General features: G+C 51.6%; 36 protein-coding genes, 1 tRNA gene and 1 pseudogene. 16 read left to right on the plus strand and 22 right to left on the minus strand.

The window, feature by feature from the left end; genetic code table 11:
* Window positions 1-447: 447 nt before the first annotated feature.
* Window positions 448-1,077: a hypothetical protein gene (locus DXH47_RS08440; protein WP_129032911.1), complete on the plus strand. Its 630-nt coding sequence runs from the start codon at window positions 448-450 to the stop codon at window positions 1,075-1,077.
* A 102-nt stretch (window positions 1,078-1,179) separates the two neighbouring features.
* Here DXH47_RS08440 and DXH47_RS08445 read toward each other — a convergent pair whose 3' ends face one another.
* A complete protein-coding gene (locus tag DXH47_RS08445; RefSeq protein ID WP_129032912.1) occupies window positions 1,180-2,343 on the minus strand; it encodes an ArgE/DapE family deacylase in 1,164 nt (387 codons plus the stop codon).
* A 205-nt stretch (window positions 2,344-2,548) separates the two neighbouring features.
* Between DXH47_RS08445 and DXH47_RS08450 the strand changes: the two genes are divergently transcribed.
* Both DXH47_RS08450 and DXH47_RS08455 read left to right on the plus strand, forming a co-directional pair.
* Window positions 2,549-3,058: a YbhB/YbcL family Raf kinase inhibitor-like protein gene (locus tag DXH47_RS08450; RefSeq protein WP_129032913.1), complete on the plus strand. Its 510-nt coding sequence runs from the start codon at window positions 2,549-2,551 to the stop codon at window positions 3,056-3,058.
* A gap of 12 nt (window positions 3,059-3,070) precedes the next feature.
* Window positions 3,071-3,583: a universal stress protein gene (locus DXH47_RS08455; RefSeq protein WP_129032914.1), complete on the plus strand. Its 513-nt coding sequence runs from the start codon at window positions 3,071-3,073 to the stop codon at window positions 3,581-3,583.
* Between the two features lie 95 nt (window positions 3,584-3,678).
* Here the strand turns inward: DXH47_RS08455 and DXH47_RS08460 are convergent, their stop codons facing one another.
* Window positions 3,679-5,244: an MFS transporter gene (locus DXH47_RS08460; RefSeq protein ID WP_129032915.1), complete on the minus strand. Its 1,566-nt coding sequence runs from the start codon at window positions 5,242-5,244 to the stop codon at window positions 3,679-3,681.
* Between the two features lie 20 nt (window positions 5,245-5,264).
* Window positions 5,265-6,986, minus strand: coding sequence for a hypothetical protein (locus DXH47_RS08465; protein ID WP_129032916.1), 1,722 nt, complete (start codon window positions 6,984-6,986; stop codon window positions 5,265-5,267).
* A gap of 422 nt (window positions 6,987-7,408) precedes the next feature.
* Between DXH47_RS08465 and DXH47_RS08470 the strand changes: the two genes are divergently transcribed.
* Window positions 7,409-8,356, plus strand: coding sequence for an AraC family transcriptional regulator (locus tag DXH47_RS08470; RefSeq protein ID WP_170954989.1), 948 nt, complete (start codon window positions 7,409-7,411; stop codon window positions 8,354-8,356).
* Window positions 8,357-8,483: 127 nt separating this feature from the next.
* Window positions 8,484-11,099 carry a cation-translocating P-type ATPase gene (locus DXH47_RS08475; protein ID WP_129032918.1) on the plus strand — a complete coding sequence of 872 codons (2,616 nt, stop codon included), beginning with the start codon at window positions 8,484-8,486 and terminating at the stop codon, window positions 11,097-11,099.
* Window positions 11,100-11,273: 174 nt separating this feature from the next.
* Here the strand turns inward: DXH47_RS08475 and DXH47_RS08480 are convergent, their stop codons facing one another.
* From DXH47_RS08480 to DXH47_RS08500, 5 genes are all read right to left on the minus strand, one after another.
* Complete coding sequence (locus tag DXH47_RS08480) at window positions 11,274-12,647, minus strand: sugar porter family MFS transporter (protein WP_129032919.1); 1,374 nt, start codon at window positions 12,645-12,647, stop codon at window positions 11,274-11,276.
* A gap of 392 nt (window positions 12,648-13,039) precedes the next feature.
* Window positions 13,040-14,551, minus strand: a complete 1,512-nt coding sequence (gene xylB, locus DXH47_RS08485; protein WP_129032920.1) for a xylulokinase — start codon at window positions 14,549-14,551, stop codon at window positions 13,040-13,042.
* A gap of 157 nt (window positions 14,552-14,708) precedes the next feature.
* Entirely contained in the window at window positions 14,709-16,058 is a 1,350-nt protein-coding gene (gene xylA, locus DXH47_RS08490) for a xylose isomerase (RefSeq protein WP_129032921.1), read from the minus strand.
* A gap of 231 nt (window positions 16,059-16,289) precedes the next feature.
* Window positions 16,290-17,477: an ROK family protein gene (locus tag DXH47_RS08495; protein ID WP_129032922.1), complete on the minus strand. Its 1,188-nt coding sequence runs from the start codon at window positions 17,475-17,477 to the stop codon at window positions 16,290-16,292.
* Between the two features lie 338 nt (window positions 17,478-17,815).
* Window positions 17,816-18,970: a hypothetical protein gene (locus DXH47_RS08500; protein ID WP_129032923.1), complete on the minus strand. Its 1,155-nt coding sequence runs from the start codon at window positions 18,968-18,970 to the stop codon at window positions 17,816-17,818.
* An 821-nt stretch (window positions 18,971-19,791) separates the two neighbouring features.
* Between DXH47_RS08500 and DXH47_RS08505 the strand changes: the two genes are divergently transcribed.
* Window positions 19,792-20,886 carry a MucBP domain-containing protein gene (locus DXH47_RS08505; RefSeq protein ID WP_129032924.1) on the plus strand — a complete coding sequence of 365 codons (1,095 nt, stop codon included), beginning with the start codon at window positions 19,792-19,794 and terminating at the stop codon, window positions 20,884-20,886.
* A 77-nt stretch (window positions 20,887-20,963) separates the two neighbouring features.
* On the opposite strand, the gene DXH47_RS08510 is transcribed toward DXH47_RS08505, so the two are convergent.
* Window positions 20,964-22,019, minus strand: coding sequence for a zinc-dependent alcohol dehydrogenase family protein (locus DXH47_RS08510; RefSeq protein ID WP_129032925.1), 1,056 nt, complete (start codon window positions 22,017-22,019; stop codon window positions 20,964-20,966).
* 249 nt (window positions 22,020-22,268) lie between these two features.
* On the opposite strand from DXH47_RS08510, the gene DXH47_RS08515 reads away from it, so the two are divergent.
* Complete coding sequence (locus tag DXH47_RS08515; RefSeq protein ID WP_191985852.1) at window positions 22,269-22,883, plus strand: hypothetical protein; 615 nt, start codon at window positions 22,269-22,271, stop codon at window positions 22,881-22,883.
* Window positions 22,884-22,979: 96 nt separating this feature from the next.
* Here DXH47_RS08515 and DXH47_RS08520 read toward each other — a convergent pair whose 3' ends face one another.
* The 7 genes from DXH47_RS08520 to DXH47_RS08545 all read right to left on the minus strand — a co-directional run bounded on the left by DXH47_RS08520 (window position 22,980) and on the right by DXH47_RS08545 (window position 28,802).
* A complete protein-coding gene (locus tag DXH47_RS08520; RefSeq protein WP_129032926.1) occupies window positions 22,980-23,984 on the minus strand; it encodes a DUF6933 domain-containing protein in 1,005 nt (334 codons plus the stop codon).
* Window positions 23,985-24,571: 587 nt separating this feature from the next.
* Window positions 24,572-25,111 (minus strand): DUF6933 domain-containing protein, encoded by a 540-nt coding sequence (locus DXH47_RS08525; protein WP_129032927.1) that lies wholly within the window; start codon window positions 25,109-25,111, stop codon window positions 24,572-24,574.
* 140 nt (window positions 25,112-25,251) lie between these two features.
* Window positions 25,252-26,679, minus strand: coding sequence for a DUF5776 domain-containing protein (locus DXH47_RS08530; RefSeq protein WP_129032928.1), 1,428 nt, complete (start codon window positions 26,677-26,679; stop codon window positions 25,252-25,254).
* Window positions 26,680-27,570: 891 nt separating this feature from the next.
* Window positions 27,571-27,810: an MmcQ/YjbR family DNA-binding protein gene (locus DXH47_RS12095; RefSeq protein WP_129032929.1), complete on the minus strand. Its 240-nt coding sequence runs from the start codon at window positions 27,808-27,810 to the stop codon at window positions 27,571-27,573.
* Window positions 27,774-27,920 carry a hypothetical protein gene (locus DXH47_RS11690; protein WP_170954990.1) on the minus strand — a complete coding sequence of 49 codons (147 nt, stop codon included), beginning with the start codon at window positions 27,918-27,920 and terminating at the stop codon, window positions 27,774-27,776. Before DXH47_RS11690 ends, DXH47_RS12095 begins: the two co-directional genes overlap by 37 nt.
* Window positions 27,921-27,978: 58 nt before the next feature.
* Window positions 27,979-28,386: a hypothetical protein gene (locus tag DXH47_RS08540; RefSeq protein ID WP_129032930.1), complete on the minus strand. Its 408-nt coding sequence runs from the start codon at window positions 28,384-28,386 to the stop codon at window positions 27,979-27,981.
* A 344-nt stretch (window positions 28,387-28,730) separates the two neighbouring features.
* Window positions 28,731-28,802: transfer RNA gene (locus DXH47_RS08545), tRNA-Arg, on the minus strand.
* Window positions 28,803-29,003: 201 nt separating this feature from the next.
* Between DXH47_RS08545 and DXH47_RS08550 the strand changes: the two genes are divergently transcribed.
* Window positions 29,004-30,110 carry a glycerol dehydrogenase gene (locus DXH47_RS08550; protein WP_170954991.1) on the plus strand — a complete coding sequence of 369 codons (1,107 nt, stop codon included), beginning with the start codon at window positions 29,004-29,006 and terminating at the stop codon, window positions 30,108-30,110.
* 58 nt (window positions 30,111-30,168) lie between these two features.
* Here DXH47_RS08550 and brnQ read toward each other — a convergent pair whose 3' ends face one another.
* The 3 genes from brnQ to DXH47_RS08565 all read right to left on the minus strand — a co-directional run bounded on the left by brnQ (window position 30,169) and on the right by DXH47_RS08565 (window position 33,596).
* Window positions 30,169-31,542, minus strand: a complete 1,374-nt coding sequence (brnQ, locus tag DXH47_RS08555; RefSeq protein WP_129032932.1) for a branched-chain amino acid transport system II carrier protein — start codon at window positions 31,540-31,542, stop codon at window positions 30,169-30,171.
* A 373-nt stretch (window positions 31,543-31,915) separates the two neighbouring features.
* Window positions 31,916-33,244, minus strand: coding sequence for a replication-associated recombination protein A (locus DXH47_RS08560; protein WP_129032933.1), 1,329 nt, complete (start codon window positions 33,242-33,244; stop codon window positions 31,916-31,918).
* A 25-nt stretch (window positions 33,245-33,269) separates the two neighbouring features.
* A complete protein-coding gene (locus tag DXH47_RS08565; protein WP_129032934.1) occupies window positions 33,270-33,596 on the minus strand; it encodes a hypothetical protein in 327 nt (108 codons plus the stop codon).
* Window positions 33,597-33,765: 169 nt separating this feature from the next.
* On the opposite strand from DXH47_RS08565, the gene DXH47_RS08570 reads away from it, so the two are divergent.
* The 6 genes and pseudogenes from DXH47_RS08570 to DXH47_RS08595 all read left to right on the plus strand — a co-directional run bounded on the left by DXH47_RS08570 (window position 33,766) and on the right by DXH47_RS08595 (window position 37,434).
* The gene (locus DXH47_RS08570; RefSeq protein ID WP_129032935.1) at window positions 33,766-34,221 is read left to right on the plus strand and encodes a MarR family winged helix-turn-helix transcriptional regulator; all 456 of its coding nucleotides are present in this window, start codon (window positions 33,766-33,768) and stop codon (window positions 34,219-34,221) included.
* Between the two features lie 30 nt (window positions 34,222-34,251).
* Window positions 34,252-34,898 (plus strand): annotated as a pseudogene (locus tag DXH47_RS08575) (NAD(P)H-hydrate epimerase).
* 176 nt (window positions 34,899-35,074) lie between these two features.
* Window positions 35,075-35,635 carry a M15 family metallopeptidase gene (locus DXH47_RS08580; RefSeq protein WP_129032936.1) on the plus strand — a complete coding sequence of 187 codons (561 nt, stop codon included), beginning with the start codon at window positions 35,075-35,077 and terminating at the stop codon, window positions 35,633-35,635.
* A gap of 135 nt (window positions 35,636-35,770) precedes the next feature.
* Complete coding sequence (locus DXH47_RS08585; protein ID WP_129032937.1) at window positions 35,771-36,004, plus strand: hypothetical protein; 234 nt, start codon at window positions 35,771-35,773, stop codon at window positions 36,002-36,004.
* A 1-nt stretch (window position 36,005) separates the two neighbouring features.
* Window positions 36,006-36,383 (plus strand): type II toxin-antitoxin system death-on-curing family toxin, encoded by a 378-nt coding sequence (locus DXH47_RS08590; protein ID WP_129032938.1) that lies wholly within the window; start codon window positions 36,006-36,008, stop codon window positions 36,381-36,383.
* Window positions 36,384-36,498: 115 nt separating this feature from the next.
* The gene (locus DXH47_RS08595) at window positions 36,499-37,434 is read left to right on the plus strand and encodes a DMT family transporter (protein ID WP_225423545.1); all 936 of its coding nucleotides are present in this window, start codon (window positions 36,499-36,501) and stop codon (window positions 37,432-37,434) included.
* Window positions 37,435-37,566: 132 nt separating this feature from the next.
* Here the strand turns inward: DXH47_RS08595 and aldA are convergent, their stop codons facing one another.
* From aldA to DXH47_RS08610, 3 genes are all read right to left on the minus strand, one after another.
* Window positions 37,567-39,039: an aldehyde dehydrogenase gene (aldA, locus tag DXH47_RS08600; RefSeq protein WP_129032939.1), complete on the minus strand. Its 1,473-nt coding sequence runs from the start codon at window positions 39,037-39,039 to the stop codon at window positions 37,567-37,569.
* Window positions 39,040-39,093: 54 nt separating this feature from the next.
* Window positions 39,094-40,215, minus strand: coding sequence for an NAD(P)-dependent alcohol dehydrogenase (locus tag DXH47_RS08605; RefSeq protein WP_129032940.1), 1,122 nt, complete (start codon window positions 40,213-40,215; stop codon window positions 39,094-39,096).
* Between the two features lie 575 nt (window positions 40,216-40,790).
* Window positions 40,791-41,417, minus strand: coding sequence for an LVIS_2131 family protein (locus tag DXH47_RS08610; RefSeq protein ID WP_129032941.1), 627 nt, complete (start codon window positions 41,415-41,417; stop codon window positions 40,791-40,793).
* Between the two features lie 156 nt (window positions 41,418-41,573).
* On the opposite strand from DXH47_RS08610, the gene DXH47_RS08615 reads away from it, so the two are divergent.
* Complete coding sequence (locus DXH47_RS08615; protein ID WP_129032942.1) at window positions 41,574-42,275, plus strand: linear amide C-N hydrolase; 702 nt, start codon at window positions 41,574-41,576, stop codon at window positions 42,273-42,275.
* A gap of 155 nt (window positions 42,276-42,430) precedes the next feature.
* Entirely contained in the window at window positions 42,431-42,910 is a 480-nt protein-coding gene (locus DXH47_RS08620; RefSeq protein WP_129032943.1) for a C40 family peptidase, read from the plus strand.
* Window positions 42,911-43,098 lie beyond the last annotated feature (188 nt).

Genomic DNA, 43,098 nt, shown 5'->3' on the forward strand with positions numbered 1-43,098 from the left:
TGATAAAGTAGATGTACTCAAAGTAATCACTCCCTATATTGGTTGGAATTAGCTACTACCATTGTAAGTGATTGCTTTGGGCTTTTTAATTTCTGTTCGGATTAATTATAGAATTTGCCATTTCAATACATCCATTTTACAATACCCCACCCACTTTCGCACATCTGGTGACGTAATCCTCAAAATTTAGAGGTTTTAGTTTCTAACAATTAAGATTTTGCGTTAAGATGAAAGGTGTGGTAGTTTGTCGTGGGTAACGGCAAACTCGTTTTTGGATTTACAGCAAAGAAACGGTCGCCTCCCGGGGGAATTTTTCGTCGGGCGGCGTTGTGTCCCTTAACGTCCACTTAGCTTTATTGGGTGGGGGTCTGCCCCACCGTGTTGTTACTCATCGCGTTACCCGGACGTTAACGGAACCACCGTTTACTGGACATGGAGGTTTTTCAGTTGAACAACCAAGAACCAAAATCACGCGTACAACGGTATAATTTTAACGACGTCCACCAGCCGCCGCGGCGGCACCGCCAACAACGGCGCTGGTGGCCCTGGTTGATGACTTTGCTCACGCTGGCCATCGCGGTGTTGTTAGTCCTGGCCATCAACACACACCAGTCCTCATCGTCGCGGACCGCAACGGCTTCGAGTGCCGACGCGTCCTTAGCGGCCAAATCGTCCTCGACCTCGCAACAGTCGGCCTACGACCAATTTGAGACCAAGTACAAACGCTACCTATCAAACGGCACGTTGACCTTGACTCAGAAGCAGAAGCTCCAGGAGAGCATCAACAACGAAGATAACAGCGCGGTCCAAAGTCGGGAACAAAAGCTCCTGAACCAGGCCGAGGTCAAACGCTCGTCGAGTTCGAGCAATGCGGCAAAGTCGAGCGCCAACTCGACGCAAAAGGCCCAACAGAGCCAAAATGCCAGTTCGTTCGACACGCCCCACACCTTCTCGTCGGTCGCCGACGCCCAAAACTGGGCCCAGGCGTCCAAGAGTCAGTGGTTACAGGCCGGCTACTCGACCTACACCATCACGTCCGATGGGCAAGGCAATTATAATTTACAATTTGTTCGCTGATTTGAGTGTGCACCCCAGTACTAGGGGTGCGCGCAACAAAAACAGGCTGACCGGGAATTCATCTTCCTGGTCAGCCTGTTTTTGTTATCGATTTAGGACTGGTTAGTGCGTCACAACGGTCGACTGGAAAAACGCTGGGACGAACGCTTCGTAGAAGTCGATGGCCTGCAAGTACGCGGCCAAACTGATGTACTCGTCCGGTTGGTGGGAGGTGTTGCTACCCGGGCCAATTTCGATGCTGGTGAAGTCGCCCTTGCCCCGCAAGAATTCCGCGCCGTCGTTAGCGCCCCCGGAGCCCACGATTTGCGTGTCGTGGCCGCAGACCTGGTCACTGATCTGCTTGGCCAATTGGACCAGCGGGGCCTGCGGATCACCGGGGATGGCCTCCTCGGGAAAACTGTAGGTCAGCTCAAGGTCGACGCCCGGTTCCTGGTTGAGCTTGGCCACTAGTCCTTCGAGTTCATCATATAACATTTGGTTGGGATACGCCGGAATCGTCCGCATGTTAGCCATCAATTCGGCGTGGGCCGGAATAGAATTGACCTGCTCACCGCCGGAAATCAAATCAACGTTGTGCAACAACCCGCCCAAGACCGGGTCAACCTGGGTATGTTGGGCCATCATGGGCCCCACAGCGTTGTAAAACTTCATGAGATTGGTAATCGCGTTGACACCGAGCTCCGGACTGGCGCTGTGGACGCCCTTGCCGGTGGAGACCACCTTGTAGTCGATAACGCCCCGCGCGGTGTAGACTACCTGGTCCAGCCCACTGGGTTCGGCAATGACCAGCCCTGCGAGGTGATCAGCGTATCCGGCATCGGTCAGTTGCGCGGCACCATATTCACCGGTCTCTTCACCCACCGTAGCCAACAAACGCACGCCCCCGGCCAGTGGTTGGTGCTGTTCTAAGGCTTCGAGCATGGCGATGGTGATGGCGGCTAAGCCACTCTTCATGTCCGAAGCTCCCCGGCCAAAGAGCTGGTCCCCCACAATTTCACCGCCAAACGGCGCGTGGTGCCAGGCGGTTTCATCGCCCGGCGCCACCACGTCCATGTGCCCGGCTAACCCCAGCAGCGGACCAGTGGGGTCGCCGATGGTCACCACCAGATTGTCCCGGCCAGGTGCATAGGTCAAACGTTCGACCTTGGCCTGCGGGTACGGGGCAAAGAGACTGGCCAGGTAATCCGCCACTTCTGCTTCGTGGGCGTTAACGGACGGAATCTGAATCAATTGTTGCAGAATTTCAATTTTTTGCGCTGGGGTCATGGCACATCAAGTCCTTTCAATTAAAAAATGATTAAACCTAGCTTACGATCTTTTAATCAAGAATCAAGCCTATTTTAATAAATTATACGGATTTATTTTTATATATGGATTTTTATACATTGATTTGCATAATGTTCTTAGTCGAGGTTCCTGGGATCCTGCGGTATAATGAAAGCAGTTTAGGACTCATTTTAGGAGGGATTTCATGCGTATTTTTGTACCAACTGACAACGGCTACCTGGCCGACGACTATAGTAAGCATGCCACCAAGGAGGACATGAACGGGCACAACCCCGTTAAGTCATTTCCCATTAGTCTGAGTAAACTCCCCAAGAAGACCCAGACCTTGGCGTTGAACCTCATCGACTTCGACGCTGTCCCGGTCTCCGGCTTCCCGTGGATTCACTGGGTCGCTGCCAACTTCCCTGGTACCACCCGGGAGATCACGGCCGACGTGTCCCGGACCAACGCGATTCCTCACGTTCACGGTCGCAACAGTAACGCCGGCTCATTAATCGGCAACACCGACCCGGCCATTTACCAAAACTACACCGGCCCGGTGCCACCGGACAAGGACCACGACTACAGTCTGACGGTCTACGCGCTGGACACTAAGTTGGACCTGGAAGACGGCTTCTGGTTGAACGACTTGTTGCACCAGATCAACGGTCACGTGCTCGACACCGCAACGATCACGTTGCGCGGTCGGGTCTAAGCGGAGGCTGTCATGTCAGCAAATTACCAAAACATTCTGGTCCCGGTCGACGGGTCCGTGCAAGCCGAACTGGCGTTGAAAAAGGCGGTGCTGGTGGCCCAACGTAACGACAACGCCCACATCGACTTGCTCAACGTGTTGCGCATCACCCACGGCTTATCCTCACGGGAATCCATGCCAGGGAGCGTCATCCACGAGTTGGCCCAAGACGCCACGGCGTATTTACAGTCACTAGTCGACACCACCGCGGCGGCCACCGGCTTTCACGCGATTTCACCGCACGTGCGCTTCGGTAACCCCAAGACCGTTATCGCCCACGAGTTCGTCAAGGACCACCATAACGACCTCATCATGATGGGTGCCACCGGCCTCAGCGCCGTGGCCCGGATGGTCGAAGGCTCGGTCACGGCCTACGTTAGTCGGACGGCTTCGATTGACGTCTTCGTGGTGCGGACCGACCTGGACCGCCGCCCCATCGATATCCCGGCGGTCAGTGAGAAGAATCAGCAACAACCGAAATTTTAAAGACCTGAATTATTGGTCTAGTAATTCAAAACGGACTGTCACACTCGTCAAAGCGAGAATGTGGCAGTCCGTTTCTATAGTCAGACAACTAATATTTAATTATTTTGCCAAACCTTGATATCGTGATAATTAATCTCAGTTAAGTCATTCAGCGTAGCTTCCGTCTGTGGATCAACGTCAGCCATCTTACCGCCATCACGTAACCGCTTAATTTCGGCATTAACCACCTTGGACGTCTTCCGAGTGACCTTAAACTTCATGGCCCCGATCAACGCAATCACAATCAAGAGTCCGACAACGATACTGATAATGCCAACAATCATTAACTTGGCACTTTCAGGTTCGCCGACCGACCCAGAGCTTGACTTCACAAAACCAGAAGCATCCAGCATCAATCCAACGACAATCGTTCCCAAAGCAATGGACGTCTGCATGATGAACATCATGACAGAAGCAAAGACCCCTGACCGATTTTCACCAGTCACAACCGTATCAATATCGGGAATAAACGGAAAGACGTTCCATGGAATAAACCAGAGAATGTATTGCCCAATATTGTAGAAGAAGCAAATCACACTCAACCAAACGATAATGTGCGCTGGCCGGTTAAAGGCAACAAAGGCCGTCGCAGCACACGCGCCAATAATCGGCACGTAAGCGTACATGTAAAGGGCTCGAGGCGTAATTTTGGTAATTGCCCAACCGGCAATAATCGTGATTGGAATTGAGACTAAACTAAACATACTCAGGTAAGCCGCCGTAGCGGAAGATAAGCCAATGACATCAACAATGTAATAGGCAAAGACCGTGCCCCAAACAGAAGCGGCCAGATAAGAAGCCCCAAAAATCAACAGGTGAATCCGGTAAGCTTTAATTTTGAACGTTGAGACATAGCTTTTAACCGCTGACTTCAAAAGAACCCAGACGCTCCGCTTTTGACCATTGCTGTGTGATTCTTCGACCGCTGCTTCTTCCTTGGTCACAAAGTGTTCCCAAGTACTAAAGTAAGTGACTAAAATCAAGACGAAAGCGCCAACGGAGAAGATGGCTTGCGCAGTCATGTATGGGACTGGACTGGTTTTAGGCCACATCTTGAACATCTGTGCAATCACCCACTGAATAAGGGGCGCAAACGCACCGGCGAAGACCATCCGGGACGTGGACAACTTGGTCCGTTCGTTGTAATCTTTGGTCATTTCGTTCGACAGCGTATCGTACGGAATTTCCAAGAATGACAGCATCATATTCGTGATCAAGTACGTTGCTAGATAGTAGATATAATTCATGTTGGGAACCCATTGAATAATAGCAATTAACGCCGCTGGGGCTGCCAACAAGAGGAAGAAGTGCCGCCGACCAAATCGTCGACCGAACTTTAATTTATAGAATTTATCTGAAATATTTCCGGCAAGTAAAGTGGTGAAGGCATCGACGACCCGGCCAATCGCAAAGATTGAAGCCCCTTCGACCGCACTCAACCCACAAAATGTCGTGTAGAAGAACAGCAGCCACGTCACAACCATACCTTGCATCGCTTGACTATACGATGAAAAAACACCAAAGCCAATCGACCGCCAAAATCCAATTTTCTTTTTTGCTCGATAGATACGCTTGGAACGGTACTCGTCCCAACCATCGTGGAGCACTTTCTGATCCGTCATGTTTCTGACCTCCTATCGCTTTATTTAAATTCACAATATTTCAAGGCAAAGTACAGGCCCCAATCCTGATCGTTTGCCCAGGGATCGAGTTGATGAGCGGCTTGACCGTTTACTTTTAGTGGGTAGATCATGGCACACGAGGCACTCCCATCTTCCCCAAAGAGTGACAACGGGGCTCGTAAAGACTTGTGCGCTAAAGGCTCATAACTGGCCTCAACCACTTGTTGAGCGTGAGCAAATGCCAATCCGGATAACGCGGTCCAATAATGCGGGAACGTGTCGTCTAACATCCGATTCTTACCAAACCAATAGCCATCCCAATGGCGCAAAGCTACTTCGTTCAAGTGATAATCGGGTTGCAACCCTTCAAACTGGGCCAACGATTGTAACTGAACCTTAGCGGCCGCTAGGTACTTTTCTTCCCCCGTCAAGTGATACATATCGACAACGTACAACGCCGCCGGGCCAACAATTGCTTGCTCATAGGACACTTCTGATTCTGGATAGTTAACGCCATTTTTTACAATGTAATCAACGTTTTGTCGATAACAGTCGAGTAGCTGATCAGCTTGCTCTTTGCGCCCTGCTTGGCGAAAAAGCCGCATCGATTCTGCCATTGGAATGCCAATAGCATAAAACTCAACTCCCCCAATCTGGTAGAAGTGCATCATCACGCGGTAGCACCACTCCAGATACTTTTGGTCATTTTCCAATTGGAACATTTCCAGAAATAATTGTGCGACCCATGGATAGTTGTACAACCGGGGGTCATCATTATTTCGCGGCGCATCGTTATAGACTGTGCCCGTCTCAACATCAACTAAATTAGTCGTGACGTAGTTAATATAGGCCAACAAACTTTTATATAATTTTTTATCGGGGATATGCCGGAGATAATACGCCATCAAAACCCCCATGCCGACCCGTTCACGGCCGCCATTATGATCATTCACGTGGATGTAATACTGTTGGTGCTCATCATTGTCGTAAATCAAGTAAGCACCGTTAAGTACGCTTTCGGGATTCAAACATTGTTGTTTTTCAGCAATGAAATGTACCCGCCGACTGGCCAGTTCAACTAACGGTAACGTCCGGAAGAACAGTGCATGGGTATGCTGCTCGTGCCAATCAATGACCACGAGATTTTCACCATTAACCCCCGCCGGGAGAGTTACCACGGCCGTAGCCGTTGCTTGGTCCCAATCAGTGGCGACCAAATGATGTTGCCACCAAACTTGTGGTCCTACCGTTGACGTCGTTCCCCCACCCACGTGAATTCTGAACGTTAGTGGTTGGTTGCCCGTCACTACAAAATCATCGGCTGTCACATCGATGTAATCTGGTGTTCGTTGCAAAACCTCCTTGAACTGTTTTTTTCCGTTAAACCAGAAGAGTTTCCAACTTAGCGTATAGGATTCTCCTGGTTGTAATTTAAAGTTTTCGGGGTGCAGTCTAATCACACCACGGGTATTGCTAACTTCTTCTTCCCGACCCGAAAAGTCATAACTACGTTGAATGCTGTAGCCTTTCAAACTCCCTTGTTGCAGAAGCAGTCCTAAGTGCGGGGCTTGGCCTCCTTGACGTAATGCCATGAGGTAACTGCAGGTTTCCCCGCACCAGATATGAGTATTGCTACATTGCGTTAAGCCAACACTGGCTTTAGTGTAGTAATCCGGTAACGGGACATCGATGCCCACATCCGTGTCGAGAGTGTCCATCTTTAGTTGAATTCGTAAAAACATAGGTTTCTGTCAAACTTTCGTCAGTCAATTGACGGCTAACAGTTACGTTGAGGTCCACTGTTGTGTGCACCTTTCCCCAAATTTCGTGGGCTTTTACCCAATTCATGTGGTATTGATCCTGGCGGTTGAGAAGCCCAACCACCTGATTTTGCGCATCCGTCTTAACCTGGAAAGTTACCGATTGGCCCGTTATTTCCGTATTTTTTATCTCCAAATGTATCACCTTATTTGTCTAATAAGAATTTACTTATATAAATGTGTAAAAACCTGATGTTAACGCCATTTCGCTAGCGACCTTTTATTTCTGAAGCTGTGATAATTAACTATCAATTGAATTGTAACCCCTTTCACAAATGATTATAATGTCCATAAACGGTCAATTAATAACCTTTTTTATCTTACCCAGAAAAGAGGCATCGCAGATGTACTATCTTTTTTCACACCAAAAACCTGTTATTTTTACGATTGGCGGTAAATTCATCAGTTCTTCTTCGTGGGCCCACGAGAAAAAACGCTTCAGCGATTACGAACTCATTATTTGCCTTAAGGGAGCGGTCTATCTTCAAATCAATCATCAAAAGTATACTGTGCTTCCGGACGAAGTCTTATTAGTTCCCTACCCATCTGAAGTCCAGGGCTATCAAAAAAGTGATAGTGTGATTTTCTTTTGGTTGCATTTTGCAGCTAACGACAGACACACTTTCCTAACCAAACGCTATTCTGACACTCAGCTCAGCGAAATTGCCCAGAATGGCTTATCCGACTACTTCATTCTTCCCGATAAGTTTAAATTACTGGACACCCAGGAAATTTCCGTCCTGGTTTATCAACTCTTAGATAGTCATACCCATGACACCTTTTACTTTGAAGAAAGCAACTATTTGATGACCTACTTACTTTTAAAAATCAGTAGTCAATTTCTCCAGGGAATTCGAACGCAACATACATCCAATATCTATTACACTCGCATGATGCACATTAAAAGTTGGGTTCGATCTCACATGTCTGTCCGTCTAACCGTTACCGACATTGCCCATAACTTCGGTCTCACTCCGCAGTATCTCTCGCGTTTTTTCAAGCAAAATCAAGGACAAACATTAATCGAATATATTAACCAGCAAAAAATAAAAGTTGCCTGCGAACTCCTTTTGCGAACAACTCTTTCCGTGAAACAAATTTCGAACTTCGCCTACTTCAAAAATGAAAAACAATTTTTTCTACAGTTTCGTAAATTAACTGGCACCACACCACTCCACTACCGCCAAATTCACGGGCCCATTCATACTAATAATCCTTATGTTGACCCTGAGTTACCAGTCCCCAAAAAAGCTCTGCTACGGCTAGAACGAGAAGCCAAAGAAAAACACTAATTTCAACTTTTTCCATCTCCTAAAAATCTTCACAAATCCCGCATAGTTTACACTAAACTTTTCGTCATAATAAGACTATGTTAATAAACAATCTAATCTTTTTATAGAGTAACGGAGGATCCTAATCATGACGAGAAAAGAGATGACGCACTTTAACCTGACAACTGAACACGGCTTGACCGCACAAGAAGTCCAAGCCAGCCGGCAAACCGCCGGGACAAACGAACTGGTGGCGGCGAAGAAGCCCGCTTTATGGCGGCAAATTGCCCACCATTTAAACGACGTGTCCTCGCTGGTCCTGCTGTTTGCGGTCGGACTGGCCAGCTACATGGCCCTATTCCAAGGTGGTGGCTGGACCAAGTCCATCGTGATTGGGGCCATCCTGGTGATCAACGTGGCCATTGGTCTCTACCAGAAAGCCTCGGCCGAAAAAGCCCTAGCAGCGCTACAGTCCATGAGCCTACCAACCACCACGGTTCGCCGGGACGGCGTGGCCCAAAGTATCGCGGCTAAAGACGTGGTCCCGGGTGACCTGGTATTGCTGAAGGCCGGTGACCAGATTCCCGCCGACGGGGTGGTGCTCGAAAGCACGAACTTGACCGTCGACGAAGCCGTTCTAACCGGGGAAAGCGTCCCCGTCGCCAAACACTCCCTGACCACCCTAACCGCTATCGTCGACGAGCAACACGTCTACTCCGGCACGGCCGTGACCGCCGGAACCGCCATCGTGCAAATCGTGACTACCGGAATGGCCACGGAACTCGGCCAAATCGCGGGCCTGTTGAATAAGACTAAGAAACGCGCGACGCCCTTACAAGGCCGCTTGAACCGCCTGTCCGGTTGGCTGACCAGTTTCGCCGTTTTAGGCGGCCTGGTGATCTTTGCCCTGAGTATCTGGATGCAAAATCAAGGCATCGCCGACAGCCTAATGATCGGGATCTCCCTGGCCGTGGCGGCCGTGCCCGAAACTCTGCCAATTATCGTAACCATCAGTCTGGCCCACGGGGTCAAGCGGATGGCTCACCGTAACGCTATCATGCGCCGGGTCAACGCGGTCGAAACCATCGGCGGCGTCGACGTTATCGCCTCGGACAAGACCGGGACGTTGACACAAAACAAGATGACCATCACCCGCTACTGGACGCCCAAGTCCAAAACCAGTTTTGCCGCCGATGACCTGACACCGGCGGGTAAAGACCTGATGCGCTACCTGGGGCTAGCGACCAACGCCGAAATCAAGACGGTGGCCGGCCAAGAAGAGACCCACGGTGACCCTACGGAATTGGCCATCGTGCGCTGGCTAGCCAGCCACGACCGCAGCCGGGCCAAGTTTGAGCGCCTGGCGCCGCGGGTAGCCGAAGACCCCTTCGACTCCACTAAGAAAACCATGGCCACGGTCCACCACCTAGCCGACGGGCAACAACTGGTCATCGTTAAAGGGGCCTTTGACCGCCTGCCGATTAACTGGACGCCCGCTCAACGGGCCGCGGCCACGCAAGTCCACGATGAGTTCGGCCAGCAAGCCTTACGGGTCCTGTCGGTCGGCTACAAGCTGATGCCGCAAACCACCAGTGTTGACTGGGCAGAACTGACGCAGGATCTGACCTTTGCCGGACTGGTCGGCATCATCGACCCACCGCGGCCGGAAGTCATCCCCGCCATCCAAGAGGCCAAACGGGCCGGCATCAAGCCGGTGATGATCACCGGAGACCACATGGTGACCGCCGCGGCCATCGCCGAAGAAATCGGCATCCTGACGCCCGACCAACGAGTCCTCTCGGGAACGGAACTCCAGACCATGAGTGACACCGACTTAGCCGACCAGATTCACGACATCGCGGTCTACGCTCCGGTCTCCCCGAGTGACAAGATTCGCATCGTCCAGGCTTGGCAGGCGGCCGGCAAGACCGTGGCCATGACCGGTGATGGGGTCAACGACGCCCCGGCCCTAAAGGCCGCCGACGTCGGGATTGCCATGGGGATTACCGGGACCGAGGTTTCCAAGGGCGCCGCGGACATGATTTTGACTGACGACAACTTTGCCACGATTATCGCGGCGGTCCGTGAAGGCCGGACGGTCTACCAAAACATTTTGAAGGCCGTCGAGTTCTTGGTCGGGGTCAACTTCGCCCAAATCTTCCTGATGGTCGGTGCCGTCTTGATGGGCTGGGGCGCCCCGCTGCTGGCGGAACAGCTCCTGTTGATCAACGTGCTCGCCGACGGGATTCCTGGCTTCTACATTAGCCGTGAACCTGGCGAGAAAGCCGCTATGGCCCAGCCACCGGTGGAAAACGACGAAAGCCTCTTCGCCCGCGGTTTGGGTGGTCGGTTAGCCTTACGGGCGGCCACGTTTACCGTCTTGACGCTCGGCATCTACGCGATTGGTCGTTTCGGCCTCAGCAACGGGCAAGCCACCATCGGCACGACCATGGTCTTCCTGGTGCTGGCCGTCGGGTCGATGGTCGACATCTACGCCATCAAGGACCGCCAACCGCTGTCGCTGGCCAGTCTCAAACGCAACCCGGTCCTGAATTGGGCGATGCTGCTAGCCGTGGGCGTGGTCCTCGTGGTGGCTACGGTTCCCGGACTCCAACACCTCTTTGGCCTAGTTAACTTGCCACTGAGCGCTTGGGCCCTGGTCATCCCCGCGATGCTCATCCCCACGCTGGTGCTCGAACTGGCCAAGCGCTGGACGCGCCGCAACCGGGAAACGGCTGTCGATCTCGCCTGGGGCGACGACTAACCACTTCATTTAACGCTCTACGCAAAAATGGCGTCCCCGCACTGGGGACGCCATTTTCATATTTATACTCATGATAACTCGGCATGCCTATAAGTACCGCCTGAGCACCAAGAAAGTTATTGGGGTTCTGACTGAAAATCCCCACAAGAATCCTCGTCAATCAATAATTTTAACTTAATTTTGCGTGGTGACATGAGCAGTCTTGGCATCGTGCTTCCGCCGTAAAGTGGCTTCGATCTCTTCCAGAGAACGATTCCGGGTTTCGAAGACCATTTTGTGGACGAACCAGATGGACAAGAAGCACAAAACACCGTAACCAATAAACAGACTTCCAGTTCCGAAGAAGTCCAATAGCGAGGGGAAGGTCAAAGAAACGACCATGTTTGCCGACCAATTGATTACACTAGCAAAGGAATTCCCTAACCCCCGAATATTCAGCGGGAAGACTTCCCCAATCATAACCCACATCACAGGTCCCCAAGTCGCGGAGAAGAACGCAATGTAGATAGTCAGGGCAATCACACAAATAACGGCGGCAGCAAAGGAATCCCCAGAGAATTTCATCGCGAAACTCATAATGAACAAGGAAATTCCCATACCAATCGCACCAATATTCAGCATCTTTTTCCGGTCGATCTTATCCATGATGGCCACGGCCACCGCCGTGACGATCACGTTAAAGATTCCAATTCCGATATGAGCAATCAGCGCCGCGGAGACCCCAAACCCCACATCGGTAAAAATAGTCGGCGCGTAGTACAGCACCGTATTACACCCCATGACTTGTTGGAAAATGGCCAATCCCAAGCCAATAATCAAGGATGGTCGCACCATCGGCCCAAAGAGTTCGGACCAACCGCCACTCTTAATCTTGGCCTGTTCATGAATCTGTTCTAGCTCCTGGTTCACGGCCGCCGTATCGTGTTGGTTCATGGTATCCAACACGTCTCGTGCCTGTTCGCCCCGACCCGTTTTTACCAAGTACCGTGGACTTTCAGGCAGAACCAGCCCGCCCAAGAACAACAACGCCGCGGGTACCGCGGCCAATCCTAACATCCAGCGCCAGCCGGTATACATACCCGAGAACGTGTAATTGATGACATAGGCCAGAAAGATCCCGGTCATCACCATCAGTTGAAATAAACTTGATACAGTCCCCCGCTTGCTGGCAGGAGCCAATTCAGCTAAGTACGTTGGAATCAACGCTGAGGCGGCCCCAACGGCCATCCCCAAGATGATTCGAGAAATAATCAGCGTCCAAAATTCTGGCGAAAAGGCTGAGCCAATCGCCCCAACAAAGAAAATAATCGCAGAAAACAGTAGTAGCTTACGTCGTCCATAACGATCAGATGATGGGCCAATGATAGCAGCCCCTAAAATGGCTCCCAGCAGGACCGCACTAACGACCCAACCTTGTTGCCAAGACCCCAAATTCATTTGCCGTTGAATAAACAAAATGGCCCCAGAAATAACTCCGGTATCATATCCGAAGAGGAGGCCGCCAAGTGCGCCAAAGAAGTAGACAAACCCTGTCGAAACCTGTCGCATAGTTTTAGCTCCTTAGTAAGTTGTGCCCGTGATTTCCCAGTCAAATGTAAGTTGGTGACTGTCGCATTTAGTGTTGGTTGGCTCACGCGACCAACCTTAGAGATAATATACCACACCCTTCACTTCTTTGAAAGAGTTTTCTAAAATTAATTATGAATAATCGTTCACTACTCGTGATTATCAGGATTATCCAATTAAATTCGAATTACTCAAAACAAGATAAACTTAAGATATTTACCACCAATACGGGCAAACAGTTGGAAAAAATCAACGTCCGCAATTGATGAGCAATCAATCGTGGACGCTAATTTAACCAGTTGTGCCTGGCTTATAAATCGTCAAAACGGCCCAAATTTCTCCACCGATTTGCCAACCTATTTTCAAAACAATGCTTATTTCATATTTTCACGTCGGAAGTCCAGCAACTCCGCACTAATCTGCTTAGTCTGACCGTAGACTTGCTTGTAAATATCGTGGAGTTTCTTGTACTTCTTGACGTTTTCCGGAATCGGCCGGTACTCCTTACCGAAGTGCACAAAGGTCTTCGCACAGTCCTGCAGAGAATCGAACCATCCCAGGCCAGTGGCCGCCATCATGGCCGCTCCCATGCCGGGGCCCTGTTCATTCTTCAGACTGACGACCTTTCGGTTAAAGATATCGGCTTGAATCTGGAGCCACAACGGGCTTTTGGCCCCACCACCGATGGAAACCACCGTGTCGAAGTCGCCCCCGTTTTCCTCATAAATGTCAAAGAGGTCCCGAAACGAGAAGATGATGCCTTCCAGTACCGCCCGCACAAAGTCATGGCGCTGATGGATCCCGTCGATCCCGGTAAAGCTCCCGCGGATATTCGCATCGGCGTACGGTGCCCGTTCACCCACGATATACGGGGTATAGAGCAAGCCGTTGGCCCCGACCGTCGATTTTTCGGCGCTGGCAACCACGTCGTTGAAGTCCTCCGCCGGCGCGAAAGTCTTCTTGAACCAGCTCAGCGAGTACCCCGCAGCCAAGGTCACGCCCATCGAATAGAACTTATCCGGAATGGCGTGGTCTTCGAACTGCAGGACCCCGTGGTAGTTGACGTCAGCATTGTCTTCATACTTCAAGACCACGCCCGACGTGCCGATACTAGACATGACCATGTTGGGCTGTAAAATGCCCGCCCCTACGGCACCGGCCGCGTTGTCGGCAGCACCGCCAAAGACTTTGGTGGCCGTGGTCAAACCGGAAAATTCGGCGTAGGCCGGCGTGACCGTCCCCGCAAAGTCGATTGACTTAATCAACGGTGGGCACATGCTCATCGGAATGTCAAAGACGTCACAGATGCGTTGACTCCACTGGCCCTTGGCCACGTCCAACAGCACCGTCCCGGTCGCATCGGAGTAATCCATCGCAAGGTTGCCGGTCATCCGGTAACGGACGTAATCCTTGGGTAAGACGAAGTACTTCGCCTTTTTCCAGATGTCGGGTTCATTTTCCTTAACCCACAAGAGCTTGGTCAGGGTGAACCCTTCCAACGGTTGGTTGCGGGTGATGTCGATAAATTCGTCACCCATTTTGTCCATGATTTCTTGGCGTTGCGGCGTGGTCCGGGTATCGTTCCAGAGAATCGCCGGGCGCAAGATCTTCTTGTCCTCATCCAGTAAGACCAGCCCGTGCATTTGGCCCGAGAAACTGACCCCTTCGATGTCTTCGGCGGCCAGGTGATCCGTTAAAATCAACCGGACGATGGCCACGGTCGTCCCGGAGACCCAGTCTTCGGGGTTCTGTTCGTTATAGCCGGGGCGCTTCTGAATCAGGTCGTAACCGAAGCTTTCTTGGGCGACGATTTGACCACTGTGGTCCAGTGCGGAGACCTTGACGGCGCTAGTGCCGAGGTCCACCCCAAGTACATACTTTCCCATAATTGCTCCTCCAATCAGTCTTTGTCGCTGTCATTACGTTCAGTGTACCCCACCGGCCCCTCGTACGGGTCAACGCCCTGAGGGGTGGGGCTCAAAAATGGTGGACGGACTCCCGTCCGTCCACCATTTTAAGTGCTACTGTCGCGCGCATTAAGGCTTATTTGCTTAACGTGTCGATGATGTAGTGGTTGATTGTGTCTTTGATTTCTTCCAAGTGGTCGGAGTGCGTTGCGGCAATCAATTCAGATTGTGGCTTGTCAATGACGTACTTTTCCAAGGACTTGAAGTCAGCCTTACCACTTTCGATATCTGCACCGATACCGGAATCGTAAGAGCTGTAACGGTTCTTGACGATGTTATCCAAGAAGCCGTCCTTCTTCATCGCCAAGGCAACCCGCAGACCAGCCGCAAAGCTGTCCATGCCGACGATATGGCCGTAGAACAGGTCATTTGGTTCGAAGGATGAACGCCGAGGCTTGGCATCGAAGTTCAAGCCACCGCGAGGGCCGATGGAGCCGTTTTCAACGACTTCGGTCATGGCAGCAACCGTTTCGTACAAGTTGGATGGGTATTCATCGATATCCCAGCCGATCAACTTGTCCCCTTGGTTTGCATCCAGGGAGCCTAACAGACCCGCGTCACGCGCAACGCGAATTTCGTGTTGGTAAGTGTGACCCGCTAAGTTGGCGTGGTTGCCTTCCAAGTTCAACTTGAAGTCTTTGTCCAAATCGTATTCCTTCATGAAGGCGATCGTGGTTGCGGCGTCGAAGTCGTATTGGTGCGTCGTTGGTTCCTTTGGCTTTGGTTCCAACAGCATTTGGGCGTCGAAGCCAATTTCGTTAGCGTAATCCTTCGCCATGTGGAAGAACTTCGCAGCGTGTTCTTGTTCTTCCTTCATGTTGGTGTTCCATAAGGATTCATACCCTTCACGGCCACCCCAGAAGACGTAGTTCTCAGAACCAACGCGCTTCCCGATTTCCAGACTGTGCTTCAATTGAGCGGCACAGTATGCGAAGATGTCCGCGTATGGCGAGGTTGAAGCCCCTTCAACGAACCGGGGGTTAGTGAACATGTTCGAGGTGTTCCACAAAACCTTCATGCCACTGGTCTTTTGGTATTCCACAATCTTATCAACGACTTTGTCCAGGTTCTTGTTGGTTTCACGTAACGTGTCCCCTTCTGGCGCTAAGTCCCGGTCGTGGAAGCAAAGGTAGTCCACACCTAATTTGTCATAAAATTCAAATGCGGCGTCTACCTTGGCTAATGCCAAATCCATTGGATCGGAGTACTTGTCATATGGCCGTTGGGCGGTCCCATCACCAAATGGGTCCACTAGGCGTTGGTCAAAGGTGTGCCAGTAAGCCACGGCGAACCGTAACCAATCGCGCATCTTCTTTCCACCAATGACTTCGTCCGGATTGTAGTATTGAAAGCCTAAACCTGATTTTTTATCTTGATGGCCGACATATTGAATCTTGTCGACGCCTTTCCAGTATTCTTCTGCCATAATTAATAAAACCCTCCTAGTTAGTTCGTTGCGACAACCAACTTACAAGTCTTATTATACAGTGGTTTGGGGTTAATGCAAGCGTTTTCGGAAAATTAATCTGGATTTTTGCCACCGCTTCCAATGTTTGTTTGCCAATAGCCATACGCGCCGTTAGTCTGTCGTGATTTTAGCTGGCTAACTAAAAAAACGGGTCCACCAAGGTTAGTCCTGGCAGACCCGTCGTGTTAATTAAAATTTTTCTGGAATGCGTTCAAATTTCAAAGCGTACCCGTTCAACCCCAAGACTTGATGGGTGATGACCGAACAGCCGCCCAAAACCGTGGCTAACCGCGCATTGGTAGTCAGTTCAATTGGGAAGTCCTGGTGCGCCAACCGGCGGTACCCCGCCCGAATCTGTTCGAGCAGTTCCGGCAACTCTTCGATCAACGGCGAGTTGATGAAGAAGGCGTCCGGGTCCAGCGTGCGCATCGTGTTGTACAACAAACTACTGATGGCAATCGTGAAACGCTGGAGGATCACCGCGAGGTCCGTATCGTGCTGGCGATACAACCGCACAATGTCCTCGCGACCCAAATCATGCAGGCCCTTTTGTTCCTCAACCTGGTGGATGATGGCATCTTCGGAACTGATGTCCTCAGCACGGACCGGCGTGGCCTGACCTTCGCCATCGATTTCTAGGCGGGTCACCGTTTGACCGATTTCACCGGCATCCCCGTGTTCACCACGGAACAGACTGCGGTGCAAAATAATGCCGGCCCCAATCCCCCGGTGGATACTGATGGTCACCGTACTGTTCAACTCGCGGGCGCCGTTGAAGTCTCGTTCGTAAATGGCAGATAGGTTGGCTTCATTCTCCAACACCACCGGTACATGATACGCCGTGGAAAAGATTTTGACTAAATCAACGTCCTCCATGTTAATAAACGGTGACGTCTGAATCTGATTATCGCAGATGATGCCGTGAATGGAGAAGCAGATGCCTAGTAAGCCGTGGGCCGATTCGTCTTCGGCCTGCACGTTACCGATATACTTCTTGATCTGGGTGACCATCTCATGAATCGATTGGTCCCGCGTTTGAACGCGGTCGTACTTCCAGACCTTGCCATTCAACGTCGTGGCCAGCGCATGCAGGTGTCGATAGCCCAAATCAAAGGTCAGCGTGTACCCGTAATCTTGGTTGATGGCCACTAGCGTCGGTTTGCACCCGCCGGCCGTCGACGCATCGCCGTAACCCAGTTCCTTTAAGTAGCCTTTCGCCATCAAGGTGTTATATAAGGAAGAAACGGTCGATTTGTTCAAGTGCAGTCGGTGGGAGATTTCAATCCGCGACGTTGGGTGATTGTTAAAAACTTGTTGCAAGACAAACTTCAGATTTTGATCGTGTAGCTGATTACGTGTCATACTTCGCTGGACCATTTTACGTCCCCCCATACCTTCAAGATTAGTGGTTAGACCCAATTATAATGATTTAGTCCCCCAACTAACCACGCCAACTGTCTACTTTAGTCCTCCAACAGAACCCCCGTTAAACTAAGCAGCGGTTCTAGTTTGGCGAACCAACTAACCTCAGTATGTGGCAAGACCGTGGATAAATCAACTGCTTTACCTCAACTTGACTAAAAAAATGTAAGTGAAGGGATTTCGGCCTGCAACGACCTATTTTTGGTATGTTCGGTTACATAAGAAAGTGCTTTAATTATCATTACTTTTTTATCAATTTTGTTGCCCAGGTACGAGCAGCTGATTATCGAGCCTCACCTTTGATGTTTGACCCGTAGCGGGGCCCGTTTGCCCCGGCGCCAATGTCGGGGACCAAACCAGCGCGCCAGTGCGTGATGCTGTGGCTTGGCTTGAGTAGACGCGACTGGAGTGGCGACAGGTGTGGCCGGCGCCATTGGGGGGCGGTGCGGCGCCGTGACGGTTACCGGATGATTCTGCAACCGTTGGACCGTCTGCATCACGGTGTGGACCGTTTGGGCATCCCACAGGGCGTTATGGGCGTTGGGCGTGGCGATGTTCAAGAGTCCTGCTATCCCGCTGAGCGGTAACGTATAACTCGCCTTTCCACGCCCCTTGTTGGCGTGGTTAATCACCTGGTTCACATACGCTTCCCCGTCAAATAGGCGAATCGGCTGCCTCAAGAGTGCGAGTTCGTCTTTCGTCAATTGGGGTTCACAACGCTTTACTAAACTACGTAAGACTTTATAGTCGTTGTGATAATCCCAGGCCATCAACGGTAAGCCGGGGGCTAGGACCTGGGCAATGAAGGCCCGCACCACGGCTAGCGGCTGGGCCTGTTGCTGGTAGGCCGCCAGGGTCAAGCCGGTAGCGGCCAGACCTTGAAGTTTTTGTTCCGGACTGAATTCGGGTTGGTCGACGTACCGGTTGAAGTAAATGGGTAACTGCCGTGTCCCCGCGTAGCCAATGGCGCTGAGCTGAAACAACCCAAAATTCACCCCATCGATCGTCGTCAGTTGCCACTCGATTTGCTTGCCCTGGTGCTGAACGGCGTAAAACGAGCCAAACTCACAGTCCACGGCAATATAGCGTTGAGGGATCGTTTTAAGGAGGCGAATGTTGCCCAACGGTGTGGCTGGTTGGGCGCCCTTTGACCGGGAGAAGTCGTAACCCTGTTCCGACAGGTAAGTCCACTGGGCTTGCGACGTGGTAAAAGTCTGGTAGACCACGACCTTATTGGGGTTCAAGACCAGTTGGTGACCATTGGCGAAGCCGACCACATAATGCTGATCATTGCGCGAAATCTGGGTCACCTTCCCCATTCGCACGTGTTCCGGCGCCCGAATGATGACTTCCGCTGACTCTACCCGATAAGCCGGCGCACCCACTACGTAGAGGTTCCGCGATTGGTCCGGTCCCTTTTTCTCCAACACCGCCAATTGATCTGCCATGTTTGTCCTGCTCCCTTTCAATTGTTTGCCTTTAGCCTACCATAATTTTTGTAAAAAGCAAACGTTTGTTCGCGTCGCTTGAACGAAAAACAACTCCCACCCGTTACCGGAAAAGAAACATTTCCAGTTCAGTTTTCAATTGCGCTTGAGTTGCCATGGAGATTGGTCCAACGCCAGGATATTGCCTAGACTGTCGATCACCATGTCGGGGTGGATAGCCTGGGGGTGGCGATCACAAAGTTGGCCAGCGTCGAATTTTGTGTGGTATTAGTGACCTCATTTCTAGGGTCCTTCGGCGCACATCCTGTTCCCGAGTGGCCTTCAGGCGTTTAGTCATCGACTCCTAAATAGCCTTCGACGAAGTCCTGGTCGACCTTCAGACTGTCCCCAGCCGCGACACTACCATTCCTGATAAAGGCATGAAGTGGTCCCCTTTTCACCGACCAGCTCGTTGCCAGCACTACTTTATCATTTACAGTACAAACTTTAATCAGGACTCTGTCGTTTCACTTCCATTAGTTTCACGGATTGACTAGCGAGTCAGCCATTTTACTGGTTCATTTAACTCAGCAATGTAACTGTTTAATTGCTTTCAATTGCTCTCTTTTCTCAGCTAGCAGTTGGAATCCCCGAAACGGTTTCACCAGCAGATGTTATTGGCCGTTAATGAGGCATATCGTTGCTGTTTATCCCTAAACCAGTTACAATAAAATTATTAAAAGTTGTCCACTTGTTCCAATGTGTTACAACCGTAAATTTAATGCACTTCTTAAATGGCATCAATTGTCATCTAATCTATCAATCGAGAGGAGGAGTTCACTGTGCCCCAAAAATTAAAAGTGACTACCATGCCACCCCATATTCTTTCGTCACGACACCACTGGCTGGCCACTAGCTTAACCGTGACCTCGCTCACTCTCGGGGTCTTCGGCACCACCATGGTCGCCCGTGCCGACACACCGGCCACCACTCAACCAACGTCTTCTGCCGTCACCACGACGACCGCCCCTGCCAAATCCAGTGTGCCCTTAAAAACCACACCGACCGCAACGCCATCTAGTTCCGCCGATTTAGCAGCCAAGCCTGCTAAACCAACAATTAAAGTTCCTGCCTCTCAAGCCCCCACCACAGCAGCTCCAGCTTCAACGGCACCCACTACGACAGTCACGACACCCGATCAGGTTACGACCACCACGCCCGGTGGAACCGATGAGGATTCTGACTCCAGTGTTCCCGTCACGCCAAACACGACCGGAATGGTCACCGTCAACGGTGTCAACCAAACGGGGAGCTTATTGAATCAGCAAGTGATGACCGGTGAAGTGGGGGCAATTTACCAGGCCTCAGCGGCGACTTTAGCTGGTTACCAGGTCGTTGGCTCCGCCAGCCAAAGCGGCACCTACACCGAAACGCCCCAGACCATCATCTTTACTTACCGCCCTGTCTTGACCAGTACTGCCGATGATAACCAAAACATCGCTGACAGCGCTGACGACCAGACCGTCAGTAACACCGACCAAGACCAAGTCGTTCCCGCTTCAAACCCAACCACTAGTAAGTCAACCATACTAACTAAGTTTACGACGACCACCTCCAGCGCAACTGACAGTACCACCAACCAAGCATCCCCCGCACCGACACCGACCACCACCCAGCCACACAGCGCCCCCACCAGGGTTGCCAACACGTCGCAAGCCGTAACGCCCACCACACCAACGGCTAACCCGTCAACGCCCTCTAAATCAAAAGCGGCCCTGCGTACAGCACCCAAAACTACCGAAGCCGACTTCGATTTACCCCAAGTTGAAAACGACGTGGCCGAGTCCCAAAACGTTTTTGTCAGTTTGGGGCTTCTCCTAACCGTCTTAGGCTTTGGCAGTTTAGTCGGTCTACGCTGGCACAACCGTGACCGTTAGCCACGACTAGCAGATACAAAATCCCCGAAACATCTGCCAATTCAGTGTGTTCCGGGGATTTTGGAAGTTAATTTAGGTTAATCGTTACCGACGCGTAAGACACAAGCGCCTTTGATGTCTCCGTGCTTGACCACCCGTAAGGCTTCATCGGCGTGGTCCAAGGCGTACGGCGTGGTGGCCGGGTGAATATTCAACCGGTCCGCCAGCGTCAAAAAGGTCTCGCCGTCGCGCCGGGTATTACTTTCCACGCTGGTCAGGTTCTTTTCGTGGAAGATGTGGTACTGGTAGTTCAACGCCGGGATGTCACTCAAATGAATGCCCGCTAATGCCAGGGTACCGCCCTTTGCCAAGTTAGCCAGTTCATTGGGCACCATGTCGCCCACCGGCGCGAACATGATCGCCGAATCGAGCTTGACCGGCGACTTATCGTAAGCGCCCTGCGCCGAAGCCGCCCCCAATTTTAGACCAAACTTTTGGGCGTCCTTGCCTCGAGTGAAGACGTGGACTTCAATGCCCTGGGCGATGGCGATTTGGGCGGTGATGTGGGCCGACCCGCCAAAACCGTAGAGGCCCAACCGACCACCAGCTGGCACGTTGGCCCGTTCGAATGCCCGGTAACCAATGATCCCAGCACACAACAACGGGGCCGCCGTTACAGAATCCAAGCGCTCGGGAATCCGGTAGGCAAAGCCCTCAGGAACCGTCACGTATTCGGCATAGCCACCGTCATGATCCCAGCCGGTGTATTTGGAGTACGGGCAAAGATTTTCCCGCCCGGACCGGCAGTACCGACAAACGCCACAGGTCCACCGTAACCACGGAATGCCGATGCGTTCTCCCAATTTGAAACGTGTGGTCGCCGGGCCATTCGCCACGACTTCCCCCACGATTTCGTGGCCGGGGGTCACGTGGGCTTGGTGGACCGGCAAATCGCCCTCACTCACGTGTAAATCGGTGTGGCATACACCACAGGTCAAGACCCGGACTAAGGTTTCGCCCACACCAGGTTGCGGCACGGGTTTGGTCACCATTTCGATTGGCGCCGTCGGGCCGTCGATGGGTCCCGGTGTGGTCACTTGCCAAGCCCGCATCGTACTCGGGATATTAGCGACGTGTTCTGCTTGTTCTGCCATCTTAAATTCCTCCTATCACCAGGTTAACTGGGCCACGGTGGTCACCAACTTTCGTTTACAGTAATCATGACCAGGAGCCTTCCCCCTTAGTTTAGCCTTAATTTCAAATTTGGACAGACTTCACCCAACTTTTTTCCGCTTCCGTGCGGCAAATGTCATATTATGTCACCTTGATTTGGTATCCTATATTTTAAGAAGTGGTTGTGTACCACCATTTCATTTTATGTTGTACAGAAAGGTTGGATATCCATGCAAGACTTACCCTTTACTTCCGCCGACAGTTGGGCGTTGTGGGACGTTCCCGCTGCCGACTTGAGCACCCGCTCAAATCAGGAACGCCAGCGTCTCTTCGGCACTGCCTATCAGGCTGAACATTTCCCCAAAGACCTGCTCAACGGCAATCTTGAACAGCGCTTACGGGAAACGCACTACGTGTTAGTGGGGATCAACCCCAATTACGTGACGCGCGAACACCTACGGGAACGGCGGTTCCTTAACTTTCACGGGCGCAAGGGCCGTTTAAACTACCGCTTAGCGGCGGCGGTCTACGGTAAGCCGCTCTGGGGGACCTTCATGACCGACCTTTCCAGTATCACCCCACCAGTAAGTCGGCGGGTCCGCTTCACCGCTCAAGACGTGGCCGCTTTCGAACAACACTTAGATCAGTTGGGGATTCCTGCAACCAGCACCCTGATTGCCCTAGGGCCCACGGCGCAGCACCCGCTCGCCCACTACGCCCACCGTCCGGTTGCCTCCCTGCACCATTATGCGGGAGTCAACGGTAGTTGGGACGCAGATGCAGCCCACCAACAAATTATGGCCATCTTGCAACAAGGAGCTAACACTCAATCTAAATTGGCTTAATCTAAAACGTCCCGTCGTGGGGAATAATCACGACGGGACGTTTTTTCTGACCTGTTTTAGTGGTCGCCAGTCAGCCACACCACTTGGTGCAGCTGCTTAAAACTGGAACCAGTCCTCATCCAACGTGTTACTCATGATTTCACGGGCAGTCGAGGCAAAGTCTTCGGTAACTAAGTTTTGCTGGGCTAATAAGCGGTACAGCCGGCGCAGCGCCGTCCGAATCCGCTTGGCTTCCGTCACGCTCACACCGTGCAACAAGAGCTCATCCACCCCCGCTGCATCGTCGTCAAGGATCGTGACATACCGGTAAGCCAGAAACTCATTGAGATAGAAGGTCAATTCCCGCAAATAAGACGTTTTCGTTTTAGCTGAAACTTCCCCCGTCAAGGCCTGGTCGAAATTTTCCAGCAACGTGGTGTTAGCGGCTTGAATTTGCGCCGTCAATTTATCCAATTCTTCTAAATCTGCCGTCACACTGAGGTCATCACAGGTCTTTTGCAGTGCTTGTAGCTGGGCTACGGCCGGACCAAATTCCACTGATTCTTTGGGTGGAGCTGGTACGGCTACGACGGGGTGCCACTGCATGTTAGCGGCGGCCAAATCCGCCGCCAAATCACGACCGGTGTGGTAGTGACCCGCATCATCCTTGCGCATCCCCTGTGTCAGGCGAATGGCTAGTTCGGCTTCGTCCCTCGCCGGTCCATCTTCCAACAAACTGGTCAGCATCGCGCCGGTATCGTTCATCCGCCCCACCCGGCTGCGGGTCACGGTCCGATTAGTCTCCCACGGCTTAGCGACTCGCCGATATAAGTCAAAGTCCGCAGGTGGCAAGTTATTATATTGCCAGATTTCTTCCAATTGCGCCCAAAAACGAGTTGCAAGCTGTTGCCGGTTCTTGGCGTTCACGTCCGTTAACACCACCGTCAACATACATGCATCGTTCACCAGCAACACTATCTTCTTATGCTGCCGGGTCGTGTAAGTCGCGTGCCATGAAAACAGCGGGTTCGCCAGGGCCAGTTGCTTGGCCGTCGCGGAATCTGCCACTGCCGGAAAGTCCTGAAACAGTCCCTGGGCCTTTTGAACCACATTAATCAACATGCTTGTCCACCTCATTAGTTTGGTCATCTTTACTGTAGTGTAGCTGATTCGATTGGGTAATGCACGTTTGACCAACGATAAGATGGCCTGGCGGTATTTTCCCGTCTAAAAATCCCACCAACCAACCTGCAAGCGTCATTATTGCGGCATCAGTCGAACGCGTCATTGAGCATCTCCCTTTCCGTCTGGGTCAGTAACGCTGTGACCACGTCAAGTTATAGCGGACTAAGCTATCTGACAAGGTGCCGTCCTGCAGACTATCGTCGATATGCTGGCATTGGCCAAAGATGTCTTTAGCTTTGGAATTTTCGCCTCCCAGGTGCTTCTCTTTCCGACTTGTAGACCTAATTCCCCACGGTAACCGGCGTATCCTCAGCGGCGATTGGGTCCGCCTCCCCCAGGGCTAACCTCATCGGGGGAATTCCTAGTAAGTCACAGGTGATATGCTTTCCAAATCATCGTCACTCCTGGCGTTAGATCTAATAAGCTCATCATCAACGCATCAAAAAAGACGGTCAACACGACCGTCTGTCAGTGACTCGTTTCGGTCACTCCTGCCAAGGGTGATTTCCATTATAGCACACGCCTTAGCCTTTCGGGTCGCGCCAGTGATTGCCTTGCACCGCCAGGTCTGCGGCAATATTAGCCACCACGTGAGGCGGTTGTTGGCGACCCAACGGCGGTGTTTTGGCCACTAAAAGGTCCAACTCCAACGGTATCGTGATCCCTTGGTCAAGCAGAAAACTGGCGTACATCCCCTGTTCATTAAGCCGTCGGACGTGTTGATGGACGATGGGCGCGTTGATCTGCCAGCTTCCCGCCGTTTGCCGGTACGCTTTCAAGTTAGCTGATTGCAACCCGTACTGGGGCCATTGTTGGGCTAACTGATCCCAGAACTGGTCGGCTAAGCGCTGGGTCGCCGTCACGTTCGCCGCATCCACCACGACACATAACGCACTGGCATCGTGGCCAAAAAGCAATAAGCGCTGGTGGTGCGCCATCACAGTGGTGGCGTGCCAGGAAAACAACGGGTTCGCTAAGGCGGCTGCTTGCGCCCGGTCGGTCGACCGTACCACCGGGTAATCGCGAAATAGGTCACGACTCTTTTGGGTGACATTTAAGTACATTTTGGAGCCTTCTTTCGTTGCTAGTTGGGTAAACTCTCTCACAATTATAGCATCTAGCCGCCAGTCGCCTTTTTACCGTTTCTCCGGGCAAACGAAAAGGACTCGAAAAACGAGTCCTCTTGCATAGACTTCTTATGTCCTTATTTCTCAACCATCACCAATTTAGGATTAGCCGTAATATAGCCGCCACCAGCGACATGGTAGCGCAACGTGCCACTGACTGTTTGGCTGTTTTGCCGGGAGTAATCCCAGCCAACAACTTTCACGGTTTTACCTTGCTTAATGGCTTTAACCTTATGCGTCAAATTGACATTGCGGTACAACTTGATCGTCTTCTTGGCCTTAATTTGACGCACTAGGCGCGGCTTAGTTGGGGAGACCCACTGCTTATTGCCAGTGATGTACGTCCCATCGGTCAGTTCGTAACGGGTCGTTTGCCCGGCCTTGACGCGTTTAACCACGTTGATTGCGGTGCCTTGTTTGAAGTGCTTTTCGTCAGTCGCTTTGGCAAAGACGGCCTTGCTGTGCGCCCGGATTCCCCGCGCGTTAGTCACGTAGAGTTTTTGATAATTACCTTGCCAGTAAAGCTTGGCAACGTAATCCGGGTTAGCCGTAATGTAGGTGCCATCAGCTAACTTGTAACGCAAGACGCCATTGGCTGACTTGGCTGTGTCGACAACTTTAAAGACGGGTGCGTAAGCCTTGGCCTTCTTGGCATAACGATTGATTCGTTGGGACTTCTTAAAGGTCGGCGTGTTGTATCTGTAAAGGGCTTGCTTACCATATACCTTAAACGGCGTTATTGGACTGAGCTCATCCGCGACGCTGGAGCTGGAATCGCTTGTACTAGTTGTGTTGGTCCCCGTTGTCGTGGAACCCGTTGCTGTCGGGTGATACGTGACGGTATACGTCTTGTCTTTAGCCGTAAAATCAACTTTGACTTGCTTTTGGTCCGGCGTGTAATCCGCAACAGTTGGCGACGTAATGGCCATCGCCTGATCGGAACTCCCTTGGAGCTCTCTTGTCGGCGCAGCTTCAGAACCATCCGGCAACCTATACTCAATTTTGGCTTTAGCCACCTGATCTTTAGCCACGATGGCATAATGGTCTGTTTTATCGGGAGTCGTTTGAAGATCGAACGGTAGCTTAACCGGCATTAAGTAAACAGATACTCCGCCTAGCTTTTTTTCAGTCGTTTTAACGACTGTCCCTGTATCGGTATCAATTACCTGTGAGGTATCCTCTCCTAACCCCTTCATCAATTTATCGGTACCGGGTGCATAGGTACTCGGATCCGTGAGGGAGTCAGGGGCATCAATCAATAGAAAATCATCGTTTTGATAAGCTGAAGTTATCGTTTGCGTGATGATAGGTTTTCCACGTTCACTGATGACAATATTATTTTGATACTGGATTTTGTGCCCCTGTGGAAGCACAAGATAATACCCTTTGGCGAGATTTTTATTTCCATTTTTATCTGTAAACGCATTCGCGGCAGAAGCCGTTTTGGTCACGCCATCCTCATCATACTGATAATATTTATACGCCTTCAGGGGCTGATTTAACATCTGTCTAAACTCAGTTAGGCTTGCCGAATAACCCTTGTATATTGTAAAAAATTTATCCACGTCATTCTTATAAATATTACGGGGCATGAGCTGATTGGCTACATCCGAGGAATCAATCGCTAAGTCAACAGCAGAAGCTGATAAATCCCCCCCCGATATTAGATTAATCCCCAAATTCCATTCTATCGCGTTGTCCTGCAGAATTTCTCCCAACGTCGAGTCTTTCGTAATTTTGTCAGGATCCAAATTATAAGAACCAAACATATCGCTAGTGGTGTCAGGTACGCCAGACATTGTGTCACCAAAAGGGGTATTATCCACCCCCAACTCACTGTGTCGCGGGACATAAATATTTAATCGGGGGCCCGTAAATTCCGGGAGAGACGACTCTGCCCGGGCCACCTGCCCACCAATTAGGACGCCACAAACTACCAATAATCCCATCAATAACCACTTCATGATACTTTGTTTTTTCATTAGCCGCTCACCCCAACTGATTATGCTTATGAATTCAATTTAACATTAGATAGTTAATGCTATCATCTCTTACCATTATAATTCGTTATCCGGGAAAACTAAAAAATCAGTCCCTGATTCACCGCGTTTTGACCCCAAACTATTAAAATTGGTCAAAATAAAAGGCATTAAGTAAAGCGAACTTCTAAAGTTTAGATTTAACATCCAATCTTAGAAACTCGCTTTAATCAACACCAAATTTCATAAAATCTAAAATGCAAAGTACCGACAAAATAACGACCGCTGGTTCTTCAATGCTGCTTGAGATCAAAGAACCAACGGTCGTTATCTTTTTATATTTTAAAGGCCAACTTGGCTTATTCCGTACGGGTTACCCTGCACGCTTTCCCAAATGCCAAACTACGTTCACTCTAATTAATCATCGGTTAATCGATAGCTCACCGCCACTAATCTAACCAGTTCAGCCTTAGAGCTTAGGGTTGTCACATCAACGGTAATCCAATGCTGTTTGTCAAAGTGCCGCCCCATGGTAATCGCAGGGGACAGCGCAACTAATTCTTCAATATCCGCTAAATTTTGTTTCAAATCGACATACAAATGCTCGTCTTGCGCATAAACTAGCGCAAAGATGCGCCCAGTTTTCGCATGGCGCATTGCGTCAAAATAATGCGGTTGTGTCGCCCCGGCTGATTGAACGGCTGATTAACCGTGACCGCTCTATTTGCACTGATCAATTGAATTAAGTCTTGTTGTGTCAGCTTCATCGCTCAGCTCTCCTTTTCAACACTTATCCAGGCGTATCTCCTACTAGCATCTACTTGATTAATCTTTGGCTTTTTTCACCAGTGGCTGAATCGGGAAAATGGCAACGTTTCGGTGCCCATCAAACATCATGTAAGGATCCTGAACTAATTCAACCTCACCATAATTAACGTAGCGATTAGGTTCTTTATTAATCATGAGATAAACCGTAAGATCAGTATCTCGTGACTGTGCCAAGGCTCTATTTTGGCTGTAATCGAGGCGCTGATCACCCTGCTGCCCCATCCCCGAGTAGTTTAAAACCTCCCCGTCCCATTTATCCGGATACAGATTAGCCGACTCTTTAGAAATCAGGACTAGGCAATTATTGGCATTGGACTTTCGCATACCCCCCTGTGTTGAAACTCCGAATGCTTCGGCAACCTCTGCGTTACTGTAAGTTGCTCCGATTGTTAATTGTTTGATCACATCTTCATCCCCTTAAATTAAGCATACCAGTTTGATGAGTTCATCACGAGCTGGACGGCAAAATTTAACGTTCATTATTCCTTAATTAAATCGCATTTACACTTTGGAATACAAAATAGGGCGTCATAAAACCGCAAAATTCAAATAATATTTCAATCTGTTCGACGTATATAACTTGAATTATCACGACTGGTTTCAACTTGTAAAGCCTGGCTCATTAGCCGCAATCTAAATTAGAGTGCCCCTCCACCGTAGGAGGCCAAAGACCCAACCAAAAATTCTGATTTTACAAAAAGGGCGCTAGTTCACCCCAGCGTCCCCTCATCGTTTCACCTTCAGTTTTATGCGCCCCCCGAGAGTCGAACTCGGATCATGAGGACCGAAATCTCATGTGCTATCCATTACACTAAGGGCGCTGAACACTTCCATTCTAATACAAATCAATTCCGGTGACGAATTTTTCGGCAAACGCAGTCTGATTTTTCGGGTGTCCAGTCGGGACTATCAGTTGTGGCGCATCAGTTTCCTAAATCAGCTACCTTAAGACCTACCGCAACTTGCCGGTGACGACCCTTTCTATAATAACGGTAATTTCATAACTAGGAGGGAACATTATGATTACCGCTTTCGCAAGTCCTTCAACCTACGTTCAGGACGACCAACTTTTGACCCACGCCGCGCCGTACATCGCCCCCTTCGGCGACCACGGCATGCTACTGACCGACGACAACGTCTGGCAACTGGTCGGCGCGACCTTTTACCAGAACCTGACCGATGCCGGGCTAACTATCGCCCACGTGACCTTTAACGGGGAAAGTTCTCCCGAAGAAATCGACCGCATCAAAGCCATCGGCGAACGGACCGCCGCTAAATTCGTAATGGCCTTAGGCGGTGGCAAGACCAACGACACCACCAAGGCGGTCGGGGACGCCCTCGGGATTCCCGTGGTCATCGTGCCCACGCTGGCCTCGAACGACTCGCCCTGCACCCGGCTCAGCGTCATCTACTCCCCGGCTGGTGAATTCATGACCTACCGCTTCTACGACAAGAACCCTGATTTGGTCCTGGTCGACGACGCGGTAATTGCCGGGGCCCCGGTCCGCTTCTTAGTCGACGGGATTGCCGACGCCCTGTCCACCAACGTCGAAGCCCAGACCATCGCTCGCGCGCGAACGACCACCCTGTTACCCTTGCACACGCACCAAACCGCGGCCGGCTTAGCCCTGGCCGAAAAGTGTGAGGAGCTGCTCTTTACTTATGGTGAACAGGCGGTCGCCGCGGCCAACCAGCACGTGGTCACCCCGGCGCTCTCCCACATCATCGAAGCCAACATCTTATTGAGTGGCGTGGGGGCCGAAAGCTCTGGTCTAGCTGCCGCGCATAGTTTTCAAAACGGCCTGACCGCCCTTTCCGGCGACGTCCACAAACTCTCTCATGGTCAAAAGGTGGCGTTTGGCACCCTACTGAACCTGACGTTGACCGGCGCCAGTGACGCCGAATTCGCCCGTTACCTAGACTTTGAAAATCGGCTGGGTCTACCGACCACACTGAGTGCGTTACACCTCGATTCCGTCAGTGACGACGATCTCTTGAAAGTCGCCAAATTGACCGTCCAAGACGGTGAGACCATCCACAACATGGGTTTCCCCGTCACGGCGCGCGCCGTTTTCGCCGCCATGAAGGCCACTGACCGGCACTCCCGGCGCCTCCAAGGGTTCGGCTAAACATGATGTCAAAAAAAACGTTTCGGGCCCACACGACCGGAACGTTTTTTTTGCCCCCTTATTGTTGCACACCTTCCGTGGTCCGCTGAGCGGCCAAGTGGAAGTGCCCCCAGGCCAAGCTCAAGACGAAGGCCAAACCGGTCGGCACTAACCAGCCTAAGCCTAGGCTCGCGAACGGCACATAGGTGTGATAGGCGTGTAAGACCGCGGCGACCGGACCGAAACCGGCAACCACGGCCGGCGCGTTAGCCAGCATATCCAAGACCGCTGGCACCGCCGTGACCGCAATCGTGGTCCTGTAGACCAGCCCGGCGTATGGCCGCTTCGAAACCGTCAACGACACCAAGATCAACGCTAACGATAGCGGGTAGAGCAACATCAAGACTGGTAACGACCACGCGATGATGTTGTCCAAGCCGGCGTTGGCGACCAGAAACGACGCCACCGTGGTGACCCGCAGCCAAGCCAGGTAACTGACCTTCGGGAACAATTTATGGAAGTCCTGGGCAAACGACGTCACTAACCCTAACGCCGTGGTGAAGACCCCTAAGGTGACCATCACTCCCAAAAAGGCCGTCCCGAAGTTGCTGAAGTAGTGACCCACGATTTGTGACAGGGCCACCCCGCCATTGGCCGACAATTTAACTTGACCTAAGCTCAACGTCCCTAACAGGACCAGGCCAAAGTAAACCAAGATTTCTAATAAGATACTCAAGGTCCCGGCTTTGGCGGTCAAGCGAGTCAGTTCCTTATCGTGATACCCCAGACCCCGCACCGCGTGGACGAAGGTGACGCTCAGCGCCAATAACGCCACGGCGTCGATGGTGTTGTACCCTTCCAGCAACCCACTGACGGTGGCGCCGGACTGGTAAGCCGTGGTCGGCGTATGGGTGGTGCCGCCCATTGGGTTCAAGAACGCGACCACAAAGACTACCGCCAGGAGCGCCAGAAACGCTGTATTTAAATACTTGCCAACGATCTTGACCAGAATATTTTGGTGGGTCGCTAGTACGTAAGCTAATGCGAAGAAGACGGCAGTAAAGATGACTTGTCCCACGGTCAACCAACTCTTCGGTAGGAAGGGTTCGGCCGCCATTTCGTAGGCCGTGGCCGCGGTCCGGGGCGTCCCGAAGAACGGGCCGATGGTCAAATGGACTAAGACCAAGAAGACCGCCGCGTACTTGGCGCCGACCGGCTTGGCCAAATCATAGAGGCCGTCACTCTTGGTGACCACCACCGCCAAGATGGCCAGTAACGGGAACAGTGAGCCGGACACAGCAAACCCGAGTGCCGCCGTAATCCAATTTTGCCCAGCCATCTGGCCCAAATGAACGGGGAAAATCAAGTTGCCGGACCCGAAAAACATGCCGAAAATCAACGAACTCACCACTAATAATTGCCAAAAATGATGTCGCCTAGTTACTTGTTCCATCTTGATTCCTCCGATCTTTGCTGGTAATCCATTATCCAAACGCGAAAAAAGCCCTTCTCCCGCCGAAACGGGAAAAGGGCTCTAGTTTTTAAGTAGAACGGTACCACCTTTTTGTGGCGTTTGACACACGCCACACTCATCACGGACCAACATCCGCTAGCCCAATAATGGTGGCCACCACGGTAACCTACGAGTCGCCTCTTCAGCACCGAACTCAGAAATGATGTTCACGTTTGACCGCTGATCCCTTCACATTTTACGGGACTCACTGGACAGCAACTCAAACGCTACTTTTTTCCTCAACGTTTTTCAAATATTGGTACCCATTATAACCAGGCTCAAACGAAAAATCAATGGCAATTCTAATTATTTTTTAATCATTTGGCTTTTGATGGTCTTTTCGCCAACGCTTAACGTAATCCAGGCGTTTCTTGAACAAATTCTCGCGCCCCTGGTCGGTCGGCTGGTAGTACTCGCGCCCAACTAAGGCATCTGGCAAACTCTGCAGCGTGGTTAGCTTATCCGGCGCATCGTGGGCGTACTGGTAGTCCTTGCCGTAATCCAGGTCGGCCATCAACTTGGTCGGTGCGTTCCGTAACTGGAGCGGCACCGGTTCGTCGCGGGTCTCCTTGACGTCCTTCTTCGCGGCTAAACGCGCCTTATAAATCGCGTTGGACTTAGGCGCTAGTGCCAAGTAGGTCACGGCCTCAGTCAGATGAACGTCGCATTCGGGCATCCCCAAGAACTGACAAGCCTGAAAGACGTTCACCGCCACGTTCAAGGCGTTGGTGTCGGCCAGGCCGACATCCTCACTGGCGAAGCGCACCAGCCGACGGGCAATGTACAACGGGTCTTCCCCACCTTCAAGCATCCGCGACAACCAGTAAATCGCCGCGTCGGCATCGCTATTGCGCATCGACTTGTGCAACGCCGAGATGATGTTATAGTGCTCCTCACCAGTCTTGTCGTAGAGCACGAACTTTTGGGTGATCAGTTGCTTCAGGTCGGCCATGGTGATGGTCACCTGTTTGTCGTGACGGTCCCCGTTCAAGACCGCCATCTCGAGCGTATTAAGTGCGGTGCGGGCGTCGCCATTGGCAAATTCAGCGATGGCCCGCAGTTCGTCGGTGCCCAGATTGACTTTAAGGTCAGGAAAACCGGCCGGATTCTGAAGCGCGTTGGTCAACAATTGTTGGATATCGGCGGTGGCTAGTTGCTTCAACACAAAGACCTTGCACCGCGACAACAACGCCGAGTTCAATTCGAACGACGGGTTCTCGGTGGTCGCCCCAATCAAGATGATGCTGCCCCGTTCGACGTAGGGCAAAAAGGCGTCCTGTTGGGCCTTGTTGAAACGGTGGATTTCGTCGACGAAGACCAGGGTCCGCTCACCGATTTCCCGGTCGCCTTCGGCCAGTTTCATGATCTTTTTGATTTTACTGATACTGCTATCGACCGCACTGAAGCGGATAAACTTCGCCTGGGTCTGGTGGGCGATGATTTCAGCTAACGTGGTCTTGCCCACACCCGGCGGCCCCCAGAAGATCATCGACGAGACCTGGTCGTTTTCAATCAGGTCACGCAAGATTTTCCCGGGTCCCAACAACTGTTGCTGGCCCACGAACTCGTCGAGTGACTGCGGGCGAACCCGGTTAGCCAGTGGCATTTGTTGGGACTGTTCAAATAATGAGCCTTGTTCCACAACGCACGCCCCCTTTAGCGTTCTACTACCGACCTCCGGCGGCGCGGGCCGCCTGTTGTTCCAGATAGCGCTGGGTCTCATCTGAGTTTTGCCGAAAATCCGTCACGAATGAGTCACTGACCGGTGCGACCGTCGCCGTTTGGTGGCCTAAAATATCGACCACAATCAGGTCTTCATTCTGCCACTTGGCCGTGTCGTAGTGGCCGTCTTCGATTTGATCTAAGAAGGTCTGAAAGGTGTCTAGGACCCCTTGGCGAATCACGTCTTCTTCACTGACGTCATCGCCTAACTTTTTCAGTTGGAGTTGACGCAATTGCACCTCGTCCATATCACTTAGAATTTGAATAAACATTCTCGTGGCCCCCAGTTTGTTTTACATTCATTCTATCACGAGACCCGCAGAAAAGAACGAGGCGAATCGTTATCCTTCCCCGCCATCTGGTGTAAACTAAAGGTAATACGCAGTGGGGCGTTGGTCGCCTCACCTGACGTATGGTTCCGACTAAGGAGGACGCCAACTCATGGAAGATTATATTCTCGATTTCACCACGAACCTGGCCATCCTCCACCGGCAATTTCAGCGCGACATGAACCAGATTCTCGAGGCCGACCAGGTCCCCATCAACATCACGGAATTCTACCTGCTGGTCTTGGTGTCCGAGTCTAGTCCCATCAATCAACGGATGGCGGCGCGTACGATTGCGGTGGATGAAGGCCTGATGACCCGCATGGTCCGCCATCTGGTCACAATCGATCTTTTACAAAAGACTGATGACCCTGCGGACCGCCGCAACAAACAACTGGTCTTGACCCCGGCCGGCGACCAGCTCGTCCGCCGCGCCATTCAGGTCCTCCACCACTGGTGGCAGAACGTCACCCCGCCGGATACCACCGTCAACTTCCAAGCGATGACGGAACAGTTGCAACGCTTATCCACCCGTATGTTACAATTTGACCATCCATTAGAAAACCTATAGCATTTGCCTTTATTTAAGGAGGGACTATCGATGAGTAAAGCCATTACGATTGCGCAAGCGCAAAGTTACGACGCCCATACCATTAACCAGGTCGGCATTCCGTCCATGGTCTTAATGGAACGCGCGGCGCTAGCCACCTTCAACAACCTCTTAAATGATGATTACGACCTCACCCGTGTCGTGGTAGTCGCCGCCACCGGAAACAACGGTGGCGATGGCATTGCCGTCGCACGACTGTTAAAGATTCGGGGGATCGACGTGGCCATTTATCTCTTGGGGAACCCCGATAAGGCCACGCCCCAGACCAGCCAACAACTCAAAATTGCGAATTACTACCACATTCCGTTCACCTCGGATCTAAACGACGTGATTCACGCCACCACGATTGTCGACGCCATCTTCGGTGTGGGCCTCAGCCGCCCGATTACCGGCAAATTCGCCGAAGCCGTCAACGCCATCAACGCGACGGACGCGTCGACCGTGGCCATCGACGTGCCATCCGGCATCAACGCGGACACCGGGGAGACCCTAGGCGTTGCGGTCCTTGCCGACTCCACGACCACCATGGCTTACAAAAAGATCGGTATGCTGACCGTCAACGGCAAGAACACACCGGTATCTTGCACGTGGCTGACATTGGCATTTACGCGGAGGATAACGTGGAGAGTTTAAAATAACCGTGACACCACCAGGTTCGGGGCCAATACCCCGGACCTTTTTGCTACCAATTTTTGCGACCAGTAAGTAAACCACCAGGTGACAAGTCACTACATTCGGCCGTTCTCGGGCATATCGGTTGTCTTATCTGTCATTCCTTGTTATATTGTAAGCGGTTGCATAAGGGAGGATTTCAATGGATCAGACAACCGGATTTAGTAATATTCAGGCCCTCGACCCAACCATCCTGGTCGACTTACGCTACGCCACGACCAATAACTTCACGGGCCAAGTGATTTACGACTTTACAACCGCCATCGCCCGCACGGGAACCGCCGAAAAATTAGCCCGGGCTAGTGCCAGTTTACGGGACCAAGGCTACCGGCTAAAAGTTTTCGACGCTTACCGGCCGGTGCGCGCCCAGGAACGGCTCTTTGAAGTCTATCCCGACCCAGCCTTCGTGGCGCAACCCGACCCGAACTTCTCCCACCAAAAAGGGGTCACCTTTGATTTGACCCTCTGTGATACCAACGGTCAAGAACTGGATATGCAAAGTGCCTTCGACGATTTCTCCGAGCGGGCCCACCGCGACTTCGCCCGGACCACAATTCAAGAGAAGCACTACCAATTGCTCCATCAAGCCATGCTGGCCGCCGGATTCGTGGGGTACGTCAACGAATGGTGGGACTATCGCGATGCCGACCAAGACACGTACGGTCCCCTGGCCGCCGACCCCAATGATTTTGCGTTAACTTAAAGCACTCCCCCCCAATAAAACGGGACGCTAAGCACCGGTAAGTCACCGGCCTTAGCGTCCCGTTTTCAGTCGCTTTTATTGCACTGCGCTCCTTTCTTTTTACACTGGTGAGGATAAGAAAGGATGGCGATTTTTTTGACACTGACAACCCAAATCAAAACACTTCCCGACGGCACCTTAATTCTGCCGTTAACCACTCAGCTCGGCCTTACCGCGGGCCAGGCGGTGACGGTCACCGCTACAACCACCGGCGTGACCGTGACGCCCGTGACGCCATTGGATCCTTCGCCGGCCTTTAGCGCGGCACTGCCAACCGTTTTGCACGACTACCAAGCGGCCCTGCTCAGTCTCAAGAAAGGGGATCAGTAACATGACCACCACTTACCTCACGCCCCGCGAGCTGACTGTACTCAATCAAGCTGCTTTGGCGGACACCACCGAAACGACTACCATCCGTAGCCAGGCCGCCGTGGATTCCATCATCGCTCAGCCCCAGCAAGTCTTCTTCGACACCGCAGCCTACCCGACCATCGAGCAAAAGTTAGGCATCGTCTTTCTCAAAGTCATCACCCTGCATCCCTTTGAAGACGGCAACAAGCGGACCGCCGTTTTAGCCCTGGCCATCTTGGCTCAACTCAACCACTACCACTTGACCTACACCAATCCACAGATTGCGGCCAGTGACGGGCCGACCATCGACTACGACGCCATCTATCAAGGAATTCGGGCGCATCTGGTGAGCGCCTAACTCCCGTGATTAGGCCGATTGGACCCATTTCCCCGATTTCACGATGCAAATTCGATTGGCTCCCCACCTTAAAATGGTGTTTACTAGACATAACTCATTTTAAGGAGGAACTGCCGTGTTTGCCATCGTCATGGGGGTCGTCATCGGCCTCCAAACCAGTATCAACTCTCGCTTGCGCCAATCCGTGGGGTCGCCATTTATGGCGTCACTGATTTCCTTTACCGTCGGGAGTGGCTTTCTAGCCGTGATTACACTTTTGATCGACCATCGTCTCTTTTTTACACCCCACCTCTTCAGCCAGCAACCCGCGTGGTTGTGGCTCGGCGGGGTATTTGGAGTGGTCTACCTGACCGGTAACATTCTCCTGTTCCCTAAATTGGGGAGTGTCCAGACCGTGATTTTGCCAATGTTTGGCCAAATCCTAATGGGCCTACTCATCGACAACTTCGGTTGGTTCCACGCCAAAGTTAGCCCTTTCACCACGGTTCGTGGTGGGGGTGCGCTACTGGTTCTTCTAGGCGTTATCGTCACGGTCGCCCTCAGTGATTGGCTCCTAAAACGGCGAGCAGCCTTAGATGCGGCTCCCACGACCACCGCATCCGCGAGTCTGTGGCTTTGGCGGCTTTTAGGCATTGGCGCCGGTATGTTAGGGGCCGCGCAATCGGCCATCAACGGCCATTTGGGTCTCGTACTCCGCTCATCGCTCGATGCAGCCTTCATCTCGTTTTTCGTGGGAGCCCTAACACTTCTAGTGATCAACCTCCTGTTACGCTCATCACGGCAACTTACCCAGCCCACTGACCGGCCGAATCCCTGGTGGATGTGGGTCGGCGGCGTTATCGGCGCCTTATTCGTCCTGGGCAACGTCTACCTGGTCCCAATTCTAGGTACCGGGCTGACCGTGGTCATCGTGTTAGTTGGCTTAATGGGCGGCAGTTTACTTATCGATAACTTTGGTTGGCTGGAAAGCCAGCGCAACCCGGTCACGCTGGTTCAAATCGTGGGCCTACTGATTATGGTCGGTGGGGTCGCTTTGATTCATTTAGCTTAATCTAATTTCCCCGTCTGGTGCCTGCCGTGACTAGACGGGTTTTTAGACATGAAAAGGGGCCCATCATCTCAGTGATGAGTCCCTGATCAAAGCTGCTGTTGCTTGCAAAGTTATGGTTTAGCCATTAATGAACTAGCCATCGGCCTTTTCTGGATGACCTTGCAAGTAAATCACGTGAGTATTCAAGTATTCTTCGATACCGTGACGACCATCGTCACCACCGATACCGGATTCCTTCCAGCCAGAGTGAGAACCGTTCATGGCTTCGAAGTTGAACCGGTTGATGTAGGTTTCCCCGTCTTCCAGTTCGTTAGCTGCCCGAGCAGCGTTGTCCAAGTTCTCAGTGAAGATGGAAGACGTCAACCCAAAGTCGCTATCGTTAGCCATGTTGATGGCATCATCTAAGGTCTTGAAGGTGACAATTGGCAGAACTGGGCCGAAGATTTCGTCTTGCACGATTTCAGAATCCTGCTTAACATCCTTGATAACCGTTGGGGCGTAGTAGAACCCGTTTTCGATTTCAATCTTGTGACCACCAGTAGTGACCGTCCCGCCGGCTTCAACGGCACGTTGAACCATGCCGTCGACCTTGTCCAAAGCGGCTTGGTTGATCAATGGACCCATGCCGGAGTCTTTGTCGGCGATTGGGTTAGCAACCTTAACGGCGGCCATCTTGTCCGTCAACTTCTTGGTGAATTCGTCAGCCACGTCTTCTTGGACGTAGATCCGTTCACAGTTGTTGCAAAGTTGACCGTTGTTGTCGATCCGTGAGTCGATGATGGATTGAACCGCCAAGTCGATGTCGGCATCGCTGCAGACAATAGCTGGGGCCTTCCCACCTAATTCCAGAGAAACCTTGGCCATGTGCGTGGATGCTGCAGCCATGACCCGCTTCCCGGAATCAACGGACCCGGTCAAACTAATAATGCCAATCTTCTTGTTGTGGGATAATTCGTCCCCGACAACCGAACCAGGACCCGTAACAAAGTTAACAACACCCTTTGGAATGCCAACCTTGTCGACAATCTTCGCAAATTCCAGCGCTAGGTTTGGCGTGTCAGAACTTGGCTTCATGACAATCGTGTTCCCGGTGACCAAAGCTGGCCCCATCTTCCGGGCAATCAGGAAGAATGGGAAGTTCCATGGTAAGATCCCGGCGGCAACCCCGATTGGTTGCTTGGCAATCATGATGTTTTCGTTCGCGTTGTCGGATTGAAGAATTTCCCCTTCATAGGTCCGCGCTGCCGATGCCATGTAGTCGAAGTAGTCCGCGGAGAACATAATTTCCGTGGTGGCTAAGGACCGAATCTTCCCCTGTTCTTCTTGGAGCATATCGATTAGGTGATCCGCTTGGTTGCGAACTTCCGTAGCCACGTCGTGTAAGTATTGGCCCCGAGTTGCGGCTGGAACGAACTTCCAGGTCTTTTCAGCTTCGTAGGCATCGTCGATGGCAGCTTTCGTTTCCTCGCGGGTCGCACTTGGCACCGTGGAAATCTTTTCCCCGGTCGAAGGGTTGAGAACCGTCAATAATTTCCCTGAATCGGAGTCCTTAAATTCACCATTAACGTACATTTGATAGTGCTTTAAATCTGTCGTAGTTGACATGTTTATGGCTTCCTTTAATTTTGAATTAATGACGACAACTAAATGATTCTGCGATTACTTACCCGGAACGTAATCTGGGTCGATAACTAAGACTGGCTTGATGGTCTTCCCACTGCCAGAGTCGGCGTTGGCTTCGTTGATTTGATCGAACTTGTAGAACTTTTCAGTCTTGTCGAAGTCAAACATGCCGGCTTGATAGAACTTGATTAACCGTGGAATATCAACTTGTGGAATGGCATCCCCCATGTTGACGCCGACGATCTTACGGTCGTTGACACAGAGGTCGTTCCAAGTATCCAAATCAATGTGGTTTGGCGTAACGGCGATTGTGGCGGTCGTCCCACCTTGGGCTAAGGCTTGAATGGAATCTTCCATGACTTTCTTGACCCCAGTAGTATCAACAGCCCAGTTGACACCGTAGCCATCCGTCAACTTCTTGATGGCTTCAACGGCATCTTCGCTCTTACTGTTGATGGTGTCCGTCGCGCCTAATTCCTTGGCTAAGGCCAAGCGAGAATCAACCACATCAATGGCGATAACCGTGGTGCAACCCGCAATCTTGCCGGCCATCATCGCAGCCAGACCAACGGCCCCAGTCCCAAAGACAGCGATAGTGTCGCCCGGCTTTGGTTGTAAGGTGTTGAGCACGGTCCCGGACCCGGTGACGTAGCCACAGCCCAGTGGCCCTAATTTCCGCAAATCCAAGTCCTTTGGTACCTTAACCGCGTTACGTTCCCGAACCACCGTGGTCGTGGTGAAGGAGGATTGGTCGAACATATCATCGACCTGGTGCCCATTTTCAGTAAAGTGAGCACTGCCGTCTGGCCGAACCCCAGACAAGTTATTCGCCGCGTAGTTTAAGCATTGTGTTGGAATCCCCTTCAAGCAGTTCGTACAATTGCCACAACCATAGAAGGAAAGAACGACGTGATCGCCGGGCTTGAAGTCCTTGACTTCGGGGCCAACCTTTTCAACAATCCCGGATCCTTCATGACCCAAGATGATTGGATAACCGATTTCCGCGTCACCTTTCCGTAACGCTTCGTCGGAGTGGCAAATCCCAGTCGCTACCATATGGATTTGCAAATCATCCGCCTGCATTGGGGCTAACTCAACATCGTCCCGCATTTCAAAGGAATCGCCTTTTTTATCAACAACTGCCGCTTTGATACGCATACAATCATCCCTATCTGTAAAATTCTGACATCCAGCAACTTGATCGTTGTGATTAATTCACACATTATAGTCTTTTTCTCCCACCAACAGTGGGAACACAAGTGGTAGCGGCACTTGCAAAAAAAGTCAGATTGTGAAGAATTACTCACTCCGCTCTACAAGTTCGTTATACCGCTTTTTCGATTGAAATTAAAGGGCTTTCAGAAAGATTTTTCAAGTTTTTCGCTCCCCACTTCCACGCTTTTGTTGCCCCTTTGTTGTTCAGTTCACATTTTCCAGAACATTCCATCAGCGCCCCAGCGTTACGCTCGCAGCGGGTAAATCGGTCAACCCAATTCCGCGACAGTTGGGCATTTATCTTCCCTGTAGTCGTTTAAGGTTTCGACCATTAACTAATTGAAAAACTCGTTGAAAAGAGGCTTAGCATTGACCAACGTGTTACGGCCACTTGCCAACCAAACGATGACCTTGCAAACTGAAAAGTTTGCCCACTGACTTAACGAGATGAAAAAACGCCCGGTCCCTTACAGGTCCGAGCGCTGCTTTGCTTTAGTTACATTTTAAAATCATGCCGTTTATTTCTCCACCATAAACGAATGGTCCGGAATCCGGATCAACGTGTACCGGTGCGCCAGGCGTCCGGCATGCAAGCCAATCCCGTTCAAGAAGTTTTTCTTGTAGGTGGTCTCAATCACGCCGACCCAAGCCTTTTGGTGCCGCTGGTCATATTTCGCAACTTTCTTTTTATTCCACTTATACGCAGATGCTGGTAAGTTGATTGGCTTCTTCCCCGTCGATACGGTCGCAACGGTACTATCGACCTGGTAGCGCTCGCCTTCAGTCAGGTAGGTGTACTGTTGGATTGGCTTGTCACCACCACCGTTATTGACCTCGACGTAATACGACGAGCCCTTGCTATCACCGGTAGTCAAGACCAGTGGTTCGTAACGCGTCTCCTGTGTGACCCGACTGCCCAAATGACTCTCGTTTTGGAAAAAGGTGGTGGCACTCATCCCCCCGAAGAACAGGAGCCAAACGACCAGTTCAACTGTCGAAATGATGAAATTGCGCCACGAGAAGCTCCGGCCCTCCTTCACAATCAAATGAATCCGCCGTACTCGCATATCATGCGTCATCCAGACGAGGGTGATCAGAACCAGTAACCACAAGCCCATCCCCACTAAGTTCCAACTTGATTTCATTCCAACATTCGTTCCCTTCCGCAATTTCTCCAATATTAAATGCTAAATTTCAATTACCCTTAAGCTTACGAGATTCGCCTACCGAATACAAGCGCATTCTAAGATTAATTCCGTTATACTAAAGGCAGTTTATTTCCTTAAGGAGGTTCTTGCTCTGTGTGTACTAGTCTAACCTATACGAACGGTGCCGGCCACCACTTTTTCGCCCGCACCATGGATTTTCCGACCACCACGCCCTGGCGGCCCGTCTTTTTACCCCGAGATTACCAATGGACCACCGCTTTGGGGGTGACCCGCACCACCCGTTACGCGTTATTGGGTGGCGGACGCCCCGCCGCGGACCGGCCGGCCTACCTAATGGCCGATGGGGTCAACGAAGCGGGTATCACCTGTGCGGAGCTTTATCTGCCTGGCGCCGTGACCTACGCCGACGACCCCGTTGCCGATAAAATCAACCTGACCCCGCAAGACTTCATCAACTGGGTCTTAGGTGAACACAACAGCCTTACCGCCGTAAAGCGCGATCTAGCTCAAGTCCGACTGATCAACCGCCGTTGGGGTAACGACCGTTATGTCTATCCCTTCCACTGGCTGTTAAGCGACCGGCAGGGACACACGCTGGTCATCGAGCCCACTAGTCTGGACCTACACGCCGTTGCCAACCCCAGCGAGGTGTTGACCAACACACCGGTACTGGCAACCCATGAACAGAACCTGAACGACTTTTTAGGCGTCTCGGCCGACCACTTTACCACGGCGACCATCGCCGCGGCTAAAACCTATCTGACGGAGCATCCCGATTTACCCACCAGCACCGTGCCGACCCGGCGCTTCCCGCACGCTTATTCGGCAGATTAATTTTGTATTTTACAAGCCCTTTCAAGACTTTAACCCGATTGATATTATGTTGAAACAATACTGTAACAACGTCTTGATAGTATTGAAGATGTTGTTTACATAGTTTTAATTAATTTCCAAAAAAATATTTATCAATGAGGGGTTTGTTTAGTTCTATGAAGAAAACAGTTGCTAAAGTTATTTTGTCACTCGTTGCCACGGTTGCCTTTGCGTTCACTGGTGCTCAAATGAGCCAACCAACTGAAGCGCAGGCCGCTTCCCAGGTGTCTTACAGTAAGATCTACAAGGTTGCCAAGGCCCAATTAGGCAAACCTTACGGCTGGGGCGCCACTGGCCCTTCCCGGTTCGACTGCTCCGGTTTCACCAGCTACGTGTACAAGCACGCCGCTAAGAAGACCATCCCCCGGACGGCCCAAGCGCAATACAACAAGTACAAGCACGTGTCTTACAAGCACATCAAGAAGGGCGATTTGGTCTTCTTCGGTGGCAGTAAGCATTCCATCTCCCATGTCGGCTTATACGTTGGCAATGGTAAGATGATCGATTCGCAAAACCGTGGTGTGGTGAGAGAAGCCGTTCACGCCCCATGGTGGCACGCAGTCGGTTACGCCCGCGTCGGTAACGTCATCAAGTAAGCAACTTTAGCAAAACTGATTTCAGCAAACAAACGACCCGAATTCTCCTGCCTTAGGCGCGGGAGGATTTTTTTGTGGGACGAATTGTCAAATCAAGTGTAACTTTTTACCGAAGAAAACTTCAGATGGTGTCTTCCAGCCTAAGACCTTACGGGGGCGATTATTTAAATTCCTGACAAACTTCGCGA

The organism is Levilactobacillus suantsaii (assembly GCF_004115745.1).
GTDB classification, from domain to species: Bacteria; Bacillota; Bacilli; order Lactobacillales; family Lactobacillaceae; genus Levilactobacillus; species Levilactobacillus suantsaii.

Bases quoted from the DNA above. Each gene is read 5' to 3' on its own strand.
- DXH47_RS08605 (WP_129032940.1), bottom strand. From the start codon at position 40,215: ATGCGTATCAAAGCGGCAGTTGTTGATAAAAAAGGCGATTCCTTTGAA.
- DXH47_RS08460 (WP_129032915.1), bottom strand. From the start codon at position 5,244: ATGACGGATCAGAAAGTGCTCCACGATGGTTGGGACGAGTACCGTTCC.
- xylB (WP_129032920.1), bottom strand. From the start codon at position 14,551: ATGGGAAAGTATGTACTTGGGGTGGACCTCGGCACTAGCGCCGTCAAG.
- DXH47_RS08565 (WP_129032934.1), bottom strand. From the start codon at position 33,596: ATGTTTATTCAAATTCTAAGTGATATGGACGAGGTGCAATTGCGTCAA.
- brnQ (WP_129032932.1), bottom strand. From the start codon at position 31,542: ATGGAACAAGTAACTAGGCGACATCATTTTTGGCAATTATTAGTGGTG.
- DXH47_RS08510 (WP_129032925.1), bottom strand. From the start codon at position 22,019: ATGGCAGAACAAGCAGAACACGTCGCTAATATCCCGAGTACGATGCGG.
- DXH47_RS11690 (WP_170954990.1), bottom strand. From the start codon at position 27,920: ATGAAGCTGACACAACAAGACTTAATTCAATTGATCAGTGCAAATAGA.
- DXH47_RS12095 (WP_129032929.1), bottom strand. From the start codon at position 27,810: ATGCGCCATGCGAAAACTGGGCGCATCTTTGCGCTAGTTTATGCGCAA.
- DXH47_RS08620 (WP_129032943.1), top strand. From the start codon at position 42,431: ATGAAGAAAACAGTTGCTAAAGTTATTTTGTCACTCGTTGCCACGGTT.
- DXH47_RS08590 (WP_129032938.1), top strand. From the start codon at position 36,006: ATGACCACCACTTACCTCACGCCCCGCGAGCTGACTGTACTCAATCAA.
- aldA (WP_129032939.1), bottom strand. From the start codon at position 39,039: ATGTCAACTACGACAGATTTAAAGCACTATCAAATGTACGTTAATGGT.
- DXH47_RS08480 (WP_129032919.1), bottom strand. From the start codon at position 12,647: ATGCGACAGGTTTCGACAGGGTTTGTCTACTTCTTTGGCGCACTTGGC.
- DXH47_RS08465 (WP_129032916.1), bottom strand. From the start codon at position 6,986: ATGTTTTTACGAATTCAACTAAAGATGGACACTCTCGACACGGATGTG.
- DXH47_RS08500 (WP_129032923.1), bottom strand. From the start codon at position 18,970: ATGGCAGATCAATTGGCGGTGTTGGAGAAAAAGGGACCGGACCAATCG.
- DXH47_RS08450 (WP_129032913.1), top strand. From the start codon at position 2,549: ATGCGTATTTTTGTACCAACTGACAACGGCTACCTGGCCGACGACTAT.
- DXH47_RS08520 (WP_129032926.1), bottom strand. From the start codon at position 23,984: ATGTTGATTAATGTGGTTCAAAAGGCCCAGGGACTGTTTCAGGACTTT.
- DXH47_RS08470 (WP_170954989.1), top strand. From the start codon at position 7,409: ATGTACTATCTTTTTTCACACCAAAAACCTGTTATTTTTACGATTGGC.
- DXH47_RS08455 (WP_129032914.1), top strand. From the start codon at position 3,071: ATGTCAGCAAATTACCAAAACATTCTGGTCCCGGTCGACGGGTCCGTG.
- DXH47_RS08530 (WP_129032928.1), bottom strand. From the start codon at position 26,679: ATGTTAAATCAGCCCCTGAAGGCGTATAAATATTATCAGTATGATGAG.
- DXH47_RS08570 (WP_129032935.1), top strand. From the start codon at position 33,766: ATGGAAGATTATATTCTCGATTTCACCACGAACCTGGCCATCCTCCAC.
- DXH47_RS08580 (WP_129032936.1), top strand. From the start codon at position 35,075: ATGGATCAGACAACCGGATTTAGTAATATTCAGGCCCTCGACCCAACC.
- DXH47_RS08515 (WP_191985852.1), top strand. From the start codon at position 22,269: ATGCAAGACTTACCCTTTACTTCCGCCGACAGTTGGGCGTTGTGGGAC.
- DXH47_RS08475 (WP_129032918.1), top strand. From the start codon at position 8,484: ATGACGAGAAAAGAGATGACGCACTTTAACCTGACAACTGAACACGGC.
- DXH47_RS08610 (WP_129032941.1), bottom strand. From the start codon at position 41,417: ATGAAATCAAGTTGGAACTTAGTGGGGATGGGCTTGTGGTTACTGGTT.
- DXH47_RS08445 (WP_129032912.1), bottom strand. From the start codon at position 2,343: ATGACCCCAGCGCAAAAAATTGAAATTCTGCAACAATTGATTCAGATT.
- xylA (WP_129032921.1), bottom strand. From the start codon at position 16,058: ATGGCAGAAGAATACTGGAAAGGCGTCGACAAGATTCAATATGTCGGC.
- DXH47_RS08495 (WP_129032922.1), bottom strand. From the start codon at position 17,477: ATGGTCCAGCGAAGTATGACACGTAATCAGCTACACGATCAAAATCTG.
- DXH47_RS08525 (WP_129032927.1), bottom strand. From the start codon at position 25,111: ATGTACTTAAATGTCACCCAAAAGAGTCGTGACCTATTTCGCGATTAC.